The sequence below is a fragment of the Tenuifilum sp. 4138str genome (assembly GCF_041102575.1).
Taxonomy (GTDB): Bacteria; Bacteroidota; Bacteroidia; order Bacteroidales; family Tenuifilaceae; genus Tenuifilum; species Tenuifilum osseticum.
The window spans coordinates 1-57,671 of sequence record NZ_JBGCUE010000016.1 but is presented as its reverse complement, the minus strand read 5'-3'; the positions used below and the strand labels follow the sequence as shown (position 1 = coordinate 57,671).

The following is a 57,671-nucleotide window of genomic DNA, read 5'->3' as shown; positions in this document are numbered from 1 at the left end:
CCACCTCAGGGCCCTTTTTGGTTTGGATGGTAACCTTACATAGTCCGCCCGATGTATCGACCGCCTCAACCGACGCTTCGGTTTTAACTGTAATGCCAGCCTTTTTGAAGGCACGCTCAAGGGTTTTACTTACCTCCTCGTCCTCCAGGGGAACAATATTGGGCATATACTCAACCAGGGTTACCTTGGTGCCAATTGCGTTGTAAAAGTATGCAAACTCACTGCCAATTGCACCTGAACCAACAACCACCATGGAGGCCGGTTGTTTTGGTAATGTGAGAGCCTGACGGTAGCCAATTACCTTTACCCCATCCTGTTTTAGGTTTGGTAGTTCGCGCGAACGCGCACCCGTGGCAAGTATGATGTGTTTAGCAGTGTAGTCGGCTTGTGTAACATCGGAAGCGGTTACTGTTACGGTATGGTTATCCTTTAGCTTACCAAAACCATTAATAACAGTGATGTTATTCTTTTTGAAAAGGAATTGTATTCCCTTGCTCATGGCATCGGCCACACCGCGGCTACGAGCAATCATTTTTTCAAAATCGGGTTTTACATCGGCTGCCAACACCCCATAATCGGCAGCATTCGATGCATACTCAAAAACCTGTGCGCTCTTAAGTAACGCTTTGGTGGGAATACAGCCCCAGTTCAGGCATATACCTCCAAGGTTTTCCTTTTCCACCACAGCCACTTTCATGCCTAGCTGGCTTGCTCGTATTGCGGCCACATAACCTCCGGGGCCGCTTCCAATTACTATAAGGTCGAAGTTCATAGAGTCAAATTTTTGTTTGTCAAAATTACAATAACAAATGGAATGGGAAAATGTTAGATGTCATACATCGCATTAATAGTTCACTAATATCATTATTCGCATAATATTTGGGTATTACCAGATTGATTTCGATTAATACAAGTGCTGCTAATCAATATAAACATGATGGGTTATAAAAAAGAAACAATTTGGGAAACCTATTCGTAAATGAACTAAAATTGCAGATTTTATGGGAGATAAAATATCCATTGCCCTATCAAGTTTTCAGGGGAGCGCAAATTGCGCACAGTCTGTATTGCTTGCATTTGCCACTGACGAAGGGTTAACTACCGAGCAATGCTTGAAGCTAGGTGCTGGACTGGGTGGGGGTATTGGTCATAAGCAACATGTGTGCGGAGCAATTAACGCAGGGGCAATGATTATCGGATTAAGGTTTGGTAATAGTAACCTGAACGATTCCGACTCCAAGCAAAAAGCAACCGTACTTGTGGCCGAGTACATGGATAAATGTGCCAAACGATTAGGGTCAACCGATTGCTGCAGAATACTAGGAATAGATTTGAACAACCCCGAAGCAAAACAAAAGGCCCGCGATGCAGGCCTGTTCGATATGGTGTGTGGCAATGCCATTAAGGTTGTTTGCCAGCTGCTGGAGGAGGATTACCGTAAGGTTTAACTATTTACACTTTCAGTGTAAAAATCCGCTGCCTTACCAATTGAATCCCTTTTGCAATGAGGTAGAAAGCCATCATGGTAATAATGATTGTTGCACCCGAGGGAACATTCAACCTGAACGAGATAGCTATACCAGCAACAATCGAAAAAAAGCTGATTAAGGCCGATAACACAATTATCCTTCTAAACCGATGGGTTACTATATTGGCAATGTTTGCGGGTATGGTTAGCAGCGATATGATTAGAATGATGCCCACAGCTCTTATGGCAAAAACTATTGAGAGAGCAATGAGAACAGCCAACGAGTAGCTAATGAACTTAACCGGGACATTCTGTGTTTTGGCAAAATCGCTATCGAATGCCACAAAAAGAATTGGGTAGTAAAAAGCCACAAAGAATACTAGCGTAAGCGTGGCAAGTATCAGCAGCAGTAAAATATCGGTTTGGGAAATGGTTAGTATGCTTCCGAACAGGAACGACATTAGGTTTGGGGCGTAACCCGGCGTTAGGAAAACAAAAAGAATACCTACAGCCATGCCAAACGACCAAAGCATCCCTATTGCCGAATCCTCACGCAGCGTTCGCCCCTGCGACAAGTACTCAAGCCCCAGTGCCGAAAATACTGAAAAAACAGTAGCCCCCAGGATGGGGTTTAGCCCAAAATACCAAGCAATACCAATACCACCAAAGGAGGCATGGGTAATGCCACCGCTCAGAAAAACCAATCGCCTAACCACAATGTACGAACCAATGAACCCGGTTATTACCGAAAGCAGGAATGCTGAAATTATTGCATTCTGAATAAAAGCATACTGAAAGAACTGTTTAACAGCCTCAATCATAACAGGGATAATTAGTGATTGTGATTATGTTGATTTTCTTTACCATGATCGAGCAGAACGGTGTGGGGAACCGGACCATGAGCAATAATTTGGATTGGGCAATTATAGGCTGCAAGCTGCTCGTTGGTAATCTGGTTCGATTGGTGGTAAAAGAGTGTACCGTTAACGCAAGCAATGGTTTTAACATACGAGGTTATAGTACCCAAATCGTGCGATACCATTACAATAGCCATTCGCTCGTTTAGCTTCCGAAGCATCTCGTAAAGCTCTCCCTCAAAGTTGCTATCCACGTAAGTGTTGGGCTCATCCAGGATAAGCACCTGTGGGTCCGATATCAATGCCCGGCAAAGCAATGCCCTTTGCAGCTGACCACCCGAGAGCTGCCCTATGCTTTTATTCTGAAGGTTCGCAATTCCTACCTGTTTCATCAGGTCAAGGGCAACACTCTTTTGTTGGCGGCTGTAGCCGCCAAAAATCCCCTTTTTCTCCAAAAGCCCCGATAGCACTACTTCCCTTACGGATATGGGAAAATTTTTATCAATCTGGCTTGCCTGTGGCAGGTAACCAATTAGTGAACCGTTTCCCTTTGTGTGGTAAATAACCTCACCGGTAAAGGGCTTTAACTGACCTATTAGTAGTTTTATTAGGGTTGTTTTCCCTCCACCATTCGGGCCAATTATACCAATAAAATCGTTAGTGTTTATGGTGAGGTTAACATTACGCAAAACAATGTTTTTACCGTATCCGGCTGTAACGTTAACCAGCTCTATCAGCTTGTCGGTTGGGTTTGTCATTTTACATTACTTGCAATTGCGTTAGCAATAAAAATCATACTCTCAGCCCAGTTTTCCTGAAGCGGGTCAACCTTAACCACTGTACCGCCAAGCTCATTGGCAATGGTTTGAGAGTTGTGCGTATCGAACTGGCTCTGCGAGAGAATGGTTGTGATACCCTCGGCACGGCAGCGCTCAACCAGCTCCATCACCCCTTTAGCCGATGGACTTTTCCCTTCGTGTTCAACGCTTAGCTGGGTTAACCCGTAATCGCGGGAAAAGTAACCTAAAGCTGGATGGTATATTACAAAGGCTTTACGACCGGAACCTGCCAGAATGCTCCTAACCTCATTATCAACCGAATCGATATGGGCAACCAAGCGGTTGAGGTTGGCGTTGAACTCGCTTTCCCTCTCGGGAAAAAGTGTAGTTAGGCTTTGGGCAATGGATTTAGCCATTATCCTGGCATTGGCAGCCGACATCCAGGTATGGGGGTCAACGGCATGGTTATGCCCCTGATGGCTTTCGTGATCGTGGTTGTGCTCACTTTCACCCTTAATCAGTTCAAGTCCCTGCGACAGGTCGATATACCTGAATTCTGCATTATCCTTTAGCTTTTGCTCCATTCCCTTCTCGAAATCGAGTAGCCCTATGGAAAAGTAGGCTTTAGCCTGTGTAAGCTCAGCCATTTGCTGAGGGGTTGGCTCAAACATCTCAGGGCTACTGCCCGGAGGAACAAGTACCTTAACCTGAAGGGAGGAATCGGCAATCTTTTCCACAAAGTATTTTAGTGGCAGTATGCTTACCACTACTGTTGGCTTACTGGTGTTTGTAGTTTGGATATCACAACCAGTAAGTAATGTCAGTGCTGAAAGCGTTGCAATAGTTATGTATCGAGAAACCATAGCAAATATTAGTTTGATGATAAAGTTACACAATTAAAGTAGCATTAAGTAACCACAATCATTGGAATTTGTTTAAGCCCCTTTCAAAGTTCTTGTTATCAGATATAAGTGATTTTGTAAAAAAATAAATTAATTTATTTTTGTCCAAATATTTAAACATATCAGTTTACATGAAAAAAGTTATATTCTATTTGGTTTTTGCAATTTCAGCACTTGCTGGGCAAGCGCAGGATCCTGCAATAGTTATGACAACTGCCAAAAGCATTAATTCTCAATTCACTTTTGGTATTCAAGCTGCCGCTCCAAATACACCCATACAAATTGATTGGGGAAATGGCGTAAAGGAAAACTTTACCATTGGCAATTCACTTGAATTTTTCAATTACCCGCTTAAAGGTAACTCGGTAAAAATTTGGGGCGAGGGTATTACTAATCTAAATGTTGCATCAATGGAACTCACTGCCTTAGATGTTACACGGGCAACCTCCTTAACTTACCTGTACATTAAAACCAACAAGATTTCAACCCTAGATTTAAGTAATTGCACTGCACTAACCTATGTTGATTGTTCCGTGAACCTTTTGAATAGTCTTAACCTCCCTAATACATCTACTTTAGTTGGTGTAAACTGCGCAAACAACAAGTTAACATTTGTAACACTTCCTACAAAACAACCCACCTGGACATCATACACTTACAGCCCACAACAAAACTTTGCACTGCCAAAGCAAACCTACAGCACCAATGAGGAGATAGATCTTAGTAGTCAATTAAATGTTGATAGCCAAACTACTACCTACACTTGGAAAACAGAAAGCGGAACAACCTTAGTAAATGGAACGGATTATAACGAAAATGGTGGAAAATTTACCTTTCTTAAAACATTTCTTGATAGCTTGTACTGCGAAATGACTAACGCTGCATTCCCCGATCTAATTCTAACTACAACCAAAATTTCGATACCTCAACTGCCAAATGTTCTAATGACCACAACCTCTGCCGTTGGAAGCACATTCACATTTGGTATTGGTGCAACAGAAAGCAATACACCCATTAAGGTGGACTGGGGGAATGGAGTTTTGGCTAGTTATACAATTGGAGAGAATACGACAGTATCGGGAACACTTGCTGGTAGCACTATTAAAATTTATGGCACGGGCATTAGTTATTTGGATTTATCTGAGAAAAAATTGACTTCATTGGATGTGACAAATAATAATACACTGACTAAACTTTATTGCAGTAAAAACCAATTAACTACTCTTGATGTTTCAAAGAGTAATTCGCTCAAAGAACTATACTGTAACAATAATTCCATAGCTTCGTTAGATGTAAGTAATTTGGATGCCCTACGCATTCTTCATTGCTTTAGTAATGGCATGAACAATTTAACAATTGATGGATGCAACTCTCTGGAAACGCTTTATTGCTATTACAACAATCTAACCTCATTAAATACTAGCAGTTGTCCATCCCTTAAGTTGCTCTACTGCACTGGAAACAAAATAGTTTCTTTGGATGTTTCTGAAAATTTAAACCTAACGGAACTTGGCTGTACGGATAATATGCTCACAAGCCTAGATTTGTCAAGAAATACAAAACTCGAACTTCTGGGATGCTCTAACAACCAACTAACTAACATCGATTTACAAAATAATCCTTTACTTTACAGGGTACATCTAGCGAATAATCAACTTACACAATTAAATTTAGCCAATAATCCATTAATAAGCAGGCTCGACATTCCAGGGAACTGGTTAACATTCGCAACCCTACCCATAGCAACAACAATTCTTACAAACTATATTTATTCACCACAGCGGAATATTATCCTGCCTAAAACAGAGTACACTCTTAACGAGGAGGTTGACCTGAGCAGCCAGCTTACCGCTGGAGGTAATACCACCACCTATACATGGAAAACTGCTGGGGGAAAAACATTGGTTAAGGATTCAGACTACACCGAGAATAACGGGAAATTCACATTTCTAAAACAACCCTGCGACTATTTTTACTGCGAGATGAGGAATGCAACATTTCCGGAACTTACGCTAGTTACTGAGAACATATTCATTACCCAAACCGAACCCTCCGTTACAATGACCACAACCTCTGCCGTTGGAAGCACATTCACATTTGGTATTGGTGCAACTTCAAGCAATACTCCCATTAAGGTGGACTGGGGGAATGGAATATTGGCTAGCTATACTATTGGAGAGTATACGACAGTTTCGGGAACACTTGCTGATAGCACTATAAAAATTTATGGTGTGGGTATTATGCATTTGGATTTATGGGGGAAAAACTTGACATCTTTGGATGTTTCTAGCAATAAAGCGTTGAAACACCTCAATTGCAACAGTAACAAGCTAACCACACTTGATGTGACAAATAATACTGAGCTGACTGATCTTAATTGCAGTTCAAACCAACTATCTGCTTTAGATGTAACTAACAATTCTAAAATTAACAAACTATACATTAGTTATAATAAATTTATTTTCACTACACTGCCAATAAAACAGGCCTCCTGGACTACATACACCTATAGCCCCCAAGCTAAACTTATTCTCCCTAAAACAGAGTACGTTCTTAACGAAGAGATTGACCTTAGCAGCCAGCTTACCGCTGGCGGTAATACCACCGTCTATACATGGAAAACTGCTGGGGGAAAAACACTGGTTAAGGATTCAGACTACACCGAGAATAACGGTAATTTCAGATTCCTAAAACCACCCCTAGACTATTTTTACTGTGAAATGAGGAATGCTGCATTCCCTGAACTAATTCTAACTACAGAATATATTTCAATTTTTCAGAATAAGCCATTTTTATCAATGACCACATCCTTTAGTATTGGAAGCACATTCACATTTGGTATTAGTGCAACAGCACCTAATGCTTCCATTCAGGTAGACTGGGGTGATGGAATATTGTCTGCTTACACTATTGGAGAATATTCAAACACCATATCTGGAACACTTTCAGGCAATAGCTTAAAAATTTATGGACTAGGTATAGACTATCTTGACTTAAGTTATAAAAATTTAAAATCCTTAGATGTATCCGGAATTCCTACATTGAAAAGTCTTTATTGTGATTACAATTTTCTAAACACCATTGATATATCCAAAAATATTGAATTGAAAAATCTTTCGTGTGATGTAAACAAAATTAACGCTCTCGATGTATCTAAAAATGATTCATTGAAATATCTTTCATGTTGGGTGAATAATTTAAGGGTCCTCGATGTTACAAACAACATTGCGCTGCTTCACCTCAATTGCGGTGGTAACCCACTTACCTATATTAATGTGACCAATAACAAAAAACTAACTGCACTTTATTGTTCATCAATTTATTTGAGAACTCTCGATGTGTCAAACAATTCTGCCTTGACAGCCCTTAATTGCAGTATGAACCAGTTAACCACTCTCGATGTGTCAAACAATTCTTCTTTGAGAACCCTTGATTGTCATTCAAATCAAATTACTGACCTCGATTTAACCAATAATACTGCGCTTAGAGACCTAACCATATATAATAATAAATTTTCATTCAGCACGCTTCCAGTAAAGCAAGCTTCTTGGACTTCATATTCATACAGTCCCCAGTTAAATATTAACCTACCAAAGAAGCAGTACGGACTAACCGAAACGGTAGATCTAAGCAGTGAGTCAACCATAAATGGAAATGCAACCAACTATGTTTGGAAAACCAAGGGCGGTTCTACCCTTACTGCAGGTACTGACTATAATGTTACCAACGGTGTAACCACATTTCTAAAGGTTCAACCCGACAGTGTTTACTGCGAAATGACTAACGCCTCATTCCCAGACCTTACTCTCAAAACAAGTAGCATTAAAGTTTCACAGTTCCCCCTTTCTGTTCCCAATAGTAGGCTTTCTGCAAGCATATTCCCAAATCCGGCTTCTGAGTTTGTAAATATTGAACTTAATGAGAATATTTTTAGGGTTGAAATCTTTAACTCCCTGGGTATTAAATTACTTGAGCAGGAAACCAATATAGCCCCACGGGTGGTTTTACATCTGAATAATATTCCAGCAGGAATACTAATTGTGAGAGCATACACCAAAAATGGTTTTACCGAAAATAAGATAGTTAAGCTTTAATACCATTTATTGTGGTTTGGATATGTAAGTTTATTTGGCTTTGTGAGAATTAATCCTTTTGGAAGAAAGATACCTGGTTCTGCAAATGACTAAAAGCGGAAAGTGCTCACAGGTTAAATAAACTACATTAATTCAACGCCACTGAAAGAATTGCCGTCAACCAAATAGGTGACGGCTTCTTTTTTCTATTACTAAACCCTCAAAAAATATTTCTGGCTACCATTTCGGTTAAACGTGCTCTAATTTCCACCCTCTCTACCATTCCTACTCATTCCGTATCTTTTCGTCATATTCTTAATCATTCCCACCTAAAGTCACGCGCTTAACGGCTCACGTTTAACGTTTTAACTCGTAATAGATATTCCTCGACAAGCTCGGAGAGACAATAGTTAATAATTAGATTTCGTTTAACGGTTCATGGTTAACGGACAAAACTTCCTCAATTTCTACATTCCGAGTATTCAGACTCATTCCGACTCATTCCCACCTAAAGTCACTCGTTTAACGGTTCACGGTTCACGTTTAACGTTTTACGGACTCTAACTCCCTCAAATTCCATATTCCGTTTCATTCCGTCTCATTCCGACTCATTCCGATTCATTCCTCTAAAACTGTTTCCGCATCGCCTTCCTTTTAGCCCTATTAAATTTGTTAATTCATGGCACTTCGGTTCATTTTTATCAAATTCCTTTGCATAATGCTGTAATCTTTAGTAATTTGCTCACGAATCATTGTGTTACCATGAGGGCAAAAGTCGTATCAATCACCCTATTAGCGCTAAACTTTGCATTTTTTCAGGTAAATGCAAGTGAGCGCGATAGCTTACTTAACCTTCTTTCGGCCTCAAAGGGTAAGGATAAGGTTGAAATCCTTATAAAGCTTACCGAGGCAACCTCCGGCACCGACGAGGCCATTAAGTATGCCGATGAAGCCATTGTGGCTGCTCGCAAAATAAACGATGAGCTGCTTGCAAAAGCTTACCTGAATAAGGGCTACGCCCTATCGGAAAACTATCAGGATAATGATGCCATTGAGTACTACCGCAAAGCGCTTGAGCTGGCGCAAAAGAATGGCTTTAAGAGTTCGATCCTGGAGGCCTATAAAGGAATTTCTACATCGTACTTCTATATCGATTCGTTTGGGGAGTCGCAAAGGTATGCCAGCCTGTTGCTTCAACAAGCTCTTGAGCTTGATAGCCTAAGGTACCAGGCATACGCATACTTTAGGTTAGGGAAAATACTTCAGGAGCAGGGCAAAAACGATTCAGCCCTACATTACATTAGTCGCTCCCTGGGGTTAAGGGAAAAACTTGGCGACTGGAAGGAGATAGCCCTTACCTACAATGGTCTTGGGCGTATATACTTTGACCTTGCCCAGTACGATAGCGCAATATGGTGCTACAGCAAGGAGGTTGAGCTTAAGGAGCAAATGGGCGACCAACCTGCCTACCTTGCCATTGCCTACCTCAACATAGGGAGAACTCACATTGCCATAAGTAACTTTCAGCTTGCCCTTGAGCAGTACCAAAAGGCACTCCGTACTTTTGAAAGCATAAACCACCAGGAAGGAATAGCCACCTGTAACTCGGGGTTGGGTATGATTTACGAGAATCTATCGCAAAGCATTCTTGCCACCGACGAGAACGAGGCCAACTACCTTAAGGCTCTATGCTACCATAAAACAGCTCTTGAGCTATTCCATAATCTGCAAAAGAAAAAGGAGGAGGGCCAAACCCTTCAGAATATTGGCAATGTTTTTTCGCGCTTAGCCACTAACCGTTATGTTGCCCGCTTTGGCGAAATGTGGGAAGATTCCCTTTACAAGATTAAACAAACCGAAATTCTTGCCTCGTTCGATAGCGCAAGGCATTACTACAATAAAGCCCTAAGCATTTTTGAAGATCTGCATGAGGAAGGCGAGATAGCCAAAGTAAACACTAATTTTGGCAGCATTTACAGCTGGGCTCGCGACTGGGAAAAGGCAAACACTTATATCAACCGTGCTCTGCAACTGGCACGAAAAAATAATCTGCTTTACGAAACCACAGCAGCCCTTTACGCAAAGGGCGAGAGCCTATTCCGTCAGGGACGATTCGATGAGACAGAAATTGTATTCATTGAATGTTCCAGACTATCAGAAAAGCTTGGGTTAAAGGAAACTCTACGTTACAGCTATGAGCGTCTATCGAAGCTATACGAGCATCGTGGCGATTTGGTACGCGCATATGCATACTTTAAACAAGCAGTCAAAATAAAGGATGAAATTTTCAGCGAAAAGAGCCAGAGGGTGATGGCCGAAATGCAAACCAAGTATGAAACCGAAAAGAAGGAACAACAACTTGTTTTGATGAAGAATAAGGATGAACTCCAAAAGTCGATAATTCAGCGTCAAAAGCTAATGATTATTGGCGCTATTGCCGGTTCGTTCCTTATACTCATGGTTGCCCTGCTCATGTTCAAGATGTTCCGCGATAAGCAGCGCGCCAATATTATTCTTGAAGAAAAAAACGCCCTTATTACCCGCCAGAAACAGGAAATTACCGATAGCATTAAATATGCCAGCCGCATTCAAACAGCAGTTTTGCCTACATCGGCTCTAATCTCCGATGTGCTCCCCGACCACTTTGTGCTTTTCCTACCCCGCGATATAGTTAGCGGTGACTTTTACTGGATGACCCGTAAGAACGATAAAATTGTACTGGTTGCTGCCGACTGTACCGGACATGGTGTGCCCGGTGCGTTCATGAGCATGCTGGGTGTATCGTTCCTTTACGAGATTGTAAACAAGGAAAGTATACTTCAACCAGCCGAGATACTTAACAACCTCCGTAACCACATTAAAACAACCCTAAGCCAAACTGGTAAGATAGAGGAGCAAAAGGACGGAATGGACATTTCGCTTTGCGTAATCGATAAGCAAAACCAAAAGCTGGAGTGGGCTGGCGCCTACAACCCGCTTTACCAAATACGTAAAGGCGAGCTTATTGAGTATAAGGCCGATAAAATGCCCGTTGCCGTTCATATCAACGACTTCAACTCGTTCACCAATCACGAAATTGAATACCAGCCCGGCGACGCCTTTTACATGTTCTCCGATGGTTACGCCGACCAGTTTGGCGGTACCGATGGTAGAAAATTCATGCTAAAACGCCTTAAGGAGACCTTGCTAAGCATATGGGAAAAGCCAATGGATGAGCAAAAGGAAGTGCTGCATAAAATTCATATGGATTGGCGCGGTGAGGAAAACGACCAGGTTGACGATATCCTGATCATTGGATTCAGAGTTTAGCACACCACTCCACACTTTCAATCTCCCTATAGATCAGTAGCAGTTCCTGTGTACTGAGCGTTTCAGATGGTTTATATCCCAAACAAGCTAAAAGGTTTTTTGCCTGATCGTCAACCGGTTGCCTGCCGTAGTGCTTTTCCGCAGCAAAGTTCATATACTTCAATAGCATAAAGGCATCGAACCAGAGGAAAAATCGCTTTTTAAATGTTTTAGGCGATGATGCATTGGCTCTCACGTTTTCAATTGCCTTTGCGGCATCAACTTGCATAAGAAATTCCTTAAGCGGCTCCGCCAACGATTTAATAAACCCCTCCGTTTGCGGAACGCTGTACCCAAATAGGTTACTTACATTCAGAAGTAGGGGTTTAAGGTTAAGAAACGATTCAAGGTGATAGGACGATATAGGCTCATGGCTGTAAACCAGCTTGCTCATTGCCCTACCAGTTCCAAAGGGAACCCTGTTCGATGGCCTTGGCGATGGGTAAACGCAGGTGTTGTTAAGCTCCCTGAAATGTCCATGGGGGATTATCTTTTGAAGAAAGTAAAAGTCCTCCCCCGCCTGATGGCGATTCATCCCGCCAAACTTAACGTAAGCTTCAGCACTGCATGCCATTGATGAGCCAACTGTATGGTAGGCAAACGGAAAACCAATAAAGCGTGTAGCCTGATTATAGTATCGGAGGTGTAGCTCATAGGCAGCAATCCCATTGTAAACCTCAGCAGGAAAATCATCGCCGGAAAGCGGGTGTTCAAAGCGAATTGAGCATGCATGGGTTTTGGGGTATTGGTTCCACATCCTGTAAAGTTCTGCAAGGTAGTTTGGCTTGCACTGGGAATCGGCATCAAAACAGGCTATGATACCCTGTTGCCTTCCAACGCTAAGCAGCCTAAAGGCAGCCTCGTCCATCCCAATTTGCCGGGCATATCCAACACCAGCCTGTTTACGGGGTAAGTTAAATGCCATAACAGCATGAAAACGCAACCGCTCACTACCCCATAATTGGTTTGCCTCAACAACATCAATAACGGATTTTAGGGAGTTTTCCAACACCTCTGAATTTGAACCCTCAGGGTGATTTACAACTACAATTACCTCAACGTCGCAGGATGGTAGATTGCATTGTGCAATCGAACCCAACGATTTTAACAAACCTCGTTCATTGTAGCTGGGAATTACAACACACATCCCCAGGTTAGCCGAAGGGTTAACATCAATCCTGGGCAAAAATTTCTTTTTTGTGAAGTAGTTTACCCACATGGCGTTACAAAAATAGCGAAACCCTTTCTCATGAAAAAGATTCGAAAGGGTTTCGGGTTGGTTTAGGTTTAGTATAGGTGGGTATTATTTTTTCTTGGTTTCAGCGTACTTTTTGTTTAAACCCTCAATCACCTCCTTGGTAATATCGTTAGCGGGATTTCCGTATAAAAGCGGGCCACCGAATGTGTTGCTGAGAATTAAATGGTAACCCTTATCGGCGTTGTACTCTTTAAGGTACTCTACAATGCTATTGTGAATCAATCGGAGTTTAACCTGTTCCTCCTCGGCAAGCTGCATGCGCATCTCATCCCGAAGCTGGTATAACTGCTGCTCTTTGGCAGCAAGGTTGGTTTGAAGCTGCTGTGCCTCGGAGCGGGTTAGTAAGCCCTTTTGTACCTTATCCTGAAAATCATATGCTTCCTTCTCAAAGCTACGCGACTTTGCGTTAAGGTCAGCCTCTTTCTTTCTACCGCTCTCTTCAAGTTCCTTTTTCATGTCAAAGTACATATCGTAGCTATTCATGAGGGTGTCCATGTTAACCCACGCAGCAGTAAATTGTTCCGTTGATGCGGCACTCCCTTCGGTTCCTTTAACATCACCCCTTTTATTTACTTTGGTAAAATAAAGAACAAAAAGAACAACTATGGCAACGCCAAACAGAATGTTGATTATTAGGTTTGTTTTCTTCATAATTAGTTGTTATTACTGATTAGTATAATTCAAGTTATTCAAAACGCACATTAAATCAAACATCCACAAACATACTCATGCAAATATAAATGAAAATGAAACATAACAAAATATTTAAGCCAGTTTTTTCCCATCTAAAACGATTATTCCAACAGACCCTCGTCGCGGAAAAGTAATAAAATTGATGAGAAAGGAACAACCACATACTTCTCGCTGTTGAACTCAACCTCAATAGCATTTTCGTGCAGATAAACCGCAAGGTCGCCTACCTGCGCTTGCAGGGGGAAGTACTTAGCGTCGTTTCTGCTCTTTTTCCAGGGTTCATCGGCCTCCGTAAACATTGGGATTGGATATCCTGGGCCAACCTTAACCACATAACCGCTATGGGCTTTTTGCTTTTCCTGAACTCCCGGTGGCAGTAAAAGCCCTGCCTTAGTTCGTTCATCGGGGTTTTTGGGCTTAATCAAAACTCTGTCGCCAACCACAATAATACTGTCAAAATCTTTAGGATCGAACGAAAGTGACATATTATTCATTGTTTATCACAGCAAAAATATCGTTTTGTTTTTAAAACCACGTTTTTTGTAGTTAGATTTAATGATTCTATCCACAAAATTAAAATGAGCGTTTATAACCTATTGACTTGCTAATTGTAAACCACTAAATTGCAAGAGAAAATCAATTTAACTTTTATGGGTTTTATTGAAATCTTCAACAGCCATTATGCGGTAGGTATATACAACCCAGAAAAAAAGTGTGTTGAGGTTACCTGGCACGGAAACCAAACCTTTGAGGAGTACAAAGCGCTCTTTCAGGCGCTTTTGGAATTCCAGCGCAACTCTGGGTTAGAGGTAATTGGTTACATTTCCGATATAAGAGACCAGGGTGTAGTAAACCCCAATAACCGAAAATGGTTTGAACAGGTGGCTTTGCCACAGGCTGTTAGCCAGGGTTTAAAATGGGCTGCAGTGGTTTTTGATGGAAATACATTCAAGCGTTATTACCTTAACCTTATACTTCAGGTGGCAAATGTTTATGGGCTCCCGCTCAAATTTTTCAACTCAAAGGATGAGGCATACAAATGGGGTGAATCCCTAACAGTGCAAAAATAGCTGAAGCCTATAGCAGGTTTTGAAACTCAAGATTAAAAGTTGTAAATTTAGTTGCAGTTACAACCAGTATGGTAAAAATACCTGCAAATATCCATGAGGTTCCTTTTTTTCGTTTGGTATTACCATTAATAGGCGGTATTCTTACTCAGCATTACTTCAATCCTTTCAGCACAACACTTCTAATTTTTGCCATACTTATACTTTTTTTACTCCTGCTTTTTACTCGATATTTCATCGGGTCATGGACTAAACGATGGGTTTTTGGTTTAACACTTAACTTCCTGCTAGTTTTCATTGGTTGCTTACTTGTGTCGGCCAAAAGGCCGGAAGTAAACATTAAACCAAACTCGAACTATACCATGCTGCTAAGGCTTACTGAGCCGCCTGTTGCTGGAACCAATTCCATTAAGGTTAAGGCTGAAATTATAGATATAAAACCATTTTCGGCTCTTGATTCGCCAAAACCCGTGCTACTATACTTTTTACTTTCCGATAGTGCTAGCCAGGCATTAAGCTATGGCGATATAATAGCCCTATCGGGAAATCTTAAGGAATTTTCGGAACCTCCCAACCCGTACCAGTTTAACTTGAAAAGGTACATGCACCTTTTAGGAATTGTTTACTACATACGGGTTAGCCAGGGTTACTGGGAGAAAGTTGGAAGCAATCCGAATAAAATCTTCAAGTTAGCATTCAATGCACAAAACTATGTAATTGAAACCCTGAAAGGGTACGGAATAGGCGGCCAGGAACTGGCTGTGATTTCAGCATTAATGCTAGGATACAAATCGCTGTTGGACGATGAAATCCGAAAAGTATACTCATCGGTGGGGGCCATGCATATACTTGCTGTTTCCGGGTTGCACGTGGGGTTGATTTTTGGGTTGGCGGTGATGATTGTTGCCCTTTTGCCAAAACGGCGATACTGGATGGGAATTAGGCTGGCCATAGCCCTTGCCGTACTGTGGGGGTATGCAGTAATTACCGGTTTATCGCCCTCGGTTTGTAGAGCTACCATAATGTTTTCGCTTTTTGCCATTGGGCAAACTGCTTCATTAAAGACCAATGGCTACAATACACTTGCAGCTGCAGCCTTCGTTCTGCTGGCAAGTAATCCATTTATGTTGTTTAACGTTGGCTTCCAGCTCTCATTTGCCGCTGTTCTTTCTATCGTCTTTTTTCATCCTATCATATACAATCTAGTTAAACCACAATTTAAGCTAATTGATTACCTATGGTCGCTCTTGTCGGTTTCGGCTGCAGCGCAAATCCTTACCCTACCCCTAACGCTTTACTACTTTGGCCAGTTCCCTGTTGTATTCCTGGTCACAAATCTCATTGCAATTCCGCTGGCAACTATAGTTTTGTATCTTTCCTTGGTCACGGTAACTTTTTCAATAATTGAGCAATTGGGCTTTCTGTTTGCTAAAGTTCTTGGGTTTACTACATGGCTCTTAAATTCAGGGCTTAAGCTAATTGATACATTTCCCTTTTCCAGTATAGGTTCAATATTCTTTACCAGCTGGCAGGCAATACTACTTTTTCTATCAACCCTGATGTTTTCGGTATATCTAGTAAATCGTCGAAAATCCTTTCTGCAGCTATCATTTATTTCGCTTATAGGCGTACTTGCCATTGGCACAGTGCACTTGCTAAGGGTTAAAAATCATGCGGAGCTGGTTGTGTTTCCTGTACCAAAAAGTTCAGTAATATGTGTAAACTGTTACGGAAACGCTCTAATGGTTCTCTACGATTCCATCGATACCAAGTATCCAACTGATGGATACATCAGAAATCGGGCGTTACAAAAATCCCATGAAATAAACCTAAACTTGTACCAAAAGGAGGAGCATTCAACCCAGCTAAAAATCATCCGAAAATCGGGGTTGGCTTTACTCATTACAGGTAACAAATCCATTGCATTAGCCTATAACGATAGCGCAAAGAATATTAAAAACATTAATCCCCTAAATGTTGACCTGCTTATTGCCAACCGTTTTTATACCAGCAGCCTATTGAACATCATTAACCCACAAAAGGTGATTATTGACCCAAGCGTTAAATCGGCATACGCTAATCGGCTTACATCAACACTGATTAAGAACAATATTGCTTATTACAATACAAGCCTTTCGGGCTTTTTTGAATATAACCTTAACGAAACGAATCCGAAAACCTTTGCATTTCAGTAGATAATAATTATTTACACCCATGTACATTTTGATTAAAAATGATGTTACTTTGCAATTTATTTTTGAATAAATAATCCATGTACATTATAGTTGTTGGCGCAGGCGAAGTAGGAACACATCTGGCTAAAATGTTAGCCAAGGAATATCACGATGTTACTGTGATTGACCCCGATGAGGAGATGCTTAGTCACGTCACAGCCACTGCCGATGTACTCACCATTCAGGGTTCGGCAACATCGATAAAGGTTTTGAAGGAGGCTAACATCAAAAAGGCCGATTTGTTTATAGCCGTTGCACACTCTGAGGAAACCAATATAGTTTCGGCAACCCTTGCCAAAAAACTTGGCGCCAAAAAGGTAATTGCCCGTATCGACAAGTGGGAATACCTACAACCCAACAACAAGGAAATTTTCCTAAACCTTGGTATCGATTCGCTCATCTACCCTGAAAGGCTAGCCGCCCGCGAAATTATCACCCTGCTTGGCCAAACCAGCTCTACCGAGTTTGTCGATTTCTCCGGTGGAAAGCTTTCGCTCATTGTATTCAAGCTCGAAGAGGATTCTCCGGTTGTTGACTATACACTGCTTCAGGCTACCAAGAATACTCAGAGTCTGGACTATAGAGCCGTTGCCATATCGCGCGAGGGTATTACCATTATCCCCCGGGGGAACGACCAATTCAAGGTAAACGACCTTGTTTACGTTATTGCAAACCAGAATGGTATTAAAGAGATGCTGGAGTACTCCGGAAAAAAGAATATTGATGTTAACAACCTGATGATTCTGGGAGGAAGCCGCATTGCAATACATCTGGCCACTGAGCTGGAGCGTTCCATGAATGTTAAGCTTATTGAGGTTGACCCCGAGAAGAGCGAAAAGCTGGCTGCCCAGTTTAAAAATGCTCTTGTAATTAATGGCGATGGGCGTGATACCGACCTGTTGATGGAAGAAGGCCTACAGTACATGGACGCCTTTGTGGCGGTTACCGGTAATTCGGAAACCAATATCCTGTCGTGTATTATTGCAAAGCGAATGGGGGTAAAAAAGACTATTGCCGAGATTGAAAACATCAACTATATAAGGTTAGCTGAAAGTATTGGTGTTGATACCGTAATTAATAAGAAGTTGATTACGGCAAGCCGCATTTTCCGCTACACCATGAGCACCGATGTTTCCACCATCAAGTGCCTTACCGGTTCCGATGCCGAGGTGCTTGAGTTTATTGTTAAACCAGGCGCCCCTATAACCAAGGGTAAACTCAAGGATATTGGCTTCCCTAAGGATGCCATAGTTGGGGGTGTTGTTCGTGGCGATAACGCCTTTATTGCTAAAGGCGATACAGAAATAAAGCCCTACGACCGAGTAGTGGTGTTTGCCCTCCCTACGGCTATAAACAAGGTCGGTAAGTACTTTAACTAACGTGAGGCAAACTAACCGTAAAAGTGCTCCCCCTTTGCGGCTCGCTGGTTACCTTAATCTGTCCGCCTAAATCGGTTACCAGCTGATTGCAGATTATTAAGCCAAGCCCACTACCCTGCTCGTTCATTGTGCCAGGTTGGGTCAATGATTCTAGGGTATTAAAAAGCCTATCGGTGGTTTCCCTGGGCATACCCACCCCGTAATCGGTAATGGAAATTTCCACATGGTTTCCCTTTTGCAAAGCGAACACATCAACCCTTCCCCCGGGGTTAGAAAACTTAATGGCATTAGAAATCAAATTCCTAACCACCGTGCTTAACATATCGGTATCGGTGTGAATGCTAATGCCGGGCTCAACCCTGTTGTTTATAGCAACACTTTTAATCTCGGCTGCAGGCTTTTGGGTCAGTATTACCCTGTCAATAAACTCTTTCAAATCAATGTTGCTCTTTCGGGCTATAACCTGCTTACCCTGCGATTTAATCCAGCTAAGAACATTTTCCAGCAAATCGTTTGTGGCAAAGCCTAAGGCATATAAACGCCTCGAAAGCTCTATCAATCCATCGTCGCCAATGGCAAGACTTTTATCCTTTACCATTTGCGCAATGGTTACAATGGAGGTTAACTGATTTTTAAGGTCATGGGCAAGAATTGAGAAAAATCTATCCTTGGTACTGTTAAGCATGTTAATTTCATCGCGCTGAGCCTGTAGTAGCCTGATATCCTTTGCCCGTTTAATGTAAAAATAAATACCAAGCCCAACTACAAGAGCAAGAAGGATTATGATTGCAATGTAAAGTTTTATAATATTTCGCTGGAAATCCAAGCGTTCAGCAAGTGCCTTTTCCCTTTCTTTTTGTAGGTTCAGCGTTTCCTCGTACTTTAAAGCCTCAGTTAGCTGGGTTAAGCGCTCAACGTACTGGCTAAGCGATATGCTATCGTTTATCTCGGTTGCCTTGCTACTAAAATAGTATGCCTTATCGAATAGTTTCTTTTGAGCATAGGCATATGCCAAACCGTTATAGCAATCGCGCGATACCGTAAGGTTCTTAAAACTCTCGTTATACTTTAAGCTTTCATCAAAACAGTAAATGGCATTATTGAAGTTACCTAATTTATTGTATAGTTGACCTTTGTAATAGTATGCAATTGCAATCCCTTGCAAATCGTTTTTGGGTGAATATAAATCAATGGCAGTTTGAATGCTTTGTAAACTTTTACTGTATTGTTCCCTCAGCAGCTCTATTGATCCTATGTTGAGATGCGACGTTGCTATACCCTGATTGTATCCAATTTTCTGCCGTAACTCCAGTGAATGCGTGAAACAATTTAGCGCCGAATCTAGCTCATTCTTATTCTTGTATATGGTACCCATGATGTTGTAAATGTAGGCAAGGGTATAATCATCGTTAACCTTTTGGGCATACTCCATGGCACGCTTGCCAAACTCAATAGCTCTTCCGTACAGCCCAAGCCTATTATACAGGTCGGCTAGGTTGTTATACTGAAATGCTAAGTGCTTGTCAAAACCATGGGTTCGTGAAACCTCCAATCCGTTAAAGTAACACTCCAGGGCTTGAGCGTATCGTCCTTTGTTCCTATAAGCTATACCTAAGCGGTTGTATGAATCGGACAATTCCATTTTAAGGTTTAACGATTTGGCAAGCGAAACCGCCATTTGTCCATACTCTATGGCTTTATCCGGATCGCTGTTTCGGTTCTCCCAGCATAGTAACTTTAATGTAACCACTTTCACAGAGTCGTCGGGACGCTCCAGAACCTTTGCAAGTGCCTCAAGCGATGAAGGCTTAACACCTTCCAGCAAATCGTCCTGAGCGCTTATAAACCCCGATTGAGCAACAAAAAGTATTAGTAGTAAGGAGATGTTTAAAGCTATAGCCTTAACTATGCGAAACTTCATACTAAATTTTTTTTAAATATACAGCAATTTTTGACCTAATTCTAAAAGTATGCTGATAGTTAATTAAATTGATAGTGATTAGCTAACACAGCATTTTTACAACATTTCGGTATATTTGCAGCAATACTATGAAGAGGAAAAAAAGAAATAGCCATTACATTTTACCCGTTGCCCTTTTTATTGGTGCTTTAGCCGTATGGATTATTGTACGATTCATTTCCGATCCTCATCACCGTTACTTGATTTGGGGTATCGACGTATCAGCTCATACCGGAAAAATTGACTGGGAAAAAGTAAAGGATCATAAGGTTGATTTTGCCTTTATAAAGGCAAGCGAGGGTGCCACCCTTAAGGACAAATCGTTTCGCAACAATGTTACCCGTGCAAGGGAAGCGGGTATTCCCGTGGGTGCTTACCATTTCTTTAACTTCAACCGGAGGGGCATTGCTCAGGCACAAAACTTCTTAAGGGCAATTGATGGGGTTGAACTCGATTTACCCCCTGTGGTTGATGTTGAGGAATGGGGTAATGTGGTTCGTAGGCCACGCAAGCAAATAATTGCCGACCTGGTTGACTTTGTCGAACTTGTTGAAAAAACAACTGGACAAAAGGTTTTAATTTACACCAATAAGGATACATTTAAATGGTACATTAGCGAAACGTTTCCCGATCACGATATCTGGATCTGCTCTTTCGATCATACCCCCGAAATTGAGAAGTCATGGACCTTTTGGCAGTACCACCACGAGGGGCGACTAAAAGGAGTTCAGGGTAAGGTTGATTTTAACGTGTTTTACGGCAATACCATTGAATGGAAAAATTACTTGAACAATAAGAAACGGTAGAAAACATATTTCCATAACCTCAATCCCAGAAACTGAAATGCGTGTTCATTTTATTGCTATAGGCGGCAGCGCAATGCACAACCTGGCCATAGCCATGAAGCTAAAAGGTTACCAGGTAACCGGTTCCGACGATGAAATTTTTGAACCATCGCTTTCACGTCTTAAGAACCATGGTCTTTTGCCTAGCCATCAGGGTTGGAACCCAAGCATTATAACCCCTGAAATTGATGCCATTGTGCTGGGCATGCATGCACGAGCCGATAATCCGGAATTGCTCAGGGCAAAAGAACTTGGCATAAAGATCTATTCGTATCCCGAATTCCTTTACGAGCAATCGCGACAAAAAACAAGGATTGTTGTGGGTGGAAGCCATGGCAAAACCACTATCACATCAATGATCATGCACGTGCTAAAGCACCTCAACTTTAAGTTCGATTATATGGTTGGCGCTCAGCTAAAGGGCTTTGAGAATATGGTGTCGTTCTCCGATGATGCGCCATTTGCAGTTTTTGAGGGCGATGAGTACCTTACATCCCCTATCGATCCTCGACCAAAATTTCATGTTTACCGTCCAAACATTGCAATTATATCGGGAATTTCATGGGATCATATTAACGTTTTTCCCACTTTTGATATCTACCGGGAACAGTTTGCTAAGTTTATTGATTGTATTGAGCCCAACGGAACAATCATATACTGTGCCGACGACCCTGAGGTTTGTAGGGTTGTAGAAGAAAGCCAACGGAACGATATCAAAAGAATTCCCTACCATACCCATCCACATGGTATAGCAAACGGCATCTGGAGCCTTGATTTCAATGGCACAAGCATCCCATTAAAGGTATTCGGAAAGCACAATATGCAGAACATATCGGCTGCGAAAGCGGCTTGCATTACCCTTGGAGTTACTGAAAAACAATTCTACAATGCCATTGAAACTTTCGAAGGAGCTTCAAAGCGATTGCAGCTGCTAGCGCAAGGAACAAGCACCAGTGTTTTTTTGGATTTTGCTCATTCACCATCAAAACTTAAAGCTACCATTGAGGCTGTTAGGGAGCTATATCCTGCCCGAAAACTGGTGGTATGCTTTGAGCTACACACCTTTAGTAGCCTGACAAAAGATTTTTTAAGCCAGTATAATGGAACTCTCACAGGTGCTGATGTTGCATACGTTTTCTTCAATCCCCATGCCCTGGAATTGAAAAAATTGCCACCAATTGACCCAAACGATGTAATTCAAGGATTTGGTGATCCTCATCCTGCTGTATTTACTGATGCAAACAACCTTGTCGACGTCCTATTACAGCACAACTGGGGCAATAGCAACCTGTTGATAATGACTTCAGGCAATCTTGCTGGAACCGATTTACAACATTTAGCTGATGAGGTTGTTAAACACTAACGCTTTTTAATGTCAAATGAATATATTTGCACGAACTAAATACCTATAATATGAAAAGATTACTCTTTATTCTCGCTACAGTGTTTGTAGCTTATTCAGCTGCAAATGCCCAGGACTATAAAACTGGTCTTGGCCTCAGAGGTGGCTATCCCTCCGGAGTTACCGTTAAACATTTCTTTGCCCAGAAATCAGCAGTTGAGGGTGTTTTATCGTTTGGGTGGGGAGGAATTGGTATTACCGGACTTTATCAGCTTCACAATCCTATACCCGATGCACCGGGTTTAAAGTGGTACTACGGATTTGGTGCCCATTTTGCTACTGCCAATGCCGATAAAAAGAATCCATTTGAGAGCGAATACGGTAGCAAAGTTTTCCTTGGTGCCGACGGTGTAATTGGCCTTGAGTACACTTTTAAGGATGCTCCCATTTGCTTGGGGCTGGACATTCTGCCAATTTTTAACATTATTGAGTCCCCTGGTATTTGGTTTAATGCCGGATTTTCAGTTCGATACACTTTTAAGTAAAAAATTTTAGCAAAAATTTTGCAGAAAAAAATTTATCGTTTACCTTTGCACCCGCTTTCATGAGGTAATGCTCTTTGCAAAGTAAACAATGGCCCGTTCGTCTAGGGGTTAGGACGCAAGGTTTTCATCCTTGTAACAGGGGTTCGATTCCCCTACGGGCTACTAAACATGAAAATACTTTTTTAGCGATGGCAAACCATAAATCAGCTGAAAAGAGAATCAGACAAACTGAGACTCGCAGGGAACACAACCGTTACTATGCAAAAACAACCCGTAATGCCCTAAAGGCTTTACGCAACACAACCGATAAGGCTGCTGCCATGGAATTACTTCCTAAAGTATCGGCTATGCTCGATAAGTTAGCCAAGAACAATATCATTCATAAGAATAAAGCAGCTAACCTTAAGAGTTCAATTCAGAAACACGTTAACGCTCTGTAACAGGTTAATGAACAAGATACAATGGGCTGTTCCTTATGGTACAGCCCAATTTATTTTATGGAGTATTAAACCAAACAGCTCCATTAAACTCCAACTGGGTAATATTTATTAACATGAATTTATGGAACAATACTACGGCGAGCTTGCCGCTTTGCTAACAGCCTTTTTTTGGACTGTAACCGCCCTGGCCTTTGAATCGGCAAGCCGAAAGGTGGGTTCGCTTTCGGTTAACCTTTTAAGGCTGGGTACTGCCTTTATTTTCCTTTCGGTGTATGCCCTGATAAGTCGCGGAAAAGCATTTCCGGTTGATGCCGGCACGCATCAGTGGGTTTGGCTCTCGCTTTCGGGTTTGGTAGGATTTGTTTTAGGCGATCTATTTCTTTTTCAGTCGTACGTTGTTATTGGCTCCCGTATCTCCATGCTTATAATGTCGTTAGCTCCGCCATTGGCTGCAATCATAGGTTGGATAACCATGGGCGAAACCCTAACGCTCAAGCAGGCCATTGCCATGGCTGTTGTGCTAGCGGGTATAGTATTGGTAGTATTGGAGCGCCAGTCGGCCAATGAGAACGGAAATGGAAAACGGGTTCGGTTTTCGTATCCGGTTGGAGGGATACTTCTGGCGTTTGGCGGCGCGCTGGGTCAAGCCGGAGGCTTAGTTTTGAGTAAGTACGGAATGGCCGGCTACGATGTTATCCCCTCCGTTCAAATACGAGTTATTACAGGAATTGTTGGTTTTACTCTCTTTTTTGCCTTATCAAATAAGTGGAAAAACCTTTCCGATGCATTACGAAACGGTAAGGCTATGAAGCGGCTTTTAATTGGGGCATTCTTTGGCCCGTTTTTGGGTGTTTCCTTTTCGCTTTTAGCCGTAAAATACACCTCAACAGGAGTTGCGTCGGCCTTGATGTCGATTGTACCCGTTTTAATTATTGCTCCAGCCGTAGTTGTTTTCAAGGAAAAAATTACTGTTAAAGAGCTTGCAGGAGCAGTAATTACTGTGGTAGGCGTTGCGCTGTTTTTCCTTTAGGAAAATCAGGAAAGTAACATTGAAAGTAGTTCAATAAGCTTATCCTTGTCTATTGGCTTGGTGATGTGCTCATCGCAACCTGCCTCAAGCGACTTTTGTCTATCGGTATCCATAGCATTAGCTGTTTGCGCAATTACCCTAACGTTAGGCTGAGCCTGCTTAATTTTTGTAACCACCTCGTAGCCCGACATATCGGGTAGGTAAACATCAACCAGCGCAATATCAATTTTAACCTTATCGTTCAGGATAGTTGCAACCTCTTTGCCTGTAGCAGCCTGAAGGAGCACTGCACCCGTACCCTTGAGCATCTCCCTTAAAAGGATTGCCGAGGGCTCGTTGTCCTCAACAATAAGCAAAACCTTGTTTTTCAGCTTTGACTTTGAAACCTTAATTGGTACCTCAACCTGCTGCCCGGGTGTGGCTAAACTTATGGGTACCTCGAACCAAAAGGTTGATCCTACCTCTGGCCTTGAGTCCACACCAATCCTTCCTCCCATAGCCTCCACTATTCCCTTGCATATTGAAAGGCCTAAACCTGACCCGCCGTACTCCCGGTTCAGCGTTCCGTCTATCTGCCTAAAACGCTCAAAAACTGCATCGAGATACTGCGAGTCGATACCAATGCCTGTGTCCTCCACGCTCACTCTGAGTAAATCGTGTATAACACTGTAACCTAAAACTATCCGTCCACTACTGGTAAACTTAATGGCATTGTTTAGCAGGTTCATTACCACCTGTTGAAGCCTATCGGGATCAGTTACTACCTCAAGGGCTGCATCGGTGGGACGAAACGACATTTCAATGGCTATGTTATTTTTGTTCACCCTGTCGAGTTCTACCTCGGCAGCCCTATAGCAGTTGGCAAACAGGGGGCCAAGCTGAACAGGGCGTTTATAGATGGAAAGCTGCTTTGAGTCAATCTTTGAAATATCAATGATATCGTTAATAAGCCTCATTAGCCGTTGAGCATTCTCTGCAATAATATCAAGATAACCGTTTACCTCTTCCGGACTTAGCAGCGATGATTCCTTTATCAGCTTTGAAAAACCAACAATGGCATTCATGGGTGTACGGATTTCATGGCTCATATTGGCCAGGAAAGCGCTCTTTAGCTCATTTGCCTCCTCTGCAAACTTTAAGCTGTTTTCAACCTCTTGGTTCTTTTGCTCCAGCAATGTGTTGTAGTACTTTTGCAACCTTAGCGCCTTGTGCCTCATGCGGCTATACACACCCATGAAAATTAAAAGCACAATTAGCAAAAGAACTATCGCTGCAACTACCAGAGTTGTGCCTCTGCTTAAATGAATAAACCTTTTATTTTTATTAAGGATGAGCGTTCCTTGGGGTAAAAGTTTTTGTGAAATGGAATATTTTACAAGTTGTAAATGGTCAACAATAAAATCGGATGGGCCATCGGTAGGAGCAATAGTTTTGGGCGAAACCCCTTTCAGTAGCAGACTTGCTAGCTCTCCGGCTCGTTTACCGTGATGGTAACCCGATATTATGGCTCCTCCAACTATTCCATGGTTTAGGTAAAACGACCATGTGCCGTAAATGGGAGCTTTAACGTTCCTGCTTAATGAATCCAGTATTGCCTCATAGGAAAAATAGTTCCCCTTGATATCTCTATTGAAAAGTAAGAATAGGATTGCCTCGTTATCGCTTAAATTAGAAAGAGTATCAATTAGGTCATAATAGCTAAGGTTCCAAATAACGCGCACCTCAAAACCAGGATTATACTTTAGTAGGGTGTTATTAATCCTCTCGCCAATTACCTTGCCTGTGGTTGTTTCATCGGTTACACAGTAAACCCTTTTTACATTAGGTTGAAGTTGCTTTATAAACTCAAGGTTTGCTTTTATATCAACCCTTTCCAGTACTCCAGTAAAATTTTTAGGGTAAGCCTTATCATGATTTACGCCCATGAAAACCACGGGAATAGTGTCTAACCCTGAAATCTCCTTTAGGAGCGATTCCATTAAGATAAAGGCGTCGTCATCGGTTAGGGCAATAAGATTAGGTTTTATTTGCTGTATCCGGGTCGATAAATAGATTTTTTGCTCTCTCCTGTTTAGATTTTCCGGAAAACGCTTGGTATCAAGATTTTCAATAAAGAACTCAACAGACTGGTCAAATCCTTTAACTGCATCAATAAACCCCTTATTTAGACTATCGGTCCAGCTTAAACCAGTATGATAAGAGTTAATGATGAGAATCCTATTAGGTAGTTCCTTGGCAAACAAGTAAAAATTGCCTGCCACCATTAAAACTGCTATCAAAACATTTTTGAACATGGATGGATCAAAAATTTTCAATACCCCAATTTACGAAAAAATTAAGCGAGATTTGTCAATAGAAACCCAAAAAACATTTAAATAACTTGTTTCTATTGACTAATCAAGGTAATCCCGACTTACCAAAATCTTTCATTCCGAGACTTCGGAATGATTAGATTTTGTTAGTCGATTAGTCAATTGAATTTTTCAATTGACTAATTTGGGAAAAACAAAACTCCTTTTAAGTTTAATAAAATTGTGCATTTGAATATCAAAACCCATAATACCTATACTATTGATTGTTAATAACATGTTAATTTCGGTTTAAAAAAATTTTGCTAAAGGCGAATAGCCTTTTAAAAAAAACGATATGTTTGCTACACTAACCCAAAAAGTCATGGCTAAAGTTTACCTATCGATAGGTGGTAATTTAGGTGATAGAGAGCAGCTGATTGATTCGGCCCGCGAGGCTATTGCAGCCCGAATTGGAACAATCAAGAAATCGTCATCCATATACGAATCGGAAGCCTGGGGCTTTGAAAGCGAAAACAACTTTCTGAACCAGGTTTTAATGGTTGAAACAAGCCTTAGCCCGGCTGCCATTATGCTGGAGATTTCGTACATTGAATCGAAACTGGGACGCGAACGCAACGGTAAGGGCTATACCTCGCGCACAATGGATATCGACGTGCTATTCTACGACCATCTGATACTTTACACCCCTGAACTTATTGTTCCCCACAAGCAACTCCATAAACGCAGGTTCATTCTTGAGCCCCTTAAGGAGATTGCCCCTGACTTTATTCACCCCCTGTTCTCCATCACCATTAATGAAATTGCCATTTCCTGTACCGATGCCGGAAAGGTATGGAAGTACGAGCCAGTTAATGCCTAAAACACATTTAACGTAACAACTAAAAATGCCCCTATTCGGGGCATTTTTGATTTACTGTAATCAGCCTTTGGGTATCGAATCCTTTTTGGCTGGCTATATCAACTAGTTGCACATAGGTTGTTGAATCTATTTGTGGCGTACGCGATAGAATCCAGAAATACTTTCGCTTTGGCTCCCCCACAAGCGCATAGCGGTAATCGTTATCAATGTAAACCACCCAGTATTTGCCAGCAAATGGCCAAAAGAACCTTACTTTTAGCTTAGCAGGCTCATCCTCACGGGAAACCCAAGCCACTCCTTTAATGCTGCTCACGCTGCCATCGGCTCTTACCCCCTTGTTTTCAACGGTAACCCGCCCATCGGGACGAAGGGTGTAGGTAGCTGTTATGCACTCCAACCCCTTTTCAAAGCTATTGGGCAGCCTTGCAATCTCATACCATGTACCGGCGTAGCGTTGGAGGTCGAGCGCTGGTACTGTCTGCAAATCCTGCGATTTGCAGGATGTGCCGAACAACATCGAAACGATTACCATGACTTTTAGTCTCATTGCAAACATGCTGGTTAATGAAGAGTATTCATAATTAATAGCTTAAAATGATTAAATTTTCCCTGTTTTGAAAATAAAATACATACAAACACCAAAAACCAACCCCTAATCCTTCTTTCCGTAAGCCAGGTCGCCGGCATCGCCAAGGCCTGGAACAATGTACGATTTCACCGTGAGCTCATCGTCAATGGCACCAACCCAAATGGTTGCCTCGCTGGGCGAGAGGTTGCGTTTCATATAGTTTACCCCTTCCTTTGAACCAATTACTGCCACAATATGCGTATGCAGCGGTTTACCGTGTTCAAGCAAGGCCTTGTATGCCAGTAGCATCGATGCCCCAGTAGCCAACATGGGGTCGATAAGTACCAGGGTCTTGCCCTCGATACTGGGACACGAAATATACTCGAACTGAATGCGGAAGGTGCCATCCTTGTCGTATTTCCGGTAGGCCGAAATAAAGGCGTTCTGCGCCTTGTCGAAATAGTTTAACATTCCCTGATGTAGGGGTAAGCCAGCACGTAGTATGGTGGCCAATACAACATTATTGTTTGGAACTGAAACATCGGCTGTTCCAAGCGGTGTTTGCACCTGTACGGTTTGGTAGCTCAATACCTTGCTAAGCTCGTAGGCAAAAATTTCGCCGCATCGTTCAAGATTGCGGCGGAAACGCATAAAATCATTCTGAACATTTACATCTCTTAACTCTGCAATAAACTGGTTAAGAATAGAGTTCTGCTGTCCAAGTTCGTGTATCATCGGAAATGTTTTATCTTAGCAAAGTTATAAAAATATCAACCTACTTTGCAATTCTTTTTTTTGAAAGATAGCAATGAACAAAGCCATAGTCGATATCCTAAAGCGTGACAGTGTAATTGCCCAACTGGCCGATACGCTTGAAGTTAAACCCCTGCCTGTTACCAACGATATCTACATTGATATGCTGGAGAACATTATTAGCCAGCAGCTATCGGGCAGGGTGGCGACCACAATTTTTAATCGCTTTCTGGATTTGTTTCCTGACAGATACCCGAATCCAAATCATCTCCTAAAGTTCGATGACTTGGAGCTCCGAAAGGTTGGCCTGTCGGGTGCAAAAACCATTTACCTGAAAGCTATGGCGGAGTTTGCAATGAACCACGATTTAGCTGTTGACTCCATCCAACGGCTGCCCGACGACGAGGTAATTAAGCTGCTAACACAGGTTAAGGGCGTTGGGGTGTGGACTGCCCAGATGCTCCTCATCTTCTCCCTAGGCCGAAACGACGTTTTCCCCGTTGACGATCTTGCCATTCGCCAGGGAATGGCTGAGCTTTACCATCTGAAAAGCGATGGGAAAAGGCTTCGGCACGATTTATTGCAAATATCAGAGCGATGGGCACCCTACCGCACCTGGGGAACCCGTTTGGTTTGGGCATACGTTAACAGCAAAAAACAGAATGCTGCACGTGTTTAGGCTATCCATGATTTTCTTGTACTTGCCTAAAGATCTTCCAATAGTTAGCAATGAAATATCTCGCTAAAGTTCATCATGGAACTATTAACATCATCAACTATAAGCTAACACTGTCATCAAGAGCGCAGCGAAGGATATCTAATCGACCCCATGAGACGTTTCGCTTAGCTCAACATGACAATAGTTTCACGAACAACGAGCAACAGTAAGTATCACAGAGTTACACAATGTAACACGGTGTTACACAGAGCGTGTGACGTGATATTCTCGAACATTGATTCACGAATAGCGAACAACGTCTCAAGCCCCGTAGGGGCGTAATATTTGTAACCAAAGTGCTACCCCCGCTAGTATGGCGATGCACGCAATGCATAAGCCAAAAAGCAAGACTGAAGCGTTGCATCGCAATAGGAAAGCACGGCAAAGAGCGATTGCCAGAAAACCAATCAAAAGGGGATGAAGGGAGATAGAGATGCTTCGGCTAGCTCAGCATGACAAAGTGAGCGAAGGAGCCAATGGTGTTGTCATTCCGAGCTAGTCGAGGAATCTCATTAAAAAAAGTAATAAAGGAGGATATAGATGCTTCGACAAGCTCTGCATGACAAGGGAGTAGAAAAAGTATGGTTTTGTCATCCCAAGCAAAGTCGAGGGAACTCTTCAAAGGATTGAAGAGAAAAGAGCAATGAGCTGTTTCGGCTCAATCTTATCCGATTTTTTGGTAACCAACATGAAAATTTTCATGGCTAAACCACATTGTAATAAGTATTCTATTATTTTTGTATAAGTATTAAATTTTTCTTTAACACATTTATTTAAGATACAAAATATTTTTCACAAATATCGTTACTTTTAATAATATCATATTAAAAGGGTTATGAATATTATTGAAACAAAACACCGTTTAGAGTATCTCGATTTCCTTTTACGAAGCGGTAAGGCAGGAACTGCAGCGGAAATAGCCAGTAAGCTGGGGGTTAGCGAGCGTACGGTAAGGTGCTACTTTGAGCAGCTAGCAATCATTAATGTGCCCCTGGAGTACGACCATGAACTCCGAACCTGGAGGTACTCCCGTCCGGGTAAGCTGACGCTATGCTTTATTGAACAAGAGCCCAAAAGCCATACCGATAGTAATAGCAAAGCCATCCTACCCCCCCCATAAACATGTTATAAAACATATATTTACTTTCAAGGCGGAAGTGTAGCTGCCGACCTACTAGTTTACTTTGTATTAACTAATCCATTTAAAAAAACAGCGCTGGGTGGATTGGTGGGCGGAAACCGAAAAGCCTGGGGCATTCCCTATGAGTAGGAATAAATTTAACATTACTATGAAAATTGTTAAACCGTTATTACTAATTACTTTGTTATCCTTGGGACTTAGTAGTTCTTCACCAGCAGTTGAACAAGAGGTTGCTTGTGTAAAGTATTCTATTCAGTGTGATGCAGGTTCTTTTAATGGAACCATCTGTGGAAGAACAACAACTGAAATTGTAGGCAAGGTATTAGCAATAGCTGATATTGTTTGCCAGTAATGAAAAGGGGGTAATGTTATATCCATTACCCCTTTAAATTAAATTTATAACTATGCATTAAATAATTACAAACCATGAGATATTTAATTAATATTTTTATTTTTTTAGTTTTTTCCCAATTGCTATTCGCACAAAAGTATAAGCAGATTGATGTGTCCCAAAGGAAATTTTATTATGAATATACATTTTACGAGGAGCACGGAAATCCTAATTCTGTGAAATCGCATCAAATGGTTTTAGAGGTTGGTTCTCAATGTTCGAAATTCTATAGTACAAGTGCAATGTATGCGGATTCTTTATTTATGCTATACGCAAACGAGCCTTCCGATGTGGCTTTTTCAAAATTACTACCTCAGGTAAGCGGCTCGCCAGTTCCTGCGTATTGCAATTACTATGTTTATAAGAACTACCCTGAAAAAGGAACCACGTTATTTACAGGAACCGATATGAGTATTGAAGGGAATTTCTTAGTAAACGAAAAAATCAAGTTTAACTGGGAAATTGATGATAATTCGGATACGATTATAAGCGGACTGTCTTGCATTAAGGCTAAAACCCAATTTGCTGGGAGAAACTATATTGCATGGTTTACATTAGCTATTCCAATTAACGATGGACCTTATAAATTCTATGGATTACCTGGGCTAATTGTTTTTTTACATGATTCAAAAAAAGAACATGTTTTCAAACTTGTTTCAATGAAAAATGTAAAGAAACCAATCTATTTTGTGGATAAAGATTTTATTACGACCGATGCAAAAGGATTTGTAAAAGCGCTTGAAGCAAGTAAAGCAGAACTGATTAGGATGCTTGATAACGTAACGTTTTCGGATGATGCAATGAAGTACAAAGCAGTTATGAGAGTTCAGCGAAGAAACAATTTTATTGAACTTTATTAGTTAATATGTATAAAGTTGGCTTTTTAGTTGCAATATTTTTTACTTGCACTTTAACCTTTGCACAAAACACAATTGAGGGGAAAGTAAAGTCTTCCGACGGAGTTTTTGTTAGTGATATTTCTATTACTGTACATCCTAAAGATAACACAAGTAAAATTCTTTCATACTGCTACTCAGACGAAAACGGTGTTTTTGTTTTGAAAATTGACAGTAAATCGGATTCTGTTTTACTATTCTTTAGGTCTCTTCAGATCAAGGATACAGCTTTACTAATTTCAAATTCGAACCATAAACTCTTTATAACATTATATCCAAAAATTAATAACATTGATGAGGTTAAGGTAGCAAGTTCGCCAATTAGAGTTAAAGGCGATACAATTAGCTATTTAGTTTCATCTTTTGCAACGGAAAACGATTTTTCGATTGGCGATGTTATTGATAAGATGCCTGGTTTTAAAGTAGATGAAAATGGGAAAATTTCATACCAGGGAAAGGAAATAAGGAAATACTATATTGAGGGTATGGATTTGTTGGAAGGAAATTATTCTCTAGCAAATAAAAATTTGCCTCAAACCAGCGTAGCATCCGTTGAGGTGTTGTTAAATCATCAGCCAATAAAAGCAGTTGGTACTGCAATACCCACCGATGAAACAGCATTAAATATAAAGTTGAAAAATAATGTAGCTCTTACAGGTGTGGCTAAAGGAACAATTGGTCAGAAACCTATAATGTGGGATGTGAATACTACTCCAATGGCTTTTCAAAAAAGGCAGCAAATAATTTTATCGTGGCAAAATAATAATCTGGGGAATAGTATGTTCGATCAGCACCAGTCAATAACAATCAATAATGGAGAAGTTGATGGACTTTATACAATAAAGGATACCTATGTATCAACCCCAAACATTTCCTTTCCCAATGTAAAAAAAGCTGTTTTTACTGATAATAACACTAATTTAATGACATATAACCAAATAGTAAAATTCTCTAAAGAAGTTGATATTAAAATAAATGCTTCGTATCTAAAAAATAGGATTGATGTAAAAAAACTCGTTTCCAGAAGTTACTTTTTAACAGATTCCATATTTACTATTGATGAGAATCAAACTAATTCATTATTAGGTAGCAGTTTCATTGGAAATATAACAATAACTAAAAATAGTAAATCGGCATATTTTAAGAATAAAATAAATTACGGTGGGTTTTGGGATGAAAATGAAAGTAGCATATCAAATACTAACTTTTTACAGGATATTACTGCAACTCCTTTTCACCAAACATTAACAAATCAGTTTGAGTTAGTTATCCCCATTCAAAAATATTTTATACAGATGGGATCGGTTGTTGATTATAACTATTCTCCACAGGAATTATTTATGCGTTCAACAGGAAGTTTTTTAGATAACTTTGGTGATAGCTTAATACAAAAAATATCCAATCGCACCTTTAATACCCAAAATTCTATTTCTTTTACATTGCCAATAGGCAATTGGCTATTAGCATCTAATATATCATATAATTACAAGAATTTTATACATAATACTTCAATGATTGATAAAGGAAAAATAGTAGACATTGATTCATTAATAAACAACCTGGATTGGCAGAACTCTAGTGTAAAATTGCAGGAAGAAATAAATTATACATTAAAAAAGGTGAGGTTCATTCTCAAAATTCCAGTTTTATTCTCTAAAATCAATGCGAATGATCATTATCATAATCTTAAAATCGATAAAAATTTTGTTACAGTAAACCCATTTATTTCTGTAAAATTTAACTTATTTAAAACAATTACGTTTTATTCTTATGTGGGATTCAAACAAAGTACTAGCGAACCTATTGAAATGCTTCGGGGATATACTATTCCTAGTTATAGAAATTTGAATGTTAGCTATATTGATTTTGCTTTAAACAATACATTTTATTACAATTTTCATGCAACATTTCGAATGCCTTCGGCTGGACTTTTTGGTTCGTTAAGTTGGGATTACTCAAAACAGCATAAAAATGCTATAAACAATCATGTAATATACCCAAGTGGATATATAATAAATAGTCTAGTTAACCAAAGTTTAATTGGCAATAACCAATCGTTTAATAGTAGTTTAAGCTGGTTTATTAACGCTATTAAAACCACATTGAAGGTTGAAACAATATACTCTTTTACTAATATTCCAATTTTAGTAAATGACATGCAACAAGTTTTTAGGGTTAATACCCTTTCATTAACGCCTTCTATGTTTCTAAACTTTAGCTCTTTTTTTAATTTAAGATGTTCAAGTGAAGTTATAAAAAGTAGAGCCTATTATGGAAATTTAAGAAATGAAACTGTTGATTATAACAATGAACTTGATATATATTTTTTAATAAAGGCAAAACACATATTAGGTTTAGAAGCAAATTTTTATAATAGTAAGACCAAAAATCTTGAGCGCAATAGTGCCCTAATTTCAAATTTTTTCTATAAGTACAATCCCTCAAAGAGTCGTCTTACTTTTGAATTTAAAATTAGGAATCTATTCAATTCAAAAAGATACCTGCAGATTTATAGTTCCGAAAGTGAAGCAGTAAGAACGTTGTACTATTTACACCCCCGTGAGTATTTATTTACTGTTGGTTGGACTATGGGTAAAAGTAGGTAATAAGGAGTGGTAGAATTAAACTGTAAATACATTTTTTTTATACAATAAATATCTCACAGTTGACGTTATCAGTTTTATATTTATTCAAAATGTATTAACAATGTTGAAACAAAACACCGTTTAGAGTATCTCGATTTCCTTTTACGTAGCGGTAATACAGGAACTGCAGCGGAAATAGCCAGTAAGCTGGGGGTTAGCGAGCGTACGGAAAGGTGCTACTTTGAGCAGCTAGCAATCATTAATGTGCCCCTGGAGTACGACCATGAACTCCGAACCTGGAGGTACTCCCGTCCGGGTAAGCTGACGCTATGCTTTATTGAGCACGAGCCAAAAAGCAATGCTGATAGTAATAGTAAAGCCTCCCTATAAATATGTTATAAAACATATTTTTAATTTCAAAGCGGAAGTGTGGATTCCGACCTACTAGTTTACTTTGTATTAACTAATCCATTTAAAAAAACAGCGCTGGGTGGATTGGTGGGCGGTAACCGAAAAGCCTGGGATATTCCCTATGAGTAGATAAATATTTTAGTTTATGAAAGAAAAATTTAACTTGATTGAATTCTGACAATCAGAAATCCAAAGAGAACAATTGTTAGAAATCCGAGGTGGGGTAGAATTAGAAGATGCGAGAGTTAAATGTAAAGACACTTGTGTTGGTTGTGGAGATGCTTCAAATAAAGCATCGAATAGAAAAAATATACATCTCGAAGAAGTTGTTGAATAATCTTTAAGTGGGAACTTGCATTTTATTATGCAAGTTCTTTTTAATAATATGAAACGAAAAATAATTTGTTTTAAAACAAATAGTAATAATTATTATTTGTATAGTTTTCGAAAAAGAACTTATTTTCTAATAACGCCTACATTATATAAGATCATTACTTATGGCATTAATGTTGCAAAAAAAGAACTTCTAGAAAAGCAAAATGGATTGAGTGTTAGCGTGTTTGATGTAGAGACTGTTGAAGATATTGAATACGCTTTAGTTAAATATAATTTCTTTGTTGACAATGGTGTAATTTCAGAATCTGTAGATTTTAATATACTAAAAAATCCAGATATTACCAAAGAGATCGTCTTCGAAGAAATTGCACAATGTGAAAATATCGTATTAGAAGTAACTCAGAAATGTAATCTTAATTGTACGTACTGTATCAATGGAAAGTATTATAATAATATATCAGATCGAAGATCATTGTCATTTGAAACTGCTATTACTTTTATTGATTTTATTCTTTCATTCAATTATAAACAATATAAAAGAAATAATTTAACAATTGGCTTTTATGGAGGAGAGCCCTTATTGGAAATAGATTTAATTAAAAAAATTATAACTTACATAGAGGATAAGTATTCTTCTATTGCATTCAAATATAAAATAACTACAAATGGTACCTTGCTTAAACAAAATATTGATTTTTTGATTAAAAACAAATTTAAAATAACAATAAGTTTAGATGGAGACAAAAACCATAATATCTATAGAAAATTCAAAAACGGGAAAGAGTCTTATAATATTGTAGTAAGCAATATTGATTATTTGAAAAATAAGTATCCTAATTATTTTGGGCATAATCTTGTTTTTCAGTCAGTTTATCATAAAAAAAGTAGTATCGAATCAATTTATTCTTTTTTTAAAAACAGATATAATAAAATTCCTGGTGTTTCTATACTTTCTGAATTTGGATTGAATGAATATAATAAAGATTTTTTTTACAAGAATTTATTTAAAGCATTTGAAAATAAACATAACGATTATGATAATCATTTATCATCTATTAATGCATATTTTTTAAATAGATTTATTAAAAATAATATTGGTATTTATTATAAAAATTCCAATTGTATTGAAGATAAGAATGTCCCATATATGAGAATTTTATGTTCTTGCATTCCATTTAAGAATGAACCATTCTTAAGAGCAGATGGCACAATTCATCGTTGTACTGAAATAGATACTCTTCCTATAGGAAGAGTTTGTGATCAAACTGTAAATATTGATTATGATAATATTTTAACTGAATTTAATCGATTTACCGAGAAATTGAATATGTATTGTCAAGTGTGTTATAATTTTTTTAATTGTGATTTTTGTATTTATAGAGCTTCCCCTTTCGAGAATACTAAAAAAGTGATTTGTGATGAATTTAAAAACTATTCAGGAGGAACTAAATTCTATAAAGATTGTATTCAAAAAATTGAAGATAGTCTTAGTCATAAAGAATTATTGACTGATATATTTTATAATTTATTTTTATATGATGAATTTGAATAATTGTAATAAGATTTACTTATACATAGAACCATATTGTTGCATTGGATTTTCAGAAGTAAAAAGTGAGGTATTAATATACAATACTATTACAGGGAAATCTTTATTATTTAATGATGATTTTATATTTGGTTTATGCAAACAAATAACTGAAAATGGAACAAATGTTACTATTTTGCATGAAAATCAATTTAATGAGATACTCTCTAAATTTGTTAATTCTTTAAGGAATGGTTTTTTCGGAGATATTATTTATAGCCCTGATTCTTTGTCTTCACCTTTTATTTTTTCTCCGAATTTATATTTAAATAAAGATTTGTACTCTATTTACAAGAATAAATTTCAAGAAGGGTTAGTTAATAATATTACACTATTAAAATCAGTTAGATATGTAGATGTTGTTATAGATAATAATTTTTCAATAAATTATGATAATCTAAATATATTAATTAGCGAAGTTGAGAAACTTGCTTTTTTAAAGGGATTAAATATTATACTATCTGAGTTTAATCTGGATAGCAAATTTTATTGTGATTTGATTGTTATGTTATCCAATAAAATTAAGTTTAAATCTATTACTGTTGATTTAAACTTAATTCCTAATTTTAGATCAATTTTGAATTTATTCATTAAAAATAATTTTCTTATAAAGTGTAACTTGTATTTTTCGAATAAAAACGAAGAATTTTTAAAATCTATAGATGAAGGAGTGTTAAATAAGATTTATAATTATGTATTTCATATTGAGAATATTGAGCAATACAACTATTTTAATAATTTAGCTATTAAATATAATATAAGTCAATTTAGTTTTAGATTCATTGGTAATGACCTCGCTTTTGTAAAGAATACTCTATTTTTTCATAGACATGAACTTTTAGCAACAAAACAAAGCATTAGTGATGTTATAAAAAAATCAATATTTAATGTTAATTATAAAGGGAAGTTAATAATATCAAATGACTTAAGTTGTTACATAACGCCTAATTTTTATGTTGGAAATTTGAAGAATGATAAAATTGAAACTATTATTTATAATTCTTTTTTTTATGATAATAGCCCTTGGTTTCTTACTAGAAAACAAGTTGAACCATGTAAGGATTGTGCATTTAATATTTTATGTCCATCTATTACTGAGTATGAACTTAAATATAATTGTTTTAACTTTTGTGATTATAATGTAAATAATTTATGAATCGTTTGAAAACTTGTTTTTTCTTTTTATTTCTTTTTGCTGAGAATTTCCTTTATGCTCAGCAATACTATAGCCTTACAGGTATGGTGTTTGATACCAATAAGAATCCAATACCCTATGCAACTATTTGTGTTAATTCGGATAATGATAGTTCCTTATTACTAGGTGCTATTACTGATATGGCGGGACGGTTTACTATTGATTCAATACCGTTTAGAAATTGTGTAGTAAGAGTTTCGTATGTGGGGTTTATGTCTTTTTCAAAAAGTGTTGATTTATCGAATGATGCAGAATTTGGAAATGTTACATTAACTGTTGATACTTTACAGTTAGAGGCCGTTGCTATAGTGCGAAATGGTTTAGGATTACATACTTTGGTGGATAGAACTTTATTTGTTCCTGATGCCAGAGTTGTTAAATCTGCTTCAACTAGTTTCGATTTACTTTCGAAAATACCTGGAATTAGCGTAAGGGGCAAGGATATGCAAATTAAGGTTTCTGGTAGTACAAACGTGTTGGTTCTTGTGAATGGCGCAAGTAGTGGAAGAAATATAAATGCTATAAATCCTAAGGATATTGAACGGATTGAGTTAATTACTAATCCTAGTGCGGAGTTTGGTAGCGAAACCACTAGTGTTATTAATATTGTGCTAAAGGGGCAGCCTACTTATGGCTTATCGCTATCTGCTAATGCTGAGTATAGTTGCTTTAATCCCGTTAATAATAGTGGATTTCAGATTGGGTATGTATTCAAAAATGTGAAGTTGTTTGCGGGTTATCAATTGGGATTCCTAGAGGAAAATGATATTCAGGTTTCTAGTAGTAGGCTGGATTGGGATGAGGGGGGGGGTATCAGCCTTAAATCGATTTCTAACAATGGCCGATTTACTTCCGAAAAGCATCAACTGCAGTGTGGCGCCGATATTTTATTGGGGCAAAAAGTCTTGATAAGTGTTACTGCCAACTATAAACCTATAAGTTTTCATGAAAGTGCATCGGATAACAATACGCTAAGTGGCAAGGGCAAGTCAATTAATTATCAAACAAAAAGTGAAGTACTCTACGATGCAGTGCAGCAGAACTATAACTTATTCCTGAAAAAAGAGTTTAATAAACCTAGCCATGAGCTGGAGTTGAATAGCGATTTTATGTGGTTTAGCAGAGATCGAAACAACCTTTATTCGAACTCTCAACTGGAGAATGTATATGGTAGTTTTACTCAACCACGAAAGGAAAATACCAAAACCGATTTCTATACTCTAACATCTAAATTAGTGTATTCACAACCTATTGCCATCAAATGGCAGCTAAGATGTGGAGTACAATACAACCGGAGGCAAATCGATAACACCTTTACAAGTATGGATGATAGGAGTTGGGTTGATTATGCTGAGGCCAAAAGCACTTTGTTTGCTAATGCAAATTATCAGGGCAATTATTTTTTGCTTAAGTTAGGCATGGGGGCCGAGCATCAGAAAATTGATATTTCGGATGGTAACATTGTAAAGCAAAAATGGTTTTACCTTCCGTACGTTTCACTGGGATATAAATTTAGCAAAGAGCAAACTGTGACTCTATCGTACAATCAATGGTTGACATACCCGCATTACCTTATGCTAATTCCCTTTACCTACCATTCTGACGATTCGCTTTCGGCCACAGCAGGAAACCCTAACCTTAAACCAGTAAAAAATGGTGTTGTAAAATTGAGCCATAGTGCCAATTGGAATGATAGCGATTTAAGTATAACATGCTCTGCATTTTATACACATTCCGATGATAAGCACGAACTGGTTTACGCTCTTAATGACGGGGAATTGATTAGCAAATGGCAAAATCTTACATGGTCAAAAAGTTGGGGTGGATCAGTAGAGTCGTCGCTGTATCTATTCGATGCACTTGATATCTCTATTGATGGTAGTGCATACTATGTTATGTATCCTAATAGTAAGTACAATGGTTGGGTTGGAGAAATGTACCTAGGCTTAGACATTGAATTGCCATACGACTTACTTGCTGGTATTGAGACTACCCTAACTACAAGAGAATACGAAGCATCAGGGTATTATAAGGAAAATCCCTATATAGATAGAATATTTTTACGGAAAAGCCTTTTAGGAGGAAATGGTCATATAACGATAATGGCCATTGAACCTTTTTTTAGATTAAAGGAGACCGAGAAATACTGGGATAATTCCTTTACGGAGTACACAACAACTAAACACCATTCATTTGCATTGGCGTTGCGTTTTAGCTATTTTTTTAATAAGGGGAAAAAAGTTAAACGTACAGTTAAGGAAAGTCTTATTGAGGATCAGAACGTTAAGTAGGTTTGGTTTGTGCATTCTAATTTGGATCAATGATTATTGTAATTTTTTAGCCTTTCAAATCTATAAAAATGCATTCATTCCCCCATTACACCCAATACGATGCCATGGATTGCGGCCCAACATGCCTACGCATGGTTGCAAAGTACTATGGCAAACATTACAAACTGGATACCTTACGTGACAGGAGCCATATTACCCGCGAAGGAGTAAGCCTGCTTGGTATTAGCCGTGCGGCAGAGAGTATTGGTTTCCGTACCATGGGCGTTAAGATTGGTTTTGAGCAGCTAAAAAATGAGGCTCCGCTACCAGCCATTGTGCACTGGAACCAGAACCACTTTGTGGTGGTTTATAAAATTACAGGTAAAAAGGGACAGGAGGTTGTGCATGTTTCCGACCCCGCAGCTGGTTTAATTAAGTATCCCGTAAACGAGTTTTTGAACTGCTGGCTATCCACAAACGAAGGGGGTGAAAAACAGGGTGTAGCTTTGCTTTTAGAGCCTACTCCTGATTTTTACTCAAATGCCGATGAAAAGCTGAATAAACGCCGCCTTGGCTACCTGTTTAAGTACTTACAGCCTTACCATAGGTTAATTGTACAGCTATTCCTAGGGCTGTTACTGGGGAGCTTACTTCAGTTACTTTTGCCTTTTCTGACTCAAAGCATAGTTGATCAGGGTATTGGCAACAGGAATATCGGCTTTATATACTTAGTGCTTATAGCACAGCTGGTATTAACGCTTAGCCGCGTTTCGGTTGAGTTTGTTAGGGGATGGATACTCCTGCATCTGGGAACAAGGGTAAACGTATCGCTAATCTCCGATTTTTTGGCTAAGCTCATGCGCCTACCAATGCGCTTTTTCGACACCAAAATGACAGGCGATTTAATGCAGCGCATTGGCGACCATAAGAGGATTGAGAGCTTTCTTACTGGAACATCGTTGAACATCATATTTTCGTTTGTCAATGTTATAATCTTTGGTGTTGTTCTACTGGTTTACAGCTACAAGATTTTTACTGTGTTTCTTATAGGGAGTACGCTTTATGCGCTTTGGGTGCTTATGTTCCTGAAGAAAAGAGCCGAGCTGGATAATCGCAGGTTTGCGCAGATGTCGGCAAACCAAAGTAATGTTATCCAGCTGATACAGGGAATGCAGGAGATTAAGCTGAATGGTTGCGAGCAACAAAAAAGGTGGGAATGGGAGAGTATTCAGGCAAAACTTTTCCGGGTTAGCGTAAAGGGTTTGGCTTTAAGCCAGTACCAGCAAAGCGGGGCTTTTCTGCTAAACGAAACTAAAAATATCATAATAACCATAATTGCTGCCAAAAGCGTTGTAGATGGCAGTATGACCTTGGGTATGATGTTGGCTGTGCAGTACATTATAGGGCAGCTAAACAGCCCTATTGAACAGCTTATTGGCTTCTTCAACGCTTTTCAAGATGCTAAAATCAGCCTTGAGCGTTTAAGCGAAATCCACCTCCGCAACGATGAGGAGAATTTGGAAGATAATCTTATTGCCGATATCCCCTCCGATGCAGACTTAAGCGTGGTGAATCTTTCGTTCCGTTACGAGGGCCCCGATAGTGAACTTGTGCTAAATAATATCAACATAAAAATACCTGTTGGTAAGCAAACGGCCATTGTGGGAACTTCTGGAAGTGGAAAAACTACTCTGGTTAAACTACTTCTTGGATTTTATCCGCCAACCTCAGGTGAAATTTTGATTGGGCAAAATAGTATTGAAACATATAGCATTCGGCACTGGCGTGAGGAATGTGGGGTAGTTATGCAGGATGGTTTTATTTTTTCCGATACAATTGCCCGAAATATTGCTCCAGGTGTGGAAAATATCGATAAGCAACAGCTGGTAAAAGCTGCTAAGATTGCCAATATTTACGATTTTATAATTTCGCTTCCATTGGGTTTCAATACAAAGATTGGGGGTGAAGGTCATGGCTTAAGCCAAGGGCAAAAGCAGCGAATCCTGATTGCACGAGCCGTATACAAGAATCCTAAATATATTTTCTTTGATGAGGCCACCAACTCGTTAGATGCAAGTAATGAGCGGATGATTCTGGAAAACCTTCAGGATTTCTTTAAGGGCAGAACGGCTGTTGTTGTAGCACATAGACTGAGCACTGTGAAGAATGCTGATCAAATTATAGTACTGGAAAAAGGCAATGTGGTAGAGGTTGGAACTCATAAGGAGCTAACTGCCAGTAAAGGTGCTTACTATACATTGGTGAAAAATCAGCTGGAGTTGTAGATAGAACACAAATGTTACAAATGAACAGGTTAACAAGGCCCTTATACAATCTAAAAAAAAAACAACTCATTCATTATGCGCCTTTGTGGTTTGAAAAATTGGATTGAAGACAAATTGTATAGATTTGTAGAAATAGGTTTGTGATTATCTGTGTTCTCTAATTTTTGAATTATGGAAGACCAACAAATAAATATACGTTCCGAAGAAATTAATGAGATTTTAGGTGTTCCTCCCCGATGGATTATCCGCTGGGGTATAACAGTAATTTTTTGCGTAATTGTAGCAATTTTTATAGGTAGTATTTTTTTTAAGTATCCCGATACTGTTGTTGCACCAGCAGTAATTACTGCCGAAAACCCACCTTCGGTGGTTATGGCCCGTACCACTGGAAAACCTAGACTAAACGCAGTTAAAGATGGCGATTTTGTTAAAAGGGGCGATACTTTGGGAGTTATTGAGAATCCAGCAAACTTTGAAGATATAGTTAGTTTAGCAAAGTTTATTCGGGATTTTGATATTGATAGGGTTTTAGCTGGAGTTTCGCCCAACCAATTCAATACATTGAATTTTGTTTTAGGTGAGGTGCAAAATAGCTACTCGGCCTTTACTTCCGCATTAACAAACTATACACTTTTTCATAAACAGAAATTACATTTACTTAAGATTGATGCTTTGGAAGGAGAACTCAAACAGTACATTAATCATTTAAAACTTTTAAACTTACAACACAATCTCTTGCTTAGGGAGTACGAGATCACCCAAAAGCAGTTTAAACGCGATTCATTACTACTTCAAGGAAAAGTAATTGCGCAAGCCGATTTTGAAAAGTCACAATCTACATTGCTGTCAAAGCAACAGGGCCTAGAGAACTCCAAGTTGACGATTTCCAGCACATCAATAACCATTGAGAAGTTGAAACAGACCATTGCTGAAACTAAGATTGATCTTGAAAACCAGAAACAAAAGGTTTATGATGATGTTGTAAAGTCATTCAACCAGTTAAAAAGTGCCTTAGCATCATGGGAAAAAAATTATTTACTAGTAGCACCATCTTCAGGAAAGTTATCGTTTATGGGGATTTGGAGCGATTTGCAAGAAGTGAAAACAGGGGAACCAATCTTTGCCATAATTCCTGAAAATCTAGGCGAAATTCAGGTACGATTGGTTATCCCTTTTGAGAGCGCTGGCAAGGTTAGGGTTAATCAACGTGTAAACATTAAACTTGATGGATACCCATACATTGAGTATGGTACGGTAGAAGGGATTATATCCTCTATATCATCGGGTTACAATGAGCAAGGCTTTCCGGCAATGGCTAAGCTACCAAATGGTGCCGTTACTACATATGGAACAGTTTTAAACTTCGATAGAGAGCTGCGCGGAACCGCCGAAATATCAACCGATAATCTTACTGTTTTTCAACGGCTTTTCAACCACTTTAAGTATCTCTACAAGGAAAAGTTAAAATAATCGCAGTAACTACTTGTTTCCAACGCTTTACAAATAAAAACTATCTCCTACTTGTTAATACTAATTCCAAGCAATTACAAGCACTCATTTCTTTTGCTCCTGCAAATACCACATTTAAAACCAAATCATGGTTTTGGTTTGGGCATACATTAACAGCAAAAAACAGAATGCTGCACGTGTTTAGGCAATAGTTTTGTATCTTCGCAAAAAGCAATTCATGTTCAGGTCGATTTTAATAGTTGGCATCGGTGGTTTTCTGGGTAGTGTATCGCGTTTCCTGGTGAGCCGGTATTTCCAGCTGCACACGCTTAGCAATTTTCCTTGGGGAACCTTTACGGTTAACATTTTGGGCAGCTTTATAATCGGTTTGGTTTTTGGCCTTTCGGAAAGGAGCAACCTAATCTCGCCTGAGTGGCGTTTGTTCTTGGCGGTGGGCTTTTGTGGGGGGTTCACCACCTTTTCGTCGTTGGCAAACGATGCGTTCATTCTTCTTCAGGGTCGCGAATTTTTATATCTTTCAGTTTACACGGCAGCCAGCTTCTTCTTAGGACTGCTTGCGGTTTTTGCCGGTCGCTACATCATCCAAATTATCTAACACTATGGAAAATTACAGTAAAGCACTCCGATTACGTATCTATATTAGCTCAACCGATAAACTGAAGCATTCGCTTCTTTTCGAAACCATTGTTTACCAAGCAAAACGATATGGCCTGGCTGGTGCCACCGTTTATAAAGGAATTATGGGGTATGGCGCCAGCTCGGTAATCCACTCCTACAAGTTTTGGGAAATTACTGAGAAATTGCCAGTTACTGTTGAGGTGGTTGATAAGGAGGAAAATATCCGCAGATTCTACGATAAAATTAAGCCTTTTCTTGAGGATATGCGATACGGCTGTATGGTAACTGCTGAACCCATTGAGGTGTGGCTCTATAAGGAGGGAACTAAACGCGATTAGTAAGCATATTGCCGCTCAATCCTGACAATCACCCGGTTATTTTAGTTAAACTTCGTTTAGCAGCTTGCTGATTATTCCACATTTAGCTACCTTTGTGGCCTTAATTTTAACAGAGTTACTAGCGTAAAGTAAAATAAATCAAGCAACTAAATCATTTCACATAGTATGAATATTGTTAGGGAAGATATCGATTCGTTAAACACAACCATTCGGGTTAAGGTTGAGAAAAACGACTACGCTGAAAGTGTTGAAAAAAGCCTGAAGGATTACCGCAAAAAGGCAAACATCAATGGTTTCCGTCCGGGAATGGCCCCTATGTCGCTCATTCGCAAGATGTATTACCGCTATATCCTGGCCGATGAGGTAACCAAGTTGGCATCGGATAAGCTTTTCGATTTTATTAAGGATAATAAGATCCGCACCCTTGGTGAACCCATTCCAAGCGAAAAACAAACCCCCATTAACTGGGAAACCGACGAGTCCTTTGAACTCGCCTGGGATTTAGGTATTGCCCCTGAAATTGATATCAAGTTTACCAAAAAGGACAAATTCCCATTCTACAAGATTTTACCGAACGACGAGATACGCAAGAGCTACATCGACAGCTACCGCAGCCGCCACGGCAAGTATGTAAGCGTTGAGGCTACCGATGATAAAGGGCTGGTTAAGGCTACCCTTACCGAACTCAACGACGATGAATCGCCACGCGAAAACGGTGTTACCGTTGAGGGTGCCTCTATTTCCGTTGCCCTTGTTGCCGATGAGGTTGAACGTAAAAAGCTCACCGGTGTTAAGGTTGGCGATGTGCTTGTAATTGATACCCATAAGGCATTTCCCAACCAAGCCGACAGGTCGGCGCTGCTCCGAATCAAGAAGGAGGAGCTGGCAAACGTTAACCCCCTATTCCAGCTAACCATTACTGAAACGTTAACCTTTGCCCCCGCAGAGCTTAACCAGGAGTTTTTCAATGCGGTTTACGGTGAGGGTGTTGTAAACAGCGAGGAAGAGTTTAATAAGAAGATAGACGAGGAGATTGAGCACAACCTTGAACACGAAAGCGAATACCGCTTTGGTATCGACCTTAAGGAAAAGCTGCTCGAGAAGCTTAAAATTGAACTACCCAAGGATTTCCTAATCCGCTGGTTGATTGCCATTAACGAGGGTAAGTTCACCCGCGAGCAGATTGAGAGCGAGTTCCCCATGTTTGAGAAAGACCTTAAGTGGCAGCTCATAAGCAATAAGGTTGCCGAAGAGCAGAACTTTGCTGTTACCAACGAGGAACTGGAAGATTTTGCCATGGGATACGCTCGCAGCCAGTTTGCTGCCTACGGCATGAGCTTCCTACCCGATGAATACATCAAACGTTACGCTGCCGATATCCTCAAGAACCGCGACGAGGTTCGTAAGTTCCAGGAACGTATTCTGGATAAAAAGGTTATTGACTGGTTCAAGGCTAACGTAAACTTGGACACCAAGGAGATAACCATCGACGAGTTCAACAAGCTTAAGTAAGAAAGCAAAAACACAGCAAAGCCGGTTTGTAAGCCGGCTTTTATTTTTTGGTTTGTTAGTAAATTATAACCGCTCCGCTTTTTTGTTTTAACAATTGTGATTATTTTGCGTTACTAATACAAAAAATTTAAGACCATGAGAGAATTTGAAAAATATGCAATAAAGCACCGGGGAATTAATAGCCTTACACTACATCAGTACACATCGATGTCCAACGGCTACATCTCACCAACCATCATTGAGGAGCGTCAGCTCAACATTGCCACCATGGACGTGTTCTCGCGCCTTATGATGGACAGGATTATTTTCCTTGGCGTTCCCATTAACGACGATGTGGCTAACATCATTCAGGCGCAACTGCTATTCCTTGAATCGACTGACCCCTCGAAGGACATTCAAATCTACATAAACTCACCCGGTGGGGGTGTTTACGCTGGCTTAGGTATTTACGACACCATGCAGTACATTAGTTCCGACGTGGCAACCATCTGCACCGGCATGGCTGCATCGATGGCAGCCGTTCTGCTTACTGCAGGCGAAAAGGGGAAACGAACCGCCCTGCCCCACTCACGTGTAATGATTCACCAGCCCATGGGTGGAGCTGAGGGTCAAGCTTCCGATATCGAGATTGTTACCCGCGAAATACTTAAGCTCCGCGAGGAACTTTACGAGATTATTGCCACCCACTCGGGTAATCCCATTGAACGTATCCGAAAGGACTCCGACCGCGACTACTGGATGACCGCGCAGGAAGCGCTTGACTACGGTATGATTGACGAGGTTCTTATGCGTAATAAGAAGTAACTTGTAACCCGAATAAAAAAGAAGGCTGCAGAAAATGCAGCCTTTTTAGTATCTACTTTCTTTTACTGAACAACCAGGGTAACAGCTCAGGTTCCGCAAAGGCATTATCCCAGCTATTATGCCCCACTCCAGGGTAAACCGTAAAACGCACATCGCCCTTTGCCTGTTTTATGGCATCGACCATGCGCTGTGAATGGTATACGGGAACAACATTGTCGGCCTCGCCGTGAAATACCCACATTTTAACCCTTTTAGCGTATCTATTTACATTTTTAGGACTGCCTCCGCCACAAATGGGGAATGCAGCAGCAAACATCTTAGGCTTTCGGGCAAGCAACTCAAAGGTACCCATTCCTCCCATCGATAGGCCGCCAACGTATAACCTATTCCTATCAACATAACTCAACCTTACGAGCGAATCCAGAAGTTCAATAACAGCAGCCATTGCAGGGGTTGGCTTCCCTTTAGCTGGAAAATCAAAGGCCCGATTACTATCGGACTGGTTTACAATATCTACATTAGCCCAGTAGCTATTGGCAGGACATTGCGGAAACACCACAATTGCGGGATATTTTTCCATAACAGAGTCGGAAGCAAATAGCTTAGCCCCATGGGTAAGCTGCTTTACATTATCGGAGCCCCGTTCACCAGAACCATGCAGGAAAAGAATCAATGGATACTTTTTGCTAGAATCAAAGTTTTTGGGATACAGAATACGGTAGGGCAACTGGATGCCTTTAGATTTAAACATCTCTGCCTTATACATTTCACTAACCTGCGAAATTGAGGTATTTGCAACTATGACCATGATAGCTGAAATGATTATCCTTTTCATTTTCTCAAAAATTATTATGGGTAAAGTTAATGAATCATTGTTTAAAGTGTGCTTTTTGGGGTAGTGTTTGGTTTTTGTAACCATCAACTTAAAAACTATCACAGGGCTACACGGTGTTCACACCGAACAACCAACAACTTCCGCTGTCTTCTTAAACTCGCCTAAACATCACTTTGTACCATCACTTCCTTAATGGCATTTATCGCTCTTTGCCATGCCTTTCTTTTGCGATGCAACGTTTCAGTGTTGCTCTTAGGCATATGCATAGGGTGCATCGCTTTACATACGGGAGTTCTATGGAGTTACAAATGTTTCGCCCCTACGGGGCTGATAAACGTTGTTCGTTGTTCGTTGTTCGTTGCTCGTGGAAAATGACCTCACCCCAAACCCCTCTCCTGACAGGAGAGGGGTTCACCGTTAAAGTCTCCCCTTTCAGGGGAGATTTAGAGGGGTCATCTAGGTTAAATGTAGAAAACGGCATCACCTTAGCCCTTTTCCCTGAGAGGGAAAGGAGCGGAAGAAGCAAGCAGAGGCATAAAAGCCTGACCCGACAATGGGTCGGGGGTGGAACGTGGCGGTGGGCTTTGTAAGCGATACCACATGAATCACGCCGTAGGCGTGGCGAATAGTATCGCGTGGCAGTTTCACCCGCGGGGTACCCATCGGGTCGGGCTTTTCAGCCTTGATCTTCTTTGGTTCTTTCTTGTATCAAGACAAGAAAGAACTTGAAAATCACTCTTTGCACTGTTTTCCCTTTGCGATGCAACGCTTTCCCCTTGCTCTTTGAATGTCATTGTTTGCATCGCAATACATGTGGGAATAATCATGTTGTTACAAATATTACGCCACTACGGAGCTGGAAGCGGTCTTCGTTGCACGTTGCTCGTGAATCTATTGTCATGCTGAACTAGTCGAAGCATCTATTAGTACCCTCAACTCTTCTTTAATGCGATGCCTCAACCAACACGGAGTGCCATACGCAGTGGCATAAAAGCCAGACCCGACAATGGGTCGGGGGTGGAACGTGGCGGTGGGCTTTGTAAGCGATACCAAATGAGTCACGCCGCAGGCGTGGCGAATAGTATCGCGTGGCAGTTCCACCCACGGGGCACCCATCGGGTCGGGCTTTTCAGCCTTGATTTTCTTTGGTTCTTTCTTGTATCAAGACAAGAAAGAACATGTAAACCGCTCTTTGCCATACTTTTCTGTTGCGATGCAACGTTTCATCCTTGCTCTATGGCATATGCATTGCGTGCATCGCAATTCATATTGGGGTAGGCTTGGTGTTACATATGTTTCGCCCCTACGGGGCTGGAAGCGTTGTACGTTGTTAGTGAATCGTTGTTCGTGAATGCCATTCTGTGAAACACAGTGTTATACTGTTTAACTCTGTGATGCTTACTGTTGCTAGGTTCATGACAAGGTTGTCATCCTGAACTTAGTGAAGGATCTCTCTCTTAAGTGCAAAACGAGATGTTTCGCTAACGCTCAACATGACAATATTCTCATAAACAACAATCAACCAGCAGCTAACAGTTACATTTTTCCGTTATCGGCAAAGGAGTAGCATTCGCCATCGGTTACTATTACGTGGTCGAGCAGGGTGATGTCAAAGAGTTGCGCAGCATTCTTAAGCTTTTCGGTTAGCGCAATATCCTTATCGCTGGGCTGGGGGTTCCCCGATGGGTGATTGTGAACCACTATAACAGCCGAGGCAAGCCGCTCAACGGCGTGTTTTAACACCAGCTTTGGGTCAACCACGGTGCCCCCCACTCCACCCTGGCTCACCTTTACCCTTTCAATTATCCTATTGGACTTATTCAGAAGCAAAACCCAAAACTCCTCGTGTGGCAAATCGGCAAGGACAGGTTGGAACAAATCAATAACGCTCCGGCTTGAGAAAATCCTTTCACGGTTTATTGGCCCCTCAGCATTTCGCCTACGACCAAGCTCAAGCGCTGCCAGGATGGTTATTGCTTTGGTTCTGCCAATCCCTTTTATTCTGGTAAGCTGATGCAGGCTCAGACGAGCAAGCTCGTTGAGACTGTTGTTTACCTGCCCCAGTAACCGTTGGGCCACATCAACTGCGGTCTCGCTTGCATTACCAACTCTGAGCAGAATAGCTATCAGTTCCGCATCGCTAAGGCTTGAGGCTCCTTTTCGCTCCATTTTCTCGCGTGGACGGTCGTCCTCGGCCAAATCTTTTATGGTTAACCGCTTTTCGGAGTTTTCCATGACCATGGTATTGAATAGGTTACATAAGTTAAACAGAACGGAAATAAAAAGCAAGCAGTTTTATCAAAATCAATATAATTAGCAATATATTTGATGTTACTAATCAAAGATCACTATGCAAAGTAAGAACCTGATTCGCTCAGCGCTGCTGGTGGCAATTGTTGCCCTGGCTTACTATACCTACACCCAAATTGTGGCAAATAGTTCCAACAATTTAACCTTTTCGGCCGACTCGGTTGTTTTTAAACGCGGTTGCCTACATCCCGACTCATCGTGTTTTAGGGTTGCTTACCGTTTCCCTGTTCCCGTTGGTAAGGGTAGCTCCCGTATTGAAAAGCTAATTGTAAACGATTTTGTGGGAAACATGGATGAGGAAATTGATAGAAACGATTTTGCTCACCTAAAGGATATGCTGGTAAAAAACTCCATAAGCTACGACAGTTCCTACGTAGAGTTCCTGAAACAATTTGGTGCTGGCCTTGAGTGGTATATTGATGTTGATTTTACACAGATTTTACGAACAAACCGATTGATTACTTTCCGTTACGAGCAATCGAGTTACACTGGCGGTGCCCACGATATGTATGGTTACCATTACCTTAATATCGACCTAAAAAAAACAAAAATCCTAAAATTGACCGACCTGTTTACGGATATGGACCGATTCAAAGCCATTGCCCAAAAGGCCTTTACGGTTCAGTACCTGAATAATCCTGCCGACAAAACCGAATACTGGTTGGCCGACGATGGCTCTTTGGTTCTTCCCAATGAGTTTGGTTTAACCAGCAAGGGCTTGCTGCTCCATTACAATGTTTACGAGATAGCTTGCTTTGCTCGCGGCGATATTGAGCTGTTAATCCCCTACCCTGATTTAAAAGAGATTTTGGTTGATGCTTACCAAAAGGAATTGATGAACTAAAACCCAGTCTTTTGTTACAATAGCTTAACTAAAGAAAAAACCGACAGCCGTTTTAGCTGTCGGTTATGTTTTTTAAGGAAATCTTATTTACTCCCGCTGAAACTTACCCAGTCTGAGGAATTCAACAGTTTTGTCCATCTCCTTATACATTATCCTATCCTGCTCAATAAAACCTACGTTGGAACGGTAGCTGGCAATAAATTCCTCAAGGTAGGGCGATGATTTTGCAGGCCGACGGAACTCAAGAGCTTGGGCTGCATTGAATAGCTCAATGGCCAGTATGCGCTCAAGGTTATCGACCACCCTAAGCAGCTTTGTGGCTGCATTGGCACCCATGCTAACATGGTCTTCCTGGCCGTTTGAAGAAACAATGGAATCGACCGATGCGGGAGCGCAAAGCTGCTTGTTCTGGCTTACCATGGCAGCAGCAGCGTACTGCGGTATCATAAAACCGGAGTTAAGGCCGGGATTAGCAACCAGAAATTCAGGTAAACCGCGTAAGCCAAGAATAAGCTGCGCTGTTCGGCGTTCCGAGATGTTGCCAAGCTCTGCAAGGGCAATGGCAAGGAAATCGTATGCTAAGGCCAGCGGCTGCCCATGGAAATTACCACCAGAAATTACCAAATCCTCATCGGGCCAAATGGTTGGGTTATCAGTAACCGAGTTAATCTCGGTTAGCAATACTCCTGCCACGTAGTTAATGGCATCCTTTGAGGCTCCGTGCACCTGCGGAATACACCGGAATGAGTAGGGATCCTGAACGTGCTTTTTGGGGCGCTTAATGAGCTCGCTTCCATCAAGTATTTTTCGGAAAGCACGGGCCGTTTCAATTTGTCCCTGATGCGGCCGAACATTCTGAATATTTTCATGGAATGGGTCAATACGACCATCGAACGCCTCAAGTGAAACTGCGCCTATTATATCGGCTAGCTTGGCCAACTTAAAAGCCTTAACCATGGCGTAAACGCCATGTGCACTCATAAACTGCGTGCCATTAAGCAGGGCAAGCCCTTCCTTCGATTTCAGTTCAATGGGCTTCCAGCCAAATTTTTTGAGTACATCGGCAGCCGAAACTATTTGGCCATCGTAATGCACCTCACCCATACCAATTAGCGGCAGGAACAGGTTTGAAAGGGGCGCCAAATCGCCCGATGCTCCTAGTGAGCCACGGTCGTAAACAACGGGAATTACATCGTTATTGTAGAAATCGATAATACGCTGAACGGTTTCAACCTGAACACCCGAATGTCCTAACGATAGTGCGTGAGCCTTAAGGAAAAGCATCAGCTTTACAATTTCGGGCTTAACCATGTCGCCTGTGCTGCAGGCATGCGACATAACAAGATTTTTCTGCAGCTGTGAGAGTTCATCCTTCGATATGGTTTTGTTGCATAGCGAACCAAAACCAGTGGTAATACCGTAAATAGGGGTCTCCTCATTCTCCATCTTACGGTCAAGGTAATCGCGGCACTTGGCTATAAGCTGGCGCGATTCCTCGGAAAGCTCAAGGGTATGAGGCTCGTCAATCAAATTTTCAATTACATCCCAGCTTAAGGGCTTGGGCGATATGGTATGAACTTTTGCCATGGTTAATGGTGGTTTTTTTATAGGTTAAACTTGATATGTTCTTCAATGCCATCAAAAGGAATGGTAACCTGATTGCCAGTTGCCATGTTTTTAACCGATAACTGACGGTTTTGAATTTCGGTTTCACCGGCAATTACCATAAAGCGAATGTTGCGCTTGTTTGCATACTCAAACTGCTTTTTCAACTTAGCAGCATCGGGGTAAATCTCAACGCTAATTCCGGCATCGCGGAGCTTACGGGCTGCAGGCATGCAGTATGCAACCTCAGTTGTCCCAAAGTTTGCAAACATTACCTGTGTGGTGGAGGTAAGACTCTCCGGGAAAAGATTTAGCTGCAGCATTACATCGTAAATGCGGTCGGCACCAAACGAAACCCCTACCCCGCTCACATTGGGCAAACCAAAAATACCGGTTAGGTCGTCGTACCGGCCACCGCCACAAATGCTGCCAATCTCAGCATCCTGGGCTTTTACCTCAAATATGGCACCGGTGTAGTAGTTAAGCCCTCGCGCAAGCGAAAGGTCGAGTTCCACCTGTGTTGATAAGCTCCCCCAAGCCTCAATGTATCGGAAAAGCTCCTCCATTTCATCAATTCCCTTCTGACCTATGGGGCTGCCCTGCAAAACATTGCGTAAGGTGGAAAGTTTTTGGGCGTTGCTGCCCTGTAGCTGAATTATGGGTTGCAATTTCTGAATGGCTGCCTCATCGATTCCGCGCTCACGCAATTCGGCGTTAACAGCATCAATACCTATCTTCTCAATCTTATCAATTGCTACGGTAATATCAACCAGCTTATCGGCATGACCAATAACCTTGGCTATTCCGCTTAGTATTTTGCGGTTATTTACCTTGAGCAGGGTGCGCACGTTGAGCTTTTCAAAAACCTCATTGATAATTAGCACCAGCTCAGCCTCATTAAGCAACGAGTTTGAACCAATAACATCAACATCGCACTGGTAGAACTCGCGGTAACGACCCTTTTGTGGCCTGTCGGCACGCCAAACGGGCTGTATTTGGTATCGTTTAAAGGGGAAAGTAATCTCGTTCTGGTACTGCACCACAAATCGGGCAAAAGGAACAGTAAGGTCGTAACGCAAACCCTTTTCGCATATTGCTAGCGATGCGGCATTAGAGTTGCCTGGTTTCAGTAGGCTTGGCTCAACCTTATCGATAAAATCGCCTGAGTTAAGTATTTTGAAAAGAAGTTTGTCGCCTTCGTCGCCATACTTGCCAAGTAGGGTTGAAAGGTTCTCCATGGCAGGCGTTTCGATTGGCGAATAACCATACTTGCTAAAAACTCTACGAATAGTATCGAAAATATAATTCCTCCGAACCATCTGCTCAGGCCCAAAATCGCGGGTTCCCTTGGGAATGCTTGGTTTTGTCTTTGCCATTGTGTTGCTGTTTGAAACGACTGCAAACCTACAATTTTTTTGGGAGAAAAAGGCAAATGAAGGTTAAAGGAAGTGCATGAATCGTGAACCGTGAGACGTGAGACGTGAGCCGTTAAACGAAATCTAATATCACCTATTGTCATTCCGAGCTCGTCGAGGAATCTCAATTGAGTTAAAACGTTAAATGTGAGCCTTTAAGCGAAGCAGAACAGCAAACAACTATGTTTGTCATCATGGGTGGCCAGACCCGACCTAGCGGGGAGTGAAGGATCTCATTTATAGTGTACCGTGTGCGGTGTGCATTGTACAGGGGTGTTTCGTGTTTAGTTTTTAGTGTTTAGTGTTTGGCTAATTTAACTGGTGTAAATCAATTGAATCAGCGTAATCTGCGTTCTATTAAGCTCACTATCAATCATCAACGAACAACTTTTTAGGTAAAATTGTAAGCAAAAAGTTAAAAGACCGTTTGATAATTTGTAATAAATTTTTTATACTTGTTTTAGCAATAAAACTCTATTTTTTATAGCGTCTATACAGCCAAAAATGGAAATAAGGCGCAACTAAGTAGCGCATATAAACTAGTTGTGGCCAATTGATTAAGTTTATAAAATTCAGATTACTTGTAACTAAATTTACTAAATCAATGAAAACAAATTCAATTAAGATCAAGTATTGGAATACGATAATCATAGTTCAATTATTTGCTATGTTACTTATTTCATGTGGACAACTGACTAAAGTTCCTGACCTGATTGGTGAATGGAAAACAGATAAGATTGGTGTAATAGTCCGCAGTAAGTCTGGTGGGAATTGGCAATTTACTTCAGACTCCTGTACTATTACACTGATAATCAAAGACGATTACACAGCTGATGGAAAAATTGGACTAACAGAATTTAAGGATGGTAAAATAAAAACAAATTGGTTGCTTCCAATTAAATTGACAGGTCAGGCATATAAAATTAAATGTGGATCAATCGGAAGAATATTTGAAGATGATCCATTAGAGGAGAAAAAAGTTGAACTTTGGTTAGGGCCAATAAAACAAGACTCTATTAATGTAGATTTGAGATACACAGAAGGAGGCGCACAATTTCCAATGGCTCATTCGAAATTGAAAAAAGTAAAAATATAAAGTAATTTGACATTTTTTCTACTGATACAACTGGCACAACAGCGGGTTAATGCCATTTGGGCTGAAATCGGAATGGTAAGTTCTTACATTACGTAACTTTGTCTCAGGGGACGACAGTTCCGTTTCAATCTCCCAAACTGCACCAGCCCGCAGCCGTTGGCAATAATTTTAAGATATCTACAATCGACCAGATATGTCGCTAAGAAAATAAATGAGGTTAAAAATGGAAATACTTATTGATTATATCGGCTGGATTCTAATTGCTTTGACGATAATTATTTTCATTCTTTATAAATGGATAAGGAATGATTCAAACTCATTAACAGCAAAATATGAAACTGAAAAAAGATTCAAATTCAATAAAAACAATAAAAGTGAAATTATTCTTGAAGCTCTAAAGAAATCAAATTTTAAAAATATTCACTTTGACGAGATTAATTCAACTTATTATGCAAAGACAAGGGTTTCAATATGGTCTTGGTCTGAATTGATTGAAGTTAAAATTACCGATAACGAAGAAGAAACAAGAATTAATTTTTTATCAATATGTTCTCTTTTCACACAGATAATAAGTTGGGGAAAGAATCGAAGAAATGCAAGAAGATTCTTTGATGAACTGAATAGATTAAGATAAAAACTATTGCCAACACGCAGTTGCTTTCACTGGGGCTGATGATGCAGATGCAGATTTTTTATTACCTTTAACTAACTTTTTAACGGCGGATAACGCCGCTGGCGGTTTACTCCCCAGCGTAAGCAACAGCCGACCGTTGTGTGGCATTAAAACTGAACGACATACATAAAACATCGCATTAGACATGAAAAATTTATCAATTATCCTGATTTCAATTCTACTGGCTTCATGTGGATTGAGAAGCAAAATGGATACACATGACAAAGCTCAAAAAGAAGCTGATTTCATTATTGAGAACTTTACAAATTATGATTTGATAAAGGACAAACTTCCAGAAAAATATTTCCAACCATCACAAACAAAAGAATTTATTTCAAGTTTAAACCAAAGTTGTGATTGGGCAAATCGGAAAGGGAAGTTCGTTGATTTTTTTTCAATGAAAAATATTGGCGGAACAGACCAAACTGCTTTCATTTATGAATACTTCCTCGATTGTGATAGCTTGAGAGTGATTCTAATTTATAATATGATTAAAAGTTCACCTGAACTATTTAAAATTAATCTTGAGCCAATAGAGAAAGAAAACCAAATGATTATTGACCCCTCAAAACAACTTCTTGCAAAATGATAAAACCAATAAGTCTAAAACAGTTATTTAAGAAAGACATTAAAACGATTTGTCTTTCTATCGGTGGATTTTATGCTGTATTTGGAGCGTTTGCTATTCTGATGGTAAAACTGCAGACGATGATGCTTTCAAACTCTGAATCTGTGCCAGACGAGTCTTTTACAAATACATTAAACTTATTGCATGAAATATGGATAGTTTATATGCCCTTACTGATAATTCTTGGTCTAGGGTATTTAGCGTTTGGATTCTTATTCAATAAGATAAAAACAAATAAATATCAGATAAATCTATTACTGAGCATTCTTTGCCTGATTTGGGTAATAGCCTATGCGATAAGCAGCATCAAATACATGGATGCTTTCTTTTCAGGAATGGCAAATGATTTTGAAGCATTTAAATATATTGGATATGGATTTGCAGGATTTGGATTTTTAGCAGTTTTCGCTTTAATGACTGTACCACAATACATAATTGGGAAAAGGATTAGAACACAAGAGACTAAATATGAATAATTAACGCCACACAACAGGCAGTTACTTTCACTGGGGTTGATGATGCAGATGCAGAATTTTTATTACTTTTAACTTAGTTTTTAACGGCAGATAACGCCGCTGGCAGTTAACGCCCCAGCGTAAGCAACTGCCGACCGTTAGCCCTAACTAGTCGACCCTTATTAATATAATAACAGTTTGACCACTAATAATATAACAGGTGATTTTCAGTAAAATATTTGCAAGATCTAGTGAATTAGGCCTATAAACCTTGCAATATTTTTAACCCCTATCCGCTATGAGAATTATGAAGGCATAAACAAATGCCAGCTCATTAGTTCAGCTGAAATCCAAAGCCCCCTGAACAATTCTCTCCTTTTCATTTGCAGGAAGAGTTTTAGAATACGGCAATTGCCGTTTTTAATCATAGGTAAATTTTTTGCATTTGCAATGAAAATCTATGTAGTCGACCCTTATTAACATAATAACATATTGATTGTTAATAACATAATAGGTTGTTTTCAATAAAATATTTGCAAG

48 protein-coding genes and 1 tRNA gene (1 of these 49 running past the window's edge) are annotated in these 57,671 nt (G+C 40.1%); 32 read left to right on the top strand and 17 right to left on the bottom strand.

The genetic code is table 11. From position 1 onward, the window contains the following. A protein-coding gene (gene lpdA / locus AB6811_RS13160) for a dihydrolipoyl dehydrogenase (RefSeq protein ID WP_369491053.1) crosses the window boundary here: on the bottom strand, positions 1 to 772 show its 5' portion. The gene continues 617 nt to the left of window position 1, outside the view; the window shows 772 of its 1,389 coding nt (coding positions 1–772); the start codon lies at positions 770 to 772; the stop codon falls past the left edge of the window. Positions 773 to 1,001: 229 nt separating this feature from the next. Here lpdA and AB6811_RS13155 point away from each other — a divergent pair, with 229 nt between their 5' ends. Further along, a complete protein-coding gene (locus AB6811_RS13155; RefSeq protein WP_369491052.1) occupies positions 1,002 to 1,448 on the top strand; it encodes a C-GCAxxG-C-C family protein in 447 nt (148 codons plus the stop codon). 4 nt (positions 1,449 to 1,452) lie between these two features. Here AB6811_RS13155 and AB6811_RS13150 read toward each other — a convergent pair whose 3' ends face one another. Genes AB6811_RS13150 through AB6811_RS13140 form a run of 3 tightly spaced genes read right to left on the bottom strand, consistent with a single transcriptional unit; the run spans position 1,453 to position 3,967 of the window. Further along, positions 1,453 to 2,289 carry a metal ABC transporter permease gene (locus tag AB6811_RS13150; RefSeq protein ID WP_369491051.1) on the bottom strand — a complete coding sequence of 279 codons (837 nt, stop codon included), beginning with the start codon at positions 2,287 to 2,289 and terminating at the stop codon, positions 1,453 to 1,455. Positions 2,290 to 2,300: 11 nt separating this feature from the next. Continuing rightward, the gene (locus AB6811_RS13145; protein WP_369491050.1) at positions 2,301 to 3,083 is read right to left on the bottom strand and encodes a metal ABC transporter ATP-binding protein; all 783 of its coding nucleotides are present in this window, start codon (positions 3,081 to 3,083) and stop codon (positions 2,301 to 2,303) included. Continuing rightward, positions 3,080 to 3,967, bottom strand: coding sequence for a metal ABC transporter solute-binding protein, Zn/Mn family (locus tag AB6811_RS13140; protein WP_369491048.1), 888 nt, complete (start codon positions 3,965 to 3,967; stop codon positions 3,080 to 3,082). Before AB6811_RS13140 ends, AB6811_RS13145 begins: the two co-directional genes overlap by 4 nt. 170 nt (positions 3,968 to 4,137) lie before the next feature. Here AB6811_RS13140 and AB6811_RS13135 point away from each other — a divergent pair, with 170 nt between their 5' ends. Together AB6811_RS13135 and AB6811_RS13130 are read left to right on the top strand one after the other, a co-directional pair. Continuing rightward, positions 4,138 to 8,100: a T9SS type A sorting domain-containing protein gene (locus AB6811_RS13135; protein WP_369491045.1), complete on the top strand. Its 3,963-nt coding sequence runs from the start codon at positions 4,138 to 4,140 to the stop codon at positions 8,098 to 8,100. A 741-nt stretch (positions 8,101 to 8,841) separates the two neighbouring features. Next, positions 8,842 to 11,388, top strand: coding sequence for a tetratricopeptide repeat protein (locus AB6811_RS13130; protein WP_369491044.1), 2,547 nt, complete (start codon positions 8,842 to 8,844; stop codon positions 11,386 to 11,388). Here AB6811_RS13130 and AB6811_RS13125 read toward each other — a convergent pair. From AB6811_RS13125 to AB6811_RS13115, 3 genes are all read right to left on the bottom strand, one after another. Next, positions 11,378 to 12,613: a glycosyltransferase family 2 protein gene (locus tag AB6811_RS13125; protein ID WP_369491042.1), complete on the bottom strand. Its 1,236-nt coding sequence runs from the start codon at positions 12,611 to 12,613 to the stop codon at positions 11,378 to 11,380. The two genes, AB6811_RS13130 and AB6811_RS13125, sit on opposite strands and share 11 nt — an antisense overlap. 117 nt (positions 12,614 to 12,730) lie before the next feature. Further along, positions 12,731 to 13,336 (bottom strand): OmpH/Skp family outer membrane protein, encoded by a 606-nt coding sequence (locus AB6811_RS13120; RefSeq protein ID WP_369491041.1) that lies wholly within the window; start codon positions 13,334 to 13,336, stop codon positions 12,731 to 12,733. A 143-nt stretch (positions 13,337 to 13,479) separates the two neighbouring features. Continuing rightward, positions 13,480 to 13,872 carry a co-chaperone GroES gene (locus tag AB6811_RS13115; protein WP_369491040.1) on the bottom strand — a complete coding sequence of 131 codons (393 nt, stop codon included), beginning with the start codon at positions 13,870 to 13,872 and terminating at the stop codon, positions 13,480 to 13,482. Between the two features lie 156 nt (positions 13,873 to 14,028). Between AB6811_RS13115 and AB6811_RS13110 the strand changes: the two genes are divergently transcribed. The 3 genes from AB6811_RS13110 (at position 14,029) to trkA (ending at position 18,058) form a co-directional block, all read left to right on the top strand. Next, on the top strand, positions 14,029 to 14,448 hold the full coding sequence (locus tag AB6811_RS13110) for a hypothetical protein (RefSeq protein WP_369491039.1): 420 nt from the start codon (positions 14,029 to 14,031) through the stop codon (positions 14,446 to 14,448). Between the two features lie 68 nt (positions 14,449 to 14,516). Continuing rightward, positions 14,517 to 16,640: a ComEC/Rec2 family competence protein gene (locus AB6811_RS13105; RefSeq protein ID WP_369491038.1), complete on the top strand. Its 2,124-nt coding sequence runs from the start codon at positions 14,517 to 14,519 to the stop codon at positions 16,638 to 16,640. Between the two features lie 77 nt (positions 16,641 to 16,717). After that, positions 16,718 to 18,058, top strand: coding sequence for a Trk system potassium transporter TrkA (gene trkA / locus AB6811_RS13100; protein ID WP_369491035.1), 1,341 nt, complete (start codon positions 16,718 to 16,720; stop codon positions 18,056 to 18,058). Here trkA and AB6811_RS13095 read toward each other — a convergent pair. Next, positions 18,051 to 19,979 carry a tetratricopeptide repeat-containing sensor histidine kinase gene (locus AB6811_RS13095; RefSeq protein WP_369491032.1) on the bottom strand — a complete coding sequence of 643 codons (1,929 nt, stop codon included), beginning with the start codon at positions 19,977 to 19,979 and terminating at the stop codon, positions 18,051 to 18,053. The two genes, trkA and AB6811_RS13095, sit on opposite strands and share 8 nt — an antisense overlap. Positions 19,980 to 20,107: 128 nt before the next feature. On the opposite strand from AB6811_RS13095, the gene AB6811_RS13090 reads away from it, so the two are divergent. From AB6811_RS13090 to AB6811_RS13065, 6 genes are all read left to right on the top strand, one after another. After that, entirely contained in the window at positions 20,108 to 20,824 is a 717-nt protein-coding gene (locus tag AB6811_RS13090; RefSeq protein ID WP_369491030.1) for a glycoside hydrolase family 25 protein, read from the top strand. Between the two features lie 37 nt (positions 20,825 to 20,861). Beyond that, positions 20,862 to 22,226, top strand: a complete 1,365-nt coding sequence (locus AB6811_RS13085) for a UDP-N-acetylmuramate--L-alanine ligase (RefSeq protein ID WP_369491027.1) — start codon at positions 20,862 to 20,864, stop codon at positions 22,224 to 22,226. A gap of 50 nt (positions 22,227 to 22,276) precedes the next feature. Beyond that, positions 22,277 to 22,750 carry a hypothetical protein gene (locus tag AB6811_RS13080; RefSeq protein WP_369491024.1) on the top strand — a complete coding sequence of 158 codons (474 nt, stop codon included), beginning with the start codon at positions 22,277 to 22,279 and terminating at the stop codon, positions 22,748 to 22,750. 90 nt (positions 22,751 to 22,840) lie between these two features. Further along, positions 22,841 to 22,912: transfer RNA gene (locus tag AB6811_RS13075), tRNA-Glu, on the top strand. A 26-nt stretch (positions 22,913 to 22,938) separates the two neighbouring features. Further along, positions 22,939 to 23,190 carry a 30S ribosomal protein S20 gene (gene rpsT, locus AB6811_RS13070; protein WP_369491022.1) on the top strand — a complete coding sequence of 84 codons (252 nt, stop codon included), beginning with the start codon at positions 22,939 to 22,941 and terminating at the stop codon, positions 23,188 to 23,190. A gap of 121 nt (positions 23,191 to 23,311) precedes the next feature. After that, complete coding sequence (locus tag AB6811_RS13065; RefSeq protein WP_369491020.1) at positions 23,312 to 24,220, top strand: DMT family transporter; 909 nt, start codon at positions 23,312 to 23,314, stop codon at positions 24,218 to 24,220. Between the two features lie 5 nt (positions 24,221 to 24,225). On the opposite strand, the gene AB6811_RS13060 is transcribed toward AB6811_RS13065, so the two are convergent. After that, complete coding sequence (locus AB6811_RS13060) at positions 24,226 to 26,514, bottom strand: ABC transporter substrate binding protein (protein ID WP_369491017.1); 2,289 nt, start codon at positions 26,512 to 26,514, stop codon at positions 24,226 to 24,228. Between the two features lie 379 nt (positions 26,515 to 26,893). Here AB6811_RS13060 and folK point away from each other — a divergent pair, with 379 nt between their 5' ends. Beyond that, positions 26,894 to 27,391, top strand: coding sequence for a 2-amino-4-hydroxy-6-hydroxymethyldihydropteridine diphosphokinase (gene folK / locus AB6811_RS13055; RefSeq protein ID WP_369491014.1), 498 nt, complete (start codon positions 26,894 to 26,896; stop codon positions 27,389 to 27,391). 31 nt (positions 27,392 to 27,422) lie between these two features. Here the strand turns inward: folK and AB6811_RS13050 are convergent, their stop codons facing one another. Next, a complete protein-coding gene (locus AB6811_RS13050; protein WP_369491011.1) occupies positions 27,423 to 27,938 on the bottom strand; it encodes a lipocalin family protein in 516 nt (171 codons plus the stop codon). A gap of 105 nt (positions 27,939 to 28,043) precedes the next feature. Continuing rightward, on the bottom strand, positions 28,044 to 28,694 hold the full coding sequence (gene upp, locus AB6811_RS13045) for a uracil phosphoribosyltransferase (RefSeq protein ID WP_369491009.1): 651 nt from the start codon (positions 28,692 to 28,694) through the stop codon (positions 28,044 to 28,046). A 73-nt stretch (positions 28,695 to 28,767) separates the two neighbouring features. Here upp and AB6811_RS13040 point away from each other — a divergent pair, with 73 nt between their 5' ends. The 14 genes from AB6811_RS13040 (at position 28,768) to clpP (ending at position 47,270) form a co-directional block, all read left to right on the top strand. Then, entirely contained in the window at positions 28,768 to 29,391 is a 624-nt protein-coding gene (locus tag AB6811_RS13040) for a DNA-3-methyladenine glycosylase family protein (protein WP_369491007.1), read from the top strand. An 874-nt stretch (positions 29,392 to 30,265) separates the two neighbouring features. Continuing rightward, the gene (locus tag AB6811_RS13035) at positions 30,266 to 30,550 is read left to right on the top strand and encodes an HTH domain-containing protein (protein ID WP_369491005.1); all 285 of its coding nucleotides are present in this window, start codon (positions 30,266 to 30,268) and stop codon (positions 30,548 to 30,550) included. 169 nt (positions 30,551 to 30,719) lie between these two features. After that, entirely contained in the window at positions 30,720 to 30,923 is a 204-nt protein-coding gene (locus AB6811_RS13030) for a hypothetical protein (RefSeq protein WP_369491003.1), read from the top strand. A 74-nt stretch (positions 30,924 to 30,997) separates the two neighbouring features. After that, positions 30,998 to 31,822: a GLPGLI family protein gene (locus tag AB6811_RS13025; protein WP_369491001.1), complete on the top strand. Its 825-nt coding sequence runs from the start codon at positions 30,998 to 31,000 to the stop codon at positions 31,820 to 31,822. 5 nt (positions 31,823 to 31,827) lie between these two features. Continuing rightward, positions 31,828 to 34,464 carry a hypothetical protein gene (locus AB6811_RS13020; RefSeq protein ID WP_369490998.1) on the top strand — a complete coding sequence of 879 codons (2,637 nt, stop codon included), beginning with the start codon at positions 31,828 to 31,830 and terminating at the stop codon, positions 34,462 to 34,464. Positions 34,465 to 35,239: 775 nt separating this feature from the next. Then, positions 35,240 to 36,742, top strand: coding sequence for a radical SAM protein (locus AB6811_RS13015; protein ID WP_369490995.1), 1,503 nt, complete (start codon positions 35,240 to 35,242; stop codon positions 36,740 to 36,742). Then, on the top strand, positions 36,726 to 37,934 hold the full coding sequence (locus AB6811_RS13010; RefSeq protein ID WP_288021563.1) for a hypothetical protein: 1,209 nt from the start codon (positions 36,726 to 36,728) through the stop codon (positions 37,932 to 37,934). The genes AB6811_RS13015 and AB6811_RS13010 overlap by 17 nt, the downstream gene beginning before the upstream one ends. Further along, positions 37,931 to 40,264: a TonB-dependent receptor plug domain-containing protein gene (locus AB6811_RS13005; protein ID WP_369490992.1), complete on the top strand. Its 2,334-nt coding sequence runs from the start codon at positions 37,931 to 37,933 to the stop codon at positions 40,262 to 40,264. Before AB6811_RS13010 ends, AB6811_RS13005 begins: the two co-directional genes overlap by 4 nt. A 68-nt stretch (positions 40,265 to 40,332) precedes the next feature. After that, positions 40,333 to 42,528: a peptidase domain-containing ABC transporter gene (locus tag AB6811_RS13000; protein WP_369490990.1), complete on the top strand. Its 2,196-nt coding sequence runs from the start codon at positions 40,333 to 40,335 to the stop codon at positions 42,526 to 42,528. Between the two features lie 171 nt (positions 42,529 to 42,699). Then, positions 42,700 to 43,998 carry an HlyD family secretion protein gene (locus AB6811_RS12995; RefSeq protein ID WP_369490988.1) on the top strand — a complete coding sequence of 433 codons (1,299 nt, stop codon included), beginning with the start codon at positions 42,700 to 42,702 and terminating at the stop codon, positions 43,996 to 43,998. A gap of 217 nt (positions 43,999 to 44,215) precedes the next feature. Beyond that, positions 44,216 to 44,593, top strand: coding sequence for a fluoride efflux transporter CrcB (gene crcB, locus AB6811_RS12990; RefSeq protein ID WP_369490986.1), 378 nt, complete (start codon positions 44,216 to 44,218; stop codon positions 44,591 to 44,593). A 4-nt stretch (positions 44,594 to 44,597) separates the two neighbouring features. Next, on the top strand, positions 44,598 to 44,954 hold the full coding sequence (locus AB6811_RS12985; protein WP_369490984.1) for a DUF190 domain-containing protein: 357 nt from the start codon (positions 44,598 to 44,600) through the stop codon (positions 44,952 to 44,954). A 165-nt stretch (positions 44,955 to 45,119) separates the two neighbouring features. Then, positions 45,120 to 46,466, top strand: a complete 1,347-nt coding sequence (tig, locus tag AB6811_RS12980) for a trigger factor (protein ID WP_369490981.1) — start codon at positions 45,120 to 45,122, stop codon at positions 46,464 to 46,466. 135 nt (positions 46,467 to 46,601) lie between these two features. Then, a complete protein-coding gene (gene clpP / locus AB6811_RS12975) occupies positions 46,602 to 47,270 on the top strand; it encodes an ATP-dependent Clp endopeptidase proteolytic subunit ClpP (protein ID WP_369490978.1) in 669 nt (222 codons plus the stop codon). Positions 47,271 to 47,322: 52 nt separating this feature from the next. Here the strand turns inward: clpP and AB6811_RS12970 are convergent, their stop codons facing one another. From AB6811_RS12970 to radC, 4 genes are all read right to left on the bottom strand, one after another. Next, complete coding sequence (locus AB6811_RS12970) at positions 47,323 to 48,105, bottom strand: carboxylesterase family protein (RefSeq protein WP_369490975.1); 783 nt, start codon at positions 48,103 to 48,105, stop codon at positions 47,323 to 47,325. Positions 48,106 to 48,585: 480 nt separating this feature from the next. After that, positions 48,586 to 48,768 carry a hypothetical protein gene (locus AB6811_RS12965; protein WP_369490973.1) on the bottom strand — a complete coding sequence of 61 codons (183 nt, stop codon included), beginning with the start codon at positions 48,766 to 48,768 and terminating at the stop codon, positions 48,586 to 48,588. Positions 48,769 to 49,002: 234 nt separating this feature from the next. Then, positions 49,003 to 49,221 (bottom strand): hypothetical protein, encoded by a 219-nt coding sequence (locus AB6811_RS12960; RefSeq protein ID WP_369490970.1) that lies wholly within the window; start codon positions 49,219 to 49,221, stop codon positions 49,003 to 49,005. 420 nt (positions 49,222 to 49,641) lie between these two features. Further along, positions 49,642 to 50,340, bottom strand: a complete 699-nt coding sequence (gene radC, locus AB6811_RS12955; protein WP_369490968.1) for a RadC family protein — start codon at positions 50,338 to 50,340, stop codon at positions 49,642 to 49,644. A gap of 115 nt (positions 50,341 to 50,455) precedes the next feature. On the opposite strand from radC, the gene AB6811_RS12950 reads away from it, so the two are divergent. After that, positions 50,456 to 51,259 (top strand): DUF3298 and DUF4163 domain-containing protein, encoded by an 804-nt coding sequence (locus AB6811_RS12950; protein ID WP_369490965.1) that lies wholly within the window; start codon positions 50,456 to 50,458, stop codon positions 51,257 to 51,259. A gap of 87 nt (positions 51,260 to 51,346) precedes the next feature. Here the strand turns inward: AB6811_RS12950 and hutH are convergent, their stop codons facing one another. Both hutH and hisS read right to left on the bottom strand, forming a co-directional pair. After that, positions 51,347 to 52,846, bottom strand: coding sequence for a histidine ammonia-lyase (gene hutH, locus AB6811_RS12945; protein WP_369490962.1), 1,500 nt, complete (start codon positions 52,844 to 52,846; stop codon positions 51,347 to 51,349). Between the two features lie 17 nt (positions 52,847 to 52,863). Continuing rightward, positions 52,864 to 54,240, bottom strand: a complete 1,377-nt coding sequence (gene hisS, locus AB6811_RS12940) for a histidine--tRNA ligase (protein WP_369490959.1) — start codon at positions 54,238 to 54,240, stop codon at positions 52,864 to 52,866. A gap of 643 nt (positions 54,241 to 54,883) precedes the next feature. Here hisS and AB6811_RS12935 point away from each other — a divergent pair. From AB6811_RS12935 to AB6811_RS12920, 4 genes are all read left to right on the top strand, one after another. After that, positions 54,884 to 55,375 carry a hypothetical protein gene (locus AB6811_RS12935; protein ID WP_369490956.1) on the top strand — a complete coding sequence of 164 codons (492 nt, stop codon included), beginning with the start codon at positions 54,884 to 54,886 and terminating at the stop codon, positions 55,373 to 55,375. Positions 55,376 to 55,598: 223 nt separating this feature from the next. Continuing rightward, positions 55,599 to 56,009, top strand: coding sequence for a hypothetical protein (locus AB6811_RS12930; protein ID WP_369490954.1), 411 nt, complete (start codon positions 55,599 to 55,601; stop codon positions 56,007 to 56,009). Positions 56,010 to 56,193: 184 nt separating this feature from the next. Next, the gene (locus AB6811_RS12925; RefSeq protein ID WP_369490952.1) at positions 56,194 to 56,637 is read left to right on the top strand and encodes a hypothetical protein; all 444 of its coding nucleotides are present in this window, start codon (positions 56,194 to 56,196) and stop codon (positions 56,635 to 56,637) included. Next, the gene (locus AB6811_RS12920) at positions 56,634 to 57,152 is read left to right on the top strand and encodes a hypothetical protein (protein ID WP_369490949.1); all 519 of its coding nucleotides are present in this window, start codon (positions 56,634 to 56,636) and stop codon (positions 57,150 to 57,152) included. The genes AB6811_RS12925 and AB6811_RS12920 overlap by 4 nt, the downstream gene beginning before the upstream one ends. The last annotated feature ends 519 nt before the right edge of the window (positions 57,153 to 57,671 follow it).

What these genes read in the sequence shown, in the direction of transcription:
- AB6811_RS13135 (WP_369491045.1), top strand. Translation starts at nt 4,138, where the DNA reads ATGAAAAAAGTTATATTCTATTTGGTTTTTGCAATTTCAGCACTTGCT.
- AB6811_RS13120 (WP_369491041.1), bottom strand. Translation starts at nt 13,336, where the DNA reads ATGAAGAAAACAAACCTAATAATCAACATTCTGTTTGGCGTTGCCATA.
- hisS (WP_369490959.1), bottom strand. Translation starts at nt 54,240, where the DNA reads ATGGCAAAGACAAAACCAAGCATTCCCAAGGGAACCCGCGATTTTGGG.
- AB6811_RS13030 (WP_369491003.1), top strand. Translation starts at nt 30,720, where the DNA reads ATGAAAATTGTTAAACCGTTATTACTAATTACTTTGTTATCCTTGGGA.
- AB6811_RS12965 (WP_369490973.1), bottom strand. Translation starts at nt 48,768, where the DNA reads ATGGGTACCCCGCGGGTGAAACTGCCACGCGATACTATTCGCCACGCC.
- crcB (WP_369490986.1), top strand. Translation starts at nt 44,216, where the DNA reads ATGTTCAGGTCGATTTTAATAGTTGGCATCGGTGGTTTTCTGGGTAGT.
- AB6811_RS13080 (WP_369491024.1), top strand. Translation starts at nt 22,277, where the DNA reads ATGAAAAGATTACTCTTTATTCTCGCTACAGTGTTTGTAGCTTATTCA.
- folK (WP_369491014.1), top strand. Translation starts at nt 26,894, where the DNA reads ATGGCTAAAGTTTACCTATCGATAGGTGGTAATTTAGGTGATAGAGAG.
- AB6811_RS13040 (WP_369491007.1), top strand. Translation starts at nt 28,768, where the DNA reads ATGAACAAAGCCATAGTCGATATCCTAAAGCGTGACAGTGTAATTGCC.
- AB6811_RS12995 (WP_369490988.1), top strand. Translation starts at nt 42,700, where the DNA reads ATGGAAGACCAACAAATAAATATACGTTCCGAAGAAATTAATGAGATT.
- AB6811_RS12925 (WP_369490952.1), top strand. Translation starts at nt 56,194, where the DNA reads ATGAAAAATTTATCAATTATCCTGATTTCAATTCTACTGGCTTCATGT.
- AB6811_RS12960 (WP_369490970.1), bottom strand. Translation starts at nt 49,221, where the DNA reads ATGGGTGCCCCGTGGGTGGAACTGCCACGCGATACTATTCGCCACGCC.
- AB6811_RS13025 (WP_369491001.1), top strand. Translation starts at nt 30,998, where the DNA reads ATGAGATATTTAATTAATATTTTTATTTTTTTAGTTTTTTCCCAATTG.
- radC (WP_369490968.1), bottom strand. Translation starts at nt 50,340, where the DNA reads ATGGAAAACTCCGAAAAGCGGTTAACCATAAAAGATTTGGCCGAGGAC.
- trkA (WP_369491035.1), top strand. Translation starts at nt 16,718, where the DNA reads ATGTACATTATAGTTGTTGGCGCAGGCGAAGTAGGAACACATCTGGCT.
- AB6811_RS12935 (WP_369490956.1), top strand. Translation starts at nt 54,884, where the DNA reads ATGAAAACAAATTCAATTAAGATCAAGTATTGGAATACGATAATCATA.
- AB6811_RS13090 (WP_369491030.1), top strand. Translation starts at nt 20,108, where the DNA reads ATGAAGAGGAAAAAAAGAAATAGCCATTACATTTTACCCGTTGCCCTT.
- AB6811_RS13105 (WP_369491038.1), top strand. Translation starts at nt 14,517, where the DNA reads ATGGTAAAAATACCTGCAAATATCCATGAGGTTCCTTTTTTTCGTTTG.
- tig (WP_369490981.1), top strand. Translation starts at nt 45,120, where the DNA reads ATGAATATTGTTAGGGAAGATATCGATTCGTTAAACACAACCATTCGG.
- AB6811_RS13095 (WP_369491032.1), bottom strand. Translation starts at nt 19,979, where the DNA reads ATGAAGTTTCGCATAGTTAAGGCTATAGCTTTAAACATCTCCTTACTA.
- clpP (WP_369490978.1), top strand. Translation starts at nt 46,602, where the DNA reads ATGAGAGAATTTGAAAAATATGCAATAAAGCACCGGGGAATTAATAGC.
- AB6811_RS13050 (WP_369491011.1), bottom strand. Translation starts at nt 27,938, where the DNA reads ATGAGACTAAAAGTCATGGTAATCGTTTCGATGTTGTTCGGCACATCC.
- AB6811_RS13150 (WP_369491051.1), bottom strand. Translation starts at nt 2,289, where the DNA reads ATGATTGAGGCTGTTAAACAGTTCTTTCAGTATGCTTTTATTCAGAAT.
- AB6811_RS13060 (WP_369491017.1), bottom strand. Translation starts at nt 26,514, where the DNA reads ATGTTCAAAAATGTTTTGATAGCAGTTTTAATGGTGGCAGGCAATTTT.
- AB6811_RS13000 (WP_369490990.1), top strand. Translation starts at nt 40,333, where the DNA reads ATGCATTCATTCCCCCATTACACCCAATACGATGCCATGGATTGCGGC.
- AB6811_RS13085 (WP_369491027.1), top strand. Translation starts at nt 20,862, where the DNA reads ATGCGTGTTCATTTTATTGCTATAGGCGGCAGCGCAATGCACAACCTG.
- AB6811_RS13130 (WP_369491044.1), top strand. Translation starts at nt 8,842, where the DNA reads ATGAGGGCAAAAGTCGTATCAATCACCCTATTAGCGCTAAACTTTGCA.
- AB6811_RS13110 (WP_369491039.1), top strand. Translation starts at nt 14,029, where the DNA reads ATGGGTTTTATTGAAATCTTCAACAGCCATTATGCGGTAGGTATATAC.
- AB6811_RS12920 (WP_369490949.1), top strand. Translation starts at nt 56,634, where the DNA reads ATGATAAAACCAATAAGTCTAAAACAGTTATTTAAGAAAGACATTAAA.
- AB6811_RS13035 (WP_369491005.1), top strand. Translation starts at nt 30,266, where the DNA reads ATGAATATTATTGAAACAAAACACCGTTTAGAGTATCTCGATTTCCTT.
- AB6811_RS13010 (WP_288021563.1), top strand. Translation starts at nt 36,726, where the DNA reads ATGATGAATTTGAATAATTGTAATAAGATTTACTTATACATAGAACCA.
- upp (WP_369491009.1), bottom strand. Translation starts at nt 28,694, where the DNA reads ATGATACACGAACTTGGACAGCAGAACTCTATTCTTAACCAGTTTATT.
- AB6811_RS12985 (WP_369490984.1), top strand. Translation starts at nt 44,598, where the DNA reads ATGGAAAATTACAGTAAAGCACTCCGATTACGTATCTATATTAGCTCA.
- AB6811_RS12970 (WP_369490975.1), bottom strand. Translation starts at nt 48,105, where the DNA reads ATGAAAAGGATAATCATTTCAGCTATCATGGTCATAGTTGCAAATACC.
- AB6811_RS13005 (WP_369490992.1), top strand. Translation starts at nt 37,931, where the DNA reads ATGAATCGTTTGAAAACTTGTTTTTTCTTTTTATTTCTTTTTGCTGAG.
- AB6811_RS13145 (WP_369491050.1), bottom strand. Translation starts at nt 3,083, where the DNA reads ATGACAAACCCAACCGACAAGCTGATAGAGCTGGTTAACGTTACAGCC.
- AB6811_RS12950 (WP_369490965.1), top strand. Translation starts at nt 50,456, where the DNA reads ATGCAAAGTAAGAACCTGATTCGCTCAGCGCTGCTGGTGGCAATTGTT.
- AB6811_RS13020 (WP_369490998.1), top strand. Translation starts at nt 31,828, where the DNA reads ATGTATAAAGTTGGCTTTTTAGTTGCAATATTTTTTACTTGCACTTTA.
- AB6811_RS13155 (WP_369491052.1), top strand. Translation starts at nt 1,002, where the DNA reads ATGGGAGATAAAATATCCATTGCCCTATCAAGTTTTCAGGGGAGCGCA.
- AB6811_RS12930 (WP_369490954.1), top strand. Translation starts at nt 55,599, where the DNA reads ATGGAAATACTTATTGATTATATCGGCTGGATTCTAATTGCTTTGACG.
- AB6811_RS13015 (WP_369490995.1), top strand. Translation starts at nt 35,240, where the DNA reads ATGAAACGAAAAATAATTTGTTTTAAAACAAATAGTAATAATTATTAT.
- AB6811_RS13115 (WP_369491040.1), bottom strand. Translation starts at nt 13,872, where the DNA reads ATGAATAATATGTCACTTTCGTTCGATCCTAAAGATTTTGACAGTATT.
- hutH (WP_369490962.1), bottom strand. Translation starts at nt 52,846, where the DNA reads ATGGCAAAAGTTCATACCATATCGCCCAAGCCCTTAAGCTGGGATGTA.
- AB6811_RS13140 (WP_369491048.1), bottom strand. Translation starts at nt 3,967, where the DNA reads ATGGTTTCTCGATACATAACTATTGCAACGCTTTCAGCACTGACATTA.
- rpsT (WP_369491022.1), top strand. Translation starts at nt 22,939, where the DNA reads ATGGCAAACCATAAATCAGCTGAAAAGAGAATCAGACAAACTGAGACT.
- AB6811_RS13065 (WP_369491020.1), top strand. Translation starts at nt 23,312, where the DNA reads ATGGAACAATACTACGGCGAGCTTGCCGCTTTGCTAACAGCCTTTTTT.